Origin of the sequence: Thermococcus chitonophagus (genome assembly GCF_002214605.1) — an archaeon.
In the GTDB taxonomy this organism is placed as follows: domain Archaea; phylum Methanobacteriota_B; class Thermococci; order Thermococcales; family Thermococcaceae; genus Pyrococcus; species Pyrococcus chitonophagus.
On sequence record NZ_CP015193.1, the window covers coordinates 218,973 to 275,668 of the forward strand.

The 56,696-nt window shown below is 45.2% G+C and carries 59 protein-coding genes; 34 read left to right on the forward strand and 25 right to left on the reverse strand.

Annotated elements, in window-relative coordinates; genetic code table 11:
- Positions 1-92: 92 nt before the first annotated feature.
- Genes A3L04_RS01290 through A3L04_RS01300 form a run of 3 tightly spaced genes read left to right on the forward strand, consistent with a single transcriptional unit; the run spans position 93 to position 1,956 of the window.
- Positions 93-977: an asparagine synthetase A gene (locus tag A3L04_RS01290; protein ID WP_068575994.1), complete on the forward strand. Its 885-nt coding sequence runs from the start codon at positions 93-95 to the stop codon at positions 975-977.
- A gap of 46 nt (positions 978-1,023) precedes the next feature.
- Positions 1,024-1,671, forward strand: coding sequence for a phosphoribosyltransferase (locus tag A3L04_RS01295; RefSeq protein WP_068575996.1), 648 nt, complete (start codon positions 1,024-1,026; stop codon positions 1,669-1,671).
- Between the two features lie 3 nt (positions 1,672-1,674).
- The gene (locus A3L04_RS01300; protein WP_068575998.1) at positions 1,675-1,956 is read left to right on the forward strand and encodes a hypothetical protein; all 282 of its coding nucleotides are present in this window, start codon (positions 1,675-1,677) and stop codon (positions 1,954-1,956) included.
- Here A3L04_RS01300 and mce read toward each other — a convergent pair whose 3' ends face one another.
- From mce to A3L04_RS01315, 3 genes are read right to left on the reverse strand one after another with little or no spacing between them, the layout of a single operon-like run.
- Positions 1,957-2,358: a methylmalonyl-CoA epimerase gene (gene mce / locus A3L04_RS01305; protein ID WP_068576000.1), complete on the reverse strand. Its 402-nt coding sequence runs from the start codon at positions 2,356-2,358 to the stop codon at positions 1,957-1,959.
- A complete protein-coding gene (gene meaB / locus A3L04_RS01310; protein WP_068576002.1) occupies positions 2,359-3,306 on the reverse strand; it encodes a methylmalonyl Co-A mutase-associated GTPase MeaB in 948 nt (315 codons plus the stop codon).
- A gap of 40 nt (positions 3,307-3,346) precedes the next feature.
- Positions 3,347-3,778, reverse strand: a complete 432-nt coding sequence (locus A3L04_RS01315) for a cobalamin-dependent protein (protein ID WP_068576004.1) — start codon at positions 3,776-3,778, stop codon at positions 3,347-3,349.
- 128 nt (positions 3,779-3,906) lie between these two features.
- Between A3L04_RS01315 and A3L04_RS01320 the strand changes: the two genes are divergently transcribed.
- Positions 3,907-4,503, forward strand: coding sequence for a DUF7411 family protein (locus A3L04_RS01320; RefSeq protein ID WP_068576006.1), 597 nt, complete (start codon positions 3,907-3,909; stop codon positions 4,501-4,503).
- A gap of 45 nt (positions 4,504-4,548) precedes the next feature.
- Here A3L04_RS01320 and A3L04_RS01325 read toward each other — a convergent pair whose 3' ends face one another.
- On the reverse strand, positions 4,549-6,258 hold the full coding sequence (locus tag A3L04_RS01325) for a hypothetical protein (RefSeq protein ID WP_068576007.1): 1,710 nt from the start codon (positions 6,256-6,258) through the stop codon (positions 4,549-4,551).
- 118 nt (positions 6,259-6,376) lie between these two features.
- Between A3L04_RS01325 and A3L04_RS01330 the strand changes: the two genes are divergently transcribed.
- Genes A3L04_RS01330 through A3L04_RS01345 form a run of 4 tightly spaced genes read left to right on the forward strand, consistent with a single transcriptional unit; the run spans position 6,377 to position 10,065 of the window.
- Positions 6,377-7,843, forward strand: a complete 1,467-nt coding sequence (locus A3L04_RS01330) for a DHH family phosphoesterase (protein ID WP_068576009.1) — start codon at positions 6,377-6,379, stop codon at positions 7,841-7,843.
- Between the two features lies 1 nt (position 7,844).
- On the forward strand, positions 7,845-9,374 hold the full coding sequence (locus A3L04_RS01335) for a dihydropteroate synthase-like protein (protein ID WP_068576011.1): 1,530 nt from the start codon (positions 7,845-7,847) through the stop codon (positions 9,372-9,374).
- Positions 9,375-9,380: 6 nt separating this feature from the next.
- Positions 9,381-9,575 (forward strand): hypothetical protein, encoded by a 195-nt coding sequence (locus tag A3L04_RS11075; RefSeq protein ID WP_172799777.1) that lies wholly within the window; start codon positions 9,381-9,383, stop codon positions 9,573-9,575.
- Positions 9,565-10,065 carry a PUA domain-containing protein gene (locus tag A3L04_RS01345; protein ID WP_068576013.1) on the forward strand — a complete coding sequence of 167 codons (501 nt, stop codon included), beginning with the start codon at positions 9,565-9,567 and terminating at the stop codon, positions 10,063-10,065. The genes A3L04_RS11075 and A3L04_RS01345 overlap by 11 nt, the downstream gene beginning before the upstream one ends.
- Here the strand turns inward: A3L04_RS01345 and A3L04_RS01350 are convergent, their stop codons facing one another.
- The 5 genes from A3L04_RS01350 to speD all read right to left on the reverse strand — a co-directional run bounded on the left by A3L04_RS01350 (position 10,066) and on the right by speD (position 14,850).
- Positions 10,066-10,911: an SDH family Clp fold serine proteinase gene (locus A3L04_RS01350; RefSeq protein ID WP_088859095.1), complete on the reverse strand. Its 846-nt coding sequence runs from the start codon at positions 10,909-10,911 to the stop codon at positions 10,066-10,068.
- Between the two features lie 46 nt (positions 10,912-10,957).
- On the reverse strand, positions 10,958-12,655 hold the full coding sequence (locus A3L04_RS01355) for a DUF505 family protein (RefSeq protein WP_068576017.1): 1,698 nt from the start codon (positions 12,653-12,655) through the stop codon (positions 10,958-10,960).
- 62 nt (positions 12,656-12,717) lie between these two features.
- A complete protein-coding gene (locus tag A3L04_RS01360; protein ID WP_068576019.1) occupies positions 12,718-13,563 on the reverse strand; it encodes a transcriptional regulator in 846 nt (281 codons plus the stop codon).
- A gap of 13 nt (positions 13,564-13,576) precedes the next feature.
- Positions 13,577-14,320: a KaiC domain-containing protein gene (locus A3L04_RS01365; protein ID WP_068576021.1), complete on the reverse strand. Its 744-nt coding sequence runs from the start codon at positions 14,318-14,320 to the stop codon at positions 13,577-13,579.
- A gap of 107 nt (positions 14,321-14,427) precedes the next feature.
- Positions 14,428-14,850, reverse strand: coding sequence for an adenosylmethionine decarboxylase (gene speD / locus A3L04_RS01370; protein WP_068576022.1), 423 nt, complete (start codon positions 14,848-14,850; stop codon positions 14,428-14,430).
- A 369-nt stretch (positions 14,851-15,219) separates the two neighbouring features.
- Between speD and A3L04_RS01375 the strand changes: the two genes are divergently transcribed.
- On the forward strand, positions 15,220-15,915 hold the full coding sequence (locus A3L04_RS01375; RefSeq protein ID WP_068576024.1) for a DUF92 domain-containing protein: 696 nt from the start codon (positions 15,220-15,222) through the stop codon (positions 15,913-15,915).
- Between the two features lie 45 nt (positions 15,916-15,960).
- Here A3L04_RS01375 and A3L04_RS01380 read toward each other — a convergent pair whose 3' ends face one another.
- Complete coding sequence (locus tag A3L04_RS01380) at positions 15,961-16,731, reverse strand: MBL fold metallo-hydrolase (protein WP_068576026.1); 771 nt, start codon at positions 16,729-16,731, stop codon at positions 15,961-15,963.
- Positions 16,732-16,787: 56 nt separating this feature from the next.
- On the opposite strand from A3L04_RS01380, the gene A3L04_RS01385 reads away from it, so the two are divergent.
- The 6 genes from A3L04_RS01385 to radA all read left to right on the forward strand — a co-directional run bounded on the left by A3L04_RS01385 (position 16,788) and on the right by radA (position 21,089).
- Complete coding sequence (locus tag A3L04_RS01385; RefSeq protein WP_068576028.1) at positions 16,788-17,405, forward strand: HVO_0476 family zinc finger protein; 618 nt, start codon at positions 16,788-16,790, stop codon at positions 17,403-17,405.
- Between the two features lie 26 nt (positions 17,406-17,431).
- Positions 17,432-17,971, forward strand: coding sequence for a DUF998 domain-containing protein (locus tag A3L04_RS01390; protein WP_068576030.1), 540 nt, complete (start codon positions 17,432-17,434; stop codon positions 17,969-17,971).
- 21 nt (positions 17,972-17,992) lie between these two features.
- Complete coding sequence (locus tag A3L04_RS01395; protein ID WP_068576032.1) at positions 17,993-18,691, forward strand: SagB/ThcOx family dehydrogenase; 699 nt, start codon at positions 17,993-17,995, stop codon at positions 18,689-18,691.
- Entirely contained in the window at positions 18,688-18,861 is a 174-nt protein-coding gene (locus A3L04_RS11115) for a hypothetical protein (RefSeq protein WP_172799778.1), read from the forward strand. The genes A3L04_RS01395 and A3L04_RS11115 overlap by 4 nt, the downstream gene beginning before the upstream one ends.
- Positions 18,862-18,891: 30 nt before the next feature.
- Entirely contained in the window at positions 18,892-19,911 is a 1,020-nt protein-coding gene (locus A3L04_RS01400; protein WP_068576034.1) for a potassium channel family protein, read from the forward strand.
- Between the two features lie 113 nt (positions 19,912-20,024).
- Positions 20,025-21,089 (forward strand): DNA repair and recombination protein RadA, encoded by a 1,065-nt coding sequence (gene radA, locus A3L04_RS01405; RefSeq protein WP_068576036.1) that lies wholly within the window; start codon positions 20,025-20,027, stop codon positions 21,087-21,089.
- On the opposite strand, the gene A3L04_RS01410 is transcribed toward radA, so the two are convergent.
- From A3L04_RS01410 to A3L04_RS01425, 4 genes are all read right to left on the reverse strand, one after another.
- Positions 21,086-22,081: an AAA family ATPase gene (locus tag A3L04_RS01410; RefSeq protein ID WP_231963821.1), complete on the reverse strand. Its 996-nt coding sequence runs from the start codon at positions 22,079-22,081 to the stop codon at positions 21,086-21,088. The two genes, radA and A3L04_RS01410, sit on opposite strands and share 4 nt — an antisense overlap.
- Before the next feature lie 208 nt (positions 22,082-22,289).
- Positions 22,290-23,363 (reverse strand): SPOUT family RNA methylase, encoded by a 1,074-nt coding sequence (locus A3L04_RS01415; protein WP_068576037.1) that lies wholly within the window; start codon positions 23,361-23,363, stop codon positions 22,290-22,292.
- Between the two features lie 29 nt (positions 23,364-23,392).
- Complete coding sequence (gene arcS / locus A3L04_RS01420; RefSeq protein WP_068576039.1) at positions 23,393-25,099, reverse strand: archaeosine synthase subunit alpha; 1,707 nt, start codon at positions 25,097-25,099, stop codon at positions 23,393-23,395.
- Positions 25,100-25,105: 6 nt separating this feature from the next.
- On the reverse strand, positions 25,106-26,008 hold the full coding sequence (locus A3L04_RS01425) for a coiled-coil protein (protein WP_068576041.1): 903 nt from the start codon (positions 26,006-26,008) through the stop codon (positions 25,106-25,108).
- Between the two features lie 135 nt (positions 26,009-26,143).
- Here A3L04_RS01425 and A3L04_RS01430 point away from each other — a divergent pair, with 135 nt between their 5' ends.
- Complete coding sequence (locus A3L04_RS01430; RefSeq protein ID WP_068576043.1) at positions 26,144-26,926, forward strand: energy-coupling factor ABC transporter ATP-binding protein; 783 nt, start codon at positions 26,144-26,146, stop codon at positions 26,924-26,926.
- Complete coding sequence (locus tag A3L04_RS01435; RefSeq protein ID WP_068576045.1) at positions 26,923-27,657, forward strand: energy-coupling factor transporter transmembrane component T family protein; 735 nt, start codon at positions 26,923-26,925, stop codon at positions 27,655-27,657. The genes A3L04_RS01430 and A3L04_RS01435 overlap by 4 nt, the downstream gene beginning before the upstream one ends.
- Here the strand turns inward: A3L04_RS01435 and A3L04_RS01440 are convergent.
- On the reverse strand, positions 27,608-28,225 hold the full coding sequence (locus A3L04_RS01440; RefSeq protein ID WP_068576047.1) for a hypothetical protein: 618 nt from the start codon (positions 28,223-28,225) through the stop codon (positions 27,608-27,610). The genes A3L04_RS01435 and A3L04_RS01440 overlap by 50 nt on opposite strands.
- An 84-nt stretch (positions 28,226-28,309) precedes the next feature.
- The gene (locus A3L04_RS01445; protein ID WP_068576049.1) at positions 28,310-29,104 is read right to left on the reverse strand and encodes a DUF63 family protein; all 795 of its coding nucleotides are present in this window, start codon (positions 29,102-29,104) and stop codon (positions 28,310-28,312) included.
- Positions 29,105-29,164: 60 nt separating this feature from the next.
- Here A3L04_RS01445 and nucS point away from each other — a divergent pair, with 60 nt between their 5' ends.
- Positions 29,165-29,914 (forward strand): endonuclease NucS, encoded by a 750-nt coding sequence (nucS, locus tag A3L04_RS01450; RefSeq protein WP_068576051.1) that lies wholly within the window; start codon positions 29,165-29,167, stop codon positions 29,912-29,914.
- Here nucS and A3L04_RS01455 read toward each other — a convergent pair.
- Both A3L04_RS01455 and A3L04_RS01460 read right to left on the reverse strand, forming a co-directional pair.
- Entirely contained in the window at positions 29,911-30,291 is a 381-nt protein-coding gene (locus tag A3L04_RS01455; protein ID WP_068576053.1) for a DUF473 domain-containing protein, read from the reverse strand. The genes nucS and A3L04_RS01455 overlap by 4 nt on opposite strands.
- 9 nt (positions 30,292-30,300) lie before the next feature.
- On the reverse strand, positions 30,301-31,029 hold the full coding sequence (locus A3L04_RS01460) for a proteasome assembly chaperone family protein (protein WP_068576055.1): 729 nt from the start codon (positions 31,027-31,029) through the stop codon (positions 30,301-30,303).
- 115 nt (positions 31,030-31,144) lie between these two features.
- Here A3L04_RS01460 and A3L04_RS01465 point away from each other — a divergent pair, with 115 nt between their 5' ends.
- Positions 31,145-32,194, forward strand: coding sequence for an AAA family ATPase (locus A3L04_RS01465; RefSeq protein WP_068576057.1), 1,050 nt, complete (start codon positions 31,145-31,147; stop codon positions 32,192-32,194).
- A 1,078-nt stretch (positions 32,195-33,272) separates the two neighbouring features.
- Here A3L04_RS01465 and A3L04_RS11185 read toward each other — a convergent pair.
- Both A3L04_RS11185 and A3L04_RS11190 read right to left on the reverse strand, forming a co-directional pair.
- On the reverse strand, positions 33,273-33,839 hold the full coding sequence (locus tag A3L04_RS11185; RefSeq protein WP_231963823.1) for an ATP-binding protein: 567 nt from the start codon (positions 33,837-33,839) through the stop codon (positions 33,273-33,275).
- A 60-nt stretch (positions 33,840-33,899) separates the two neighbouring features.
- Positions 33,900-34,073: a hypothetical protein gene (locus A3L04_RS11190; protein ID WP_231963825.1), complete on the reverse strand. Its 174-nt coding sequence runs from the start codon at positions 34,071-34,073 to the stop codon at positions 33,900-33,902.
- Positions 34,074-34,195: 122 nt separating this feature from the next.
- Between A3L04_RS11190 and A3L04_RS01475 the strand changes: the two genes are divergently transcribed.
- From A3L04_RS01475 to radB, 6 genes are all read left to right on the forward strand, one after another.
- The gene (locus A3L04_RS01475; protein ID WP_068576059.1) at positions 34,196-34,969 is read left to right on the forward strand and encodes an S-methyl-5'-thioadenosine phosphorylase; all 774 of its coding nucleotides are present in this window, start codon (positions 34,196-34,198) and stop codon (positions 34,967-34,969) included.
- An 807-nt stretch (positions 34,970-35,776) separates the two neighbouring features.
- Positions 35,777-37,036, forward strand: a complete 1,260-nt coding sequence (locus A3L04_RS01480) for an ORC1-type DNA replication protein (RefSeq protein ID WP_068576061.1) — start codon at positions 35,777-35,779, stop codon at positions 37,034-37,036.
- Positions 37,036-39,027 carry a DNA-directed DNA polymerase II small subunit gene (locus tag A3L04_RS01485; protein WP_068576063.1) on the forward strand — a complete coding sequence of 664 codons (1,992 nt, stop codon included), beginning with the start codon at positions 37,036-37,038 and terminating at the stop codon, positions 39,025-39,027. Before A3L04_RS01480 ends, A3L04_RS01485 begins: the two co-directional genes overlap by 1 nt.
- The gene (locus A3L04_RS01490) at positions 39,027-44,243 is read left to right on the forward strand and encodes a DNA-directed DNA polymerase II large subunit (RefSeq protein ID WP_068576065.1); all 5,217 of its coding nucleotides are present in this window, start codon (positions 39,027-39,029) and stop codon (positions 44,241-44,243) included. The genes A3L04_RS01485 and A3L04_RS01490 overlap by 1 nt, the downstream gene beginning before the upstream one ends.
- A 51-nt stretch (positions 44,244-44,294) precedes the next feature.
- Positions 44,295-44,927 (forward strand): MBL fold metallo-hydrolase, encoded by a 633-nt coding sequence (locus tag A3L04_RS01495; RefSeq protein WP_068576067.1) that lies wholly within the window; start codon positions 44,295-44,297, stop codon positions 44,925-44,927.
- 10 nt (positions 44,928-44,937) lie between these two features.
- Complete coding sequence (gene radB / locus A3L04_RS01500) at positions 44,938-45,594, forward strand: DNA repair and recombination protein RadB (RefSeq protein WP_239233768.1); 657 nt, start codon at positions 44,938-44,940, stop codon at positions 45,592-45,594.
- On the opposite strand, the gene A3L04_RS01505 is transcribed toward radB, so the two are convergent.
- From A3L04_RS01505 to A3L04_RS01515, 3 genes are read right to left on the reverse strand one after another with little or no spacing between them, the layout of a single operon-like run.
- Positions 45,584-46,978, reverse strand: a complete 1,395-nt coding sequence (locus A3L04_RS01505) for an ATP-binding protein (protein WP_231963827.1) — start codon at positions 46,976-46,978, stop codon at positions 45,584-45,586. The genes radB and A3L04_RS01505 overlap by 11 nt on opposite strands.
- Positions 46,979-47,032: 54 nt before the next feature.
- Positions 47,033-48,442, reverse strand: coding sequence for a DUF402 domain-containing protein (locus A3L04_RS01510; protein ID WP_068576073.1), 1,410 nt, complete (start codon positions 48,440-48,442; stop codon positions 47,033-47,035).
- Positions 48,408-49,094: a hypothetical protein gene (locus A3L04_RS01515; protein WP_084448838.1), complete on the reverse strand. Its 687-nt coding sequence runs from the start codon at positions 49,092-49,094 to the stop codon at positions 48,408-48,410. The genes A3L04_RS01510 and A3L04_RS01515 overlap by 35 nt, the downstream gene beginning before the upstream one ends.
- Positions 49,095-49,184: 90 nt before the next feature.
- Here A3L04_RS01515 and A3L04_RS01520 point away from each other — a divergent pair, with 90 nt between their 5' ends.
- Genes A3L04_RS01520 through moaA form a run of 3 tightly spaced genes read left to right on the forward strand, consistent with a single transcriptional unit; the run spans position 49,185 to position 51,929 of the window.
- A complete protein-coding gene (locus tag A3L04_RS01520; RefSeq protein ID WP_157895680.1) occupies positions 49,185-50,027 on the forward strand; it encodes a DUF835 domain-containing protein in 843 nt (280 codons plus the stop codon).
- Complete coding sequence (gene taw22, locus A3L04_RS01525) at positions 49,954-50,961, forward strand: tRNA (guanine(37)-N1)/4-demethylwyosine(37)-methyltransferase Taw22 (protein WP_068576078.1); 1,008 nt, start codon at positions 49,954-49,956, stop codon at positions 50,959-50,961. The genes A3L04_RS01520 and taw22 overlap by 74 nt, the downstream gene beginning before the upstream one ends.
- A 47-nt stretch (positions 50,962-51,008) precedes the next feature.
- Positions 51,009-51,929, forward strand: coding sequence for a GTP 3',8-cyclase MoaA (gene moaA, locus A3L04_RS01530; RefSeq protein ID WP_068576080.1), 921 nt, complete (start codon positions 51,009-51,011; stop codon positions 51,927-51,929).
- 15 nt (positions 51,930-51,944) lie between these two features.
- Here moaA and A3L04_RS10925 read toward each other — a convergent pair whose 3' ends face one another.
- Together A3L04_RS10925 and A3L04_RS01535 are read right to left on the reverse strand one after the other, a co-directional pair.
- On the reverse strand, positions 51,945-52,154 hold the full coding sequence (locus A3L04_RS10925; protein ID WP_157092390.1) for a hypothetical protein: 210 nt from the start codon (positions 52,152-52,154) through the stop codon (positions 51,945-51,947).
- A 142-nt stretch (positions 52,155-52,296) separates the two neighbouring features.
- On the reverse strand, positions 52,297-53,268 hold the full coding sequence (locus A3L04_RS01535) for an ABC transporter permease (RefSeq protein WP_068576082.1): 972 nt from the start codon (positions 53,266-53,268) through the stop codon (positions 52,297-52,299).
- 173 nt (positions 53,269-53,441) lie between these two features.
- Here A3L04_RS01535 and A3L04_RS01540 point away from each other — a divergent pair, with 173 nt between their 5' ends.
- From A3L04_RS01540 to A3L04_RS01570, 6 genes are all read left to right on the forward strand, one after another.
- Positions 53,442-53,717, forward strand: coding sequence for a hypothetical protein (locus A3L04_RS01540; protein ID WP_068576084.1), 276 nt, complete (start codon positions 53,442-53,444; stop codon positions 53,715-53,717).
- 276 nt (positions 53,718-53,993) lie between these two features.
- Entirely contained in the window at positions 53,994-54,632 is a 639-nt protein-coding gene (locus A3L04_RS01550) for a stage II sporulation protein M (protein ID WP_231963828.1), read from the forward strand.
- 283 nt (positions 54,633-54,915) lie between these two features.
- A complete protein-coding gene (locus A3L04_RS01555) occupies positions 54,916-55,170 on the forward strand; it encodes a hypothetical protein (RefSeq protein WP_157092391.1) in 255 nt (84 codons plus the stop codon).
- 319 nt (positions 55,171-55,489) lie between these two features.
- Positions 55,490-55,642, forward strand: a complete 153-nt coding sequence (locus A3L04_RS10930) for a hypothetical protein (protein WP_157092392.1) — start codon at positions 55,490-55,492, stop codon at positions 55,640-55,642.
- Positions 55,643-55,699: 57 nt separating this feature from the next.
- Positions 55,700-55,936: a hypothetical protein gene (locus A3L04_RS01565; RefSeq protein WP_068576095.1), complete on the forward strand. Its 237-nt coding sequence runs from the start codon at positions 55,700-55,702 to the stop codon at positions 55,934-55,936.
- Positions 55,933-56,472, forward strand: a complete 540-nt coding sequence (locus A3L04_RS01570; RefSeq protein WP_231963830.1) for a stage II sporulation protein M — start codon at positions 55,933-55,935, stop codon at positions 56,470-56,472. The genes A3L04_RS01565 and A3L04_RS01570 overlap by 4 nt, the downstream gene beginning before the upstream one ends.
- Positions 56,473-56,696 lie beyond the last annotated feature (224 nt).

Below are 56,696 nucleotides of genomic sequence, written 5' to 3' on the forward strand. Positions count from 1 at the left end.
CCATTTTTGGTGACCAATTTTGACCCATTCACAAACTCTGTTGCACAAATGACATAAAACTCCTTTTGCATTCATCAAATTAGGTGAGCAACATGAACGCAGTTGAAATAGTGTCAAGAGATGTTAGCCCGGCACTCGAACTTCAGACTAAGGTGCTAGACTACATGACCGACTTCTTCGTCAAGAAGGGCTTCAAGTGGCTCCTCCCGGTAATGCTCAGCCCAATAACTGACCCCCTATGGCCAGACCCCGCAGGAGAGGGGATAAAACCGGCAGAAGTGGAAGTTTATGGGACTAAGATGAGGCTAACGCATAGCATGATACTCCATAAGCAGCTCGCAATAGCCATGGGGCTGAAAAAGATATTCATTCTCTCACCAAACATCAGGTTGGAGAGCAGGAGCAAAGATGATGGAAGGCATGCCTACGAGTTCACCCAGCTTGACTTCGAGATTGAAGGTGCAAAGATGAAGGACGTTATGGAGCTAATTGAAGAACTAATTCACGGCCTCTTCAGAAAGGCTGAGGAGTGGACGGGAAAGGAGTTCCCGAAGGCCAGGCACTTCAAAGTATTTGATTACAAGGAGATACTCGATGAGTTTGGAAGTGACGAGAAGGCAAGCCAAGAGATGGACGAGCCCTTCTGGGTGGTCAACATACCGAGGGAGTTCTACGACAGGGAAGTCGACGGCTACTGGAGGAACTATGACCTAATACTTCCCTACGGCTATGGCGAGGTTTCAAGTGGTGGAGAGAGGGAGTGGGAGTACGAGAAGATTATCTCGAAGATAAGAGCTGCAGGGCTTAGTGAAGAGGCCTTTAGGCCATACCTCGAGATTGCAAAGGCAGGAAAGCTAAAGCCCAGTGCTGGAGCTGGCATTGGAGTTGAAAGGCTTGTCAGGTTCATAGCTGGAGCGAAGCACATTGCAGAAGTCCAGCCATTCCCCAGGATTCCTGGGATCCCAGCGGTTATCTGAGAAAAATTCTTAAATTTTCTCACTCCCTTCTTTTGGGAGGGACACCATGAAGTCGTTTCCAGCATACCTCGCTTCTTGGGAGGATATAGAGGAGTGGGCCAAGGCCGGAGCATGGAAGATTCTAGAGAGCGGATGGATGCCTGATGTGATAGTGGGCCTCGCAAGAGGTGGATGGATAGCCGCGAGGCTCTACTGTGACTACCTCGGCGTTAAAGATCTAGTAAGTATAAAGGTGGAGCACTGGGGGATAACTGCAACTCCCGATGGTAGGGCGAGACTCAAGTACGGTGCACAGTACGACTTCGAGGGGAAGAAAGTTCTCATAGTTGATGACATTACCGACACTGGAGAGAGCATGAGCTTGGCCTATGAGTACATGAAGAGCAGAAACCCCGCAGAGATAAGGACGGCCACACTCCTAAACATAAAGGGCTCAAAGTTCGTTCCGGACTACTACGCCAAAGATATCGACTGGGCTTGGATAATCTTCCCGTGGAACTTCGTTGAGGACATGATAAACCTAACCAACAACCTGTTCGAGGAGAAAGATAAGTTGACAACTGATGAGATTATAGAGCTGTTCAAGCAGCTCCACGGCATTGAAGTCCCCAAGGAAAAGCTCGAAGAGGCCCTAAGGATGGCCGAAAAGAGGAACATTTTTAAGTTCGAGAACGGCTTCTGGGTCAAGGTGTGAACTTTGGATAAGAAGAAAGCCATCAGAGAAATAAAGGAGCACAGCCAGTATTCAAGGGAAATCTATGAGATGAACAAGGAGGAGATAGGGAAGGCTCTCGATAATTATGATTCTTTAAAAGAAAGCTATCTCGACAATCATCCCAGGGCTAGATTGATAAGGATAGTCGTTAGCGAAGAGCATGATCTGCCCCTAGCCATGGAGTTCCACAGGAAAGACGACTCATTTAAGGGCTTCACAATAGCTATTGGAAAACCCTATGTAAAGAGAAATAAGGAAGAATAGTCATTCTTTTCTTTCACACAACTCTAACAGTACTCCAGTGACACTCTTGGGATGAATAAATGCTATCTTTGCGCCTCCTGCACCAATTCTGGGCTTTTCGTCGATAAGCCTATAGCCCTTCTCTTTCAATTCTTCTAGCTTAGCCTCTATGTTCTCCACTCCAATTGCAAGATGGTGTATTCCCTCTCCCCTCTTCTCGATGAACTTAGCTATCGGAGAATCTTCGCTTGTTGCCTCTAAAAGCTCAATCCTACTCTCCCCAACCTTTATAACCGCCACCCTAACCTTCTGATCCGGAACCTCTTCAACTTCTTCAACCTTAAATCCAAGGCCTTCCCAGACCTTTATTGCCTCATCAAGGTTCTTAACGGCAATACCAACGTGGTCTATCTTCTTGAACATCTACATCACCTCCATAATTATCCGATCCGCGGCAGTGTAAGGATCGATTCTTTTAGCCAGAACATCTCTTATTAAATCCTCAAGCTCTCCCTTCTTTATTGAGGCCTCAACCTTACTCGCTATTATCCCCGAGGCTATCGTCTTTATCTCCTCTTCAATCCTGAATCTCCTCTTCTCCTCAAGTCTTCCTGAAGATTCTAGATACTTCTTGTGCTCCTTGATTTTCTTCCAGAGCTCCTTTACTCCCTTACCAGTAGTTGCAATTGTCTCAATTATTGGAGGCCTCCATCCAAGCTTCTCCCACTTTTCGGCTTCAAAATCCAAGGTAAGGGACAATTCAAAGTAGGTAGCATCAACACCCTCCCTGTCAGCCTTATTTATCACGAATATATCCGCTATCTCCATTAACCCAGCTTTTATAGCCTGAACGTCATCTCCAAGACCCGGAACGGTAACTAAGACTACAGTATCGGCGGTCTTGACGATATCAACTTCAACCTGCCCAACTCCAACAGTTTCGACAAATATTATGTCACAGCCATAGGCATCCAGAACTTTTATCGCGTCATTAGTGGCTTTCGCAAGTCCCCCCAGAGAACCTCTAGTTGCCATGCTCCTTATGAAGACCCCAGGATCAGTAGCGTGCCCTTGCATCCTGATTCTATCACCGAGAAGTGCTCCACCCGTAAAGGGGGATGTCGGATCAACGGCTATTACCCCAACAATCAGCCCTTCCTTTCTAGCCTCTCTTATCAATTTGTCGAGAAGGGAGGATTTTCCAGCTCCAGGAGGGCCTGTAATACCTACTATATATGCCTTTCCAGTTAAGGGATAAATTTTCTTCACGATCTCCCTCGCCTTCTCCTCATCGTTCTCAACCAGAGTAATTAGCCTCGCAACTGCCTTTCTGTCCCCTTTCTTTAGCCTTTCAATTAGCTCATCTATCATTTTAACCACTGGAGAAATTATCCAGATATAAAATATAAAGTTAGCTCGAGCAGAACTTCTTAAGCTTCTCAACGTTCTTGTCTATGAACTCGATTATCTCTTGGAGGGGAGTTCCTGGGCCGAAAACTTCAGCTACCCCCATCTTCTTAAGCTCTTCAGCATCATCTGGAGGGATTATTCCGCCAGCAATTACCAATATATCTTCATTTGGTTTTATTCCCCTTTCTTCAAGTAATTTTAATATCTTTGGTATTAAAACCATGTGGGCCCCAGAGAGTATGCTTATTCCCAGAACGTCTATATCCTCCTCAACTACTGCCTCAACTATTTGTTCTGGAGTTTGCCTTATTCCAGTGTAAATAACCTCATAACCTGCATCTCTTAATGCCCTTGCAACAACCTTTGCACCTCTATCGTGACCGTCAAGCCCTGGCTTAGCTATGAGAACCCTCACCTTTGACCTCTCAACCATTTTTCCCACCCACAATTTTTATTTCCATGAAATAGTATTTAAGTGTTGCTAAATGTCAAGATTTTGGACATTTTATCCCGACTTTTGCAAGGGTAACTTCTTTTATCCCTGAGGTAAAAGGAGCGAACATGAAAGAAGTTTATCATTTATTCAGCGGGGGTAAGGATTCTTCGCTGGCAGCATGGATACTTTCAAGGATGGGGTATGAAGTTAAGCTTGTCACAGTGACGTTTGGCATTCTTGATAACTGGAGGTTCGCTAAAGAGACTGCAGAGATACTCGGATTCGAGCATGAAGTAGTTAAAGCCCCCAGGGAAATAATGGAAAGAGCAATAAAGATGTGCATCGAGGATAGAAGGCCTGGACGGGCCATTCAGTACATTCACGAGAGGGCCTTAGAGCTTATAGCCTCCAGGGAAGAAGTGAAAAGAATCAGTGATGGGACAAGAAGAGACGATAGAGTTCCCTTTTTAGACCTTAGAAAGACCCGCTCCCTTGAAGACAGGTTTAACGTTGCATACATGAGACCTCTCCTGGGGCTTGGATATAAGACGATAAGGGAGCTAGTCAACGAGATATTCATCGTGAAGGAAGATGAAAGTGAAAAGCTTGAAAAAGGAGATTACGAGACAGAACTAAGGTATGCACTGAGAGAAAAAGGGATAAACCCCAGGGACATTTTCCCCCCAAGGCACATTCAATCAAGAGTCGTCGGGCTGAGATGATGAACTCGGCAGGTCCTGAATCGTGATGAGGATCTTGAGTGCTGATCACCTGACCAATATGTTTAGTCTCTTTATCCTTATTTGCACCTGGTGTTCCCTTGAAACTTCCCTGAGGATCCTTGTAATTATTTCAGTAGCCCTTCTTTTAATCTCCTCTTCATTAGCGCTTGCAAGAGCACCGAACAGGCCTTCCTCCTCCAACTTAGCTAAACTTGCCTCAACCAATAATTCAATGGTGCTTCCGTTTATCTCATAATTAACCTTGAGCCATCTCAAACTAGCTCTTGGTATGTTTTTGAGTTCTTCCTGCATTCTCTGCTTTAGATCTTGAACGGCAGCATTTATCCTTGACATCATGAAGGTCTTCTCCATTTCCTTCTTCTTGTCCTCTAGGAGATAACTTAATTCTTCAATTCCCGCCTCTTTTAGCATCTTTTCTACTTCCTTCTCTATTTCCTCTTTCTTCTTGAGTATTTCCGCCGCTTTTGCTGAGAACTCAGTCTCCATTGGCTTTGTGAGTGCAACATCAACATGGTTGACCCACACGTACTTTCCAACGATCTTGGTAAGCTCCGAGGCATGCCTCTTTGCTAAGCTTATCACCTTCGCCTGCAACCTCGGTTCATCGATGTCCTTAGACTTGCCCTCTAACCTAATATTTATCTCAAACTCCCTAACTCCTCCAAATACCTCAATGTCAAGTCTGTTAACCAGAACTCCTTCATTTTCTATCTCCTTCAACAGGGTTCTAGCAAAGCCAACAAAGTACTGTTTGAATTTTGGATCAATAGTTAGGTATAGATTAGGAGTTATGCGGTGTGTAGGTGGACGAGTTAGTCTCCATAAAGTCACGTCTTCCCTCTCTCTAGCCTCCATAGAACTCATTTCCCCACCAACTACAACATTTAACTTGAAATCCTTAATTATAGGCTTTAGATCAGTTGCTCTCCTTATCTTGGGTATGTGCTTGTGAAGAATGAACAAACCCTTCCTTTTCATTATCTCTGGATTCCCACTCTCAGCCACTATGTAGAATTCCCCGACCAAGGCAAGAGTTCCCTCTCCAACTTCACCATCTATCTTCACTGACCTTAGCTGCGCGCCCTGGAGGTTGGAAGAGATATCAGCCTTAACAAGCCCAATATATTCTTTTAGAGCATCCTCAATTCTCTTTCTTAAGGATTCAGGAACTTCATTCCCATTTTTACCCTTGATTTCAATGACGATCTCCTCTTTAATCTCGGGCTGTGGGACCTCAGCTTTCTTTTCTTCCTTAATTTCTTCCGTCTTCTGCATTATTTCTTTTATCTCTTCCTCTTTCTCTTCTTTAGCTTCGGTAATTGCTTCTTCTATCGTCTCCTTAGCCTTTTTCTTGAAGACCTCTGAAAGCGGGACAGCGGGAGTTTTTGAGTATACATCAATGTTATTGGCCAATACAAGCTTGAAGGTTGTATCATCTAGACCGTAAGCAGTGACAATGAGTGGTATATCTGCAAGCTCTGCAAGCTTCCTTATCGCATCCTCTCCATAAACCTTCTCATTCTTTTGCACGTAAGTACACTCTATGGCCAGTAAGCGGGATTTATCGGCAAGCACCTCAATAACGTAACTATCACTTTCATCCTTGCCAAATATCTTAGCGTAAACTCCCCTGACATCTTTGGATTTTAGAAGATCCTGAAGCGTGTTCAGAACTTCATCCCCTGATAGACATACTACATTTTCTATAGAGGGCTTAATCTCGGGGATTTCCATCTTCCTCACCATTAGGTATATATATGCCAACTATCACCATGCTTTTGATTAATTTGGAAACACGCATTTAAATACATTGGAGGCTTGTATTTAAACATTGTTGGACTAGGTGGCGGGTATGAAGGTCCTTGTCTTGGGCGGTGGAGTACTTGGTAGGGCAATCGCTGAGGCCCTCATGGGTGAGTTTGATGTAACGATCATAGAAAAGGATGTAATTAGGGCCCAAACTTTAGCGGAAAGCGGTCTTCAGGTTGTTCAAGGTGACTTCTCATATACCGCCACTCTTCTCAAGGCCCACATAGAAAGAGCGGATCTCGTGATAATAACGACAACAGACGTTCAGACAATAGCAAAAACCCTACACGTAGTCCGAACAAATAACAAAGACGTCTCAGTCCTTGTTATCCTTCCGGAAGATGTTTCCGTCGAGGATATAGAGAATATATTGAAAGAGCAGTATGAAACAGAGGCCAAGATAGATTACATAATTAATCCAAGAACCGCAATAGTAAGGGCTGTAGTTGAAACTATAGAAAAAGTTGGAGAGAGTAAAAATGCAAGAAAGCTCATAAACAAGCTGAATGAAATAAAAGAGAGAGCTGAGACCTTACTTATAGTGATGCACGACAATCCTGATCCCGATTCTATGGCAAGCGCGTCAGCACTTGCCCTAATAGCGCAAACTGTTGGCCTTAAGACCCAGATAGTGTATGGAGGGGACATAACACACCACCAGAATAGGGCAATGGTAAACGTCCTAGGCATGGATCTCAGACGAGTATCTAGGGGGAGCTATGAAATCAAAAGACACTCGGCAATAGCAATCGTAGATGCCCAGCCAAACGGGAACATAACAATCTTAGATGAAGATGACCTAAAGAAAGTCGAGATAATAATAGACCACCACCAGATACTTCAAAACTTGAAAGAGAGGCTGAACCCAGAATGCTTCATTGATATAAGACCTGATGTAAACGCAACATCCTCTATCATGGTTGAGTACCTGAAAGCTTTAGAAATACCGATAAACGACACCCTTGCAACGGCCCTCTTCTATGGAATGTATATAGACACCAAGAAGTTCTCAAAGTTAAGTAGAATTGATATCAAGGCAATAGAGTTCCTGACGGGCAAAGTCAACTACGACCTTCTGGACAAGATAGAGTTCCCCGATATAAGCACCGAAACTGCAGAAATACTTGCTAGGGCAATACTTAACAGGAAAATCTACAAGAACGTTGTAATAAGTAACGTGGGATTCATAGCCAATAGGGACGCAATAGCAGAAGCTGCAGACTTCCTTTTGAGGCTTGAGGGTATAACAACTGTCCTCGTGTTTGGAATAGTTGATGACAGGATAGAGATTTCAGCAAGAACCAGAGACGTTAGGATTAACATAGGTGCAATTATGAAAGAAGCTTTCGGGGATATTGGAAGCGGAGGAGGCCATGCACAGGCAGGAGGAGCTAGAATCCCCCTAGGTATATTTAAGCTCGCTAAGGACAAGACATCCCTTCTAAGGCTCGTAGAAGAAGCGATAACTGAGAAGTTTCTAGAGGCCCTTGGAATGAAGGAGGGCCCATAATGTGAGGATCCTCCTAGTTACTGGAAAGCTTGCCGAACCCATAGTAAGGAAGTATGGAAAAGGATGCGATGTTTTTGTAGCCCCCGTTACGGTCGCTGCCTTTTTAACTCCCCGGATGATTGCCGATTACTTAGAGAAAGCCGGAGTAAAAGGATACGACATGATACTAATCCCAGGGCTTGTAAAAGGGTCAGCAAAAGAAATAGAAGATAGGGTAGGAATCCCTACTTATAAGGGCCCTAAGAATGCCATAGACCTGCCAGCTGTTTTGAAGGCAGTAAGGGAGGGATTTAAACTAAGCAGGGAAGTTCCAGCGGACGAGTTATTCTCCAAAGACACTCTTAAAAGAGTTGAAGACGTCAGAAACAAAACTTTCAACAAAAGGTACATCGAAAAAGCTCTCAAAAAGCCCTGGAACTTTTTAATAGGTAACCTACCAGTGGGGCTGGACTTTCCAACGAGGATATTGGGGGAGATAATAGACGCGCCAAAACTTACCATGGATGAAATAATCCAGCGAGCTAAATACTATTTGAGAGAGGGAGCAGACATAATCGATATCGGAATGATCAGCGGAGAGACGAATGTAGATTTTCTAGATGCAATCCCCGAAATCAGAGAAAAAGTACAGGTCCCAATTTCCCTCGACTCGCTGAATCCCAAGGAACTCAGAAAGGGTATTGAAGTAGCAGATCTTCTACTAAGCATTGATTGGAGCACCGTGGAGGATCTCGTAACTGAGAAACCCGTAGTTCTGATACCAACACATATGAAGAAAGGATACTTCCCTACTACCCCGGAAGAAAGAGTGAAGTACCTAGAAAATCTAAAGGAAAAGGCCAAAGAGCTTGGATATAAAAATATTATTCTTGATCCAATTCTTGAGCATTATCCAAACTTTGGCAGATCAATTACCACCCTCTATCTATATAGGGAGAGGAATCCAGAAGACGTGCTCCTCTCAGGGGTCGGAAATGTAACGGAAATGACGGATGCAGACAGTCCCGGGATAAACGCAATCCTTGCAGGCTTGGCAGGTGAACTCAAGATATCATTACTTTTAACCACCGAAGCCAGCCAAAAGTGTAAGGGAAGCATAAGAGAGCTCAGAAGAGGGCTTGACATGATACTTTTAGGAGGCCTCAAGGATGTTGGCCTATCACTACTAATATTAAAGGAGAAGAGGAGAAAGGAAGTTAAGTTCGAAAAGGCGAGAAGAATTATAAAAGCAAGAAGCAAGCCAGTTAAACTTGAAAGTGTTTACTTTAGGATATTCATAGATAAGGGGAAGATATACGTAAACGCCTATAGAGGAACAAAGCTAGTAGCAACTATAGAAGGGAACGAACCAAACTCCATAATCGACACAATAATTGAAATGTTCAACATCTCTCCAAGGCATGCCTTTTACCTAGGGAGAGAACTTGAAAAAGCTTATACAGCCTTAAAGCTCGGAAAATCATATATTCAAGAAGAAGAGCTGTTCCCAGACTTCTATTCCTCAGAAACATTTATAACCAAAAAGAAATAACCATAGATGAGGGATCCCAGTATGCAGCCAAAAAAGAAAGTTAAAAAGGAGTTCGAGGAGGAAGAAGAGCTCCTTGAGGAGATGGAAGAAGATTGGGTAGAGGAAGAAGACTGGGAGGACTGGGAAGAGGAAGAGTGGGAAGAAGAGGAATGGTACGAGGAGGAAGAGGAAGAGTGGGAAGAGGAAGAAGATGAGTGGTGAGATAAGAGTTAGGAGAGCCTCTTCCTGGGAGCTTGATTTAATTTTGAAGGAAGCTGAAAAGTACGGGGAGCTTCTTCATGAATTTTTTATAATAGTTGAAGGTAGGTACAGGGATGTCTACGCAGTAAATGAGGACGTTTGGAGAATAATAGAGAGCCTCAAGATGAGGCCATATGGGGCCGGAACGTTTGTTGGGACTATAAAAGTCGACGAAAACCTCGTTGAAAAGTTCTACCCAAACATTGAATTCTTCAGCTTCATCAGGATAGAAAAGAACTACGCAATCCTGGGGCCCAAAGCGTCATTCCTCTTTACAACGGGAAAGGATGCACCCAAAAAGGCCGTTAAAGAGATCAAATGGCAAGGAAGCAAGAAAATAGTTGTGATGAACGAATGGGGAGATGTAATAGGACTGGGAATAGTAAATCCAAAAGAAGAAAGAAGGTTCATAAAGAACCTAGCGGACGTTGGTGAGTTTCTTAGGAGATAACTACTGCTTTCCACTCTCCTGCTTCACTGGATATGGAACAAATTCCACCGTTCCTCTCTGCCTCACTGGCTGTTTGTAGAGCTCCATTAAGGCGTAAACTTCCTCAGGAACATCGGTTGAAACATTTAAACCTAACTTCTTAGCCTCCTCAACCGTTATTGGATAATCATGAGTCCCTCTGCCCTCAGTTAAAATCTGAGCGAGCTCCTTAGCTTTCTCCTCCCCGTACTTATCCTTCAGTAGGTTGTATATGAAATCCCTTACCTGCCTAATTGCCTTCTCTGCAACATCGGCCAGTATAAGGGTTTGATCATCTACCTTATCTGCACCTTTCTTTTCAACGGCCCTGAGTATGCTTGGAGCAGGATATTGGCCAAGCTGAGGGTCTACAGGACCTAAAACGGCATGGGGATCCATTATTATCTTATCTGCCGCTAAAGCTATCAATGTTCCACCGCTCATGGCATAGTGGGGAACTATAACTCTAGTTTCAGCAGGATGATCCTTCAGGGCCTTTGCAATCTGAGTTGCAGCCAATACTAATCCTCCTGGAGTATGAATTATTAGGTCTATTGGCTTATCTTTGGGAGCCATTCTTATCGCCCTTAGAACTTCCTCACTATCCTCGATGCTGATGAACCTATACACTGGAATTCCAAAGAGTCCGATGCTCTCCTGCCTGTGTATCAGGGTTATCACTGTAGAATTCCTCTTCCTGGAGAGCTTCTGGAGTAGCTTGGCCCTCATTATCTGGAGCTGCCTGTACTGCATCTGTGGCCAGAGGAGGATGTACAGGAACAGGAACCACCATATCAGCGAGCCAAAAAATCCACTAAGGGGATCCATACTTATCGCCACCCACTAACTTCTACACATCTAAGATTAATAAAAGTTAAAGGGAATAAGCATCTAGAATAATTTTCCCAGCCTCAGTTATGCTCTTGCTTCCTAAGAAGCCTAGGGCCCTCAGCATTGTCAGGGCCTTCTTAATTTCCTCCTCACTTAAGCTAAGGTGCTTCTTTATCACGTCAACTTCCTCAATCTTGTAGTCCCTAGCTTCGCCCTTCTCCTTCCATATCCTGTTAAAGGTCTCGATGTTTTCTTTGATTACCCTTAGCACGTTGAAGAGCGTTGGTGTTAGGCTAAACTTGACCTTTATTATCTCCTGAAGCTTCGCACTCTCTATCGCACTCTTAACTTTCTCCCCAAGCTCCGTCAGCTTGACCATTCCATTCTGGAGCTCTATGATGAACCCCTTGGCCTCGGCTTCTCCAATTGCCCTGATAATGTCTTTCTCATCTCCACCTATGTAGTCCTTAACTAGTCTCACCAGCTCGTCCCTGTGGATGTACTTCTTCTTGGGGAGCTTAGCTAAGATTGCTGCATCATATCTTGTGAGGTATGGCTTTCTCTTTATTTCCCTGGAAAGCTTAAGATAGAACCTGCCCTTATCGGTTACACCAGCCCTGACTATTCCCTCCTCTTGTGCCTTGATTACCCACTCCGCTATTGGAACATCACCGCTCTCAGCGTAAGTTACAGCTTTCATCGCATCAACACTAACAGGTCCATGCTCAAGAGCTTTCCTGCCCCAATCGGTAAGCCAGTAAGTATCTCTACCTTTTACGAACCTCCTTTCTATTAACTCCTTACTCTCAAGGAGGTGCAACAGCTCGCCGATATCTTCAATTCCAGCCTTCTCCCTTATCTCCTTCTCCGTTGGCAACACATCTGGGTTAGTTTTGTTCTTCTCCTCTATCTCCCTAATTGCGCTAAGGACTTTGATCTCGTCTTCAAGCACGTATATCGGTAGAACTTTCTCTTCCTCCCTAGTCATTGCTTCGTAAGTGTCTGAAATTGCCTTTCCAAACTCTGTAACTCCCTTCTCGTTAACGAGCCCCATGCTTTCCAGTTCTCCCGTTTTCCTACCAGCCTTGAGGGCTTCGAAATCTTCTTTCCTTAGGACTATAGCCCTCGCGAATACTGGAATCATCGAAAGTGCTCTCAGTGCTAACTTTGCAGCGGGTGTCGTTGAGAACGCGCTACCCTTCTCTGTCGGTGGTGAGATCTTAAGAAGCCTCATCGCTTGAAGGGCATTTATAATGTTATCACCGTAGGCCTTTGAGTTCTTGAAAGTTATCAGCTCATCAAGCGTTCCTATCTTGGGCATTCCCCTTAAGAACGAGGCTATTTCAGGGGTCAGATATACAACGGGATGAGTACTCCTGTAGACCTCGAGGATAGCCCTTCCGAACTCTGTTATTCCATTTTCATCGGCAAGCTTCCTCTCCTTCAGTATCTCCATCCACTTCTCCGGAACTTTGCCGGTCTCTTCCAGTAGCTCGAGCATTTTAATTACCGCAGAATCTGCTATAGTGTCTGGCAACTCTAGGCCTTCCGCGGCCTTTACTATTTTCCTTCCGGCTTCGGTTATAATAATTCTATTACCCTGTATCTCTGCAAGCCCCAGGATGAAAAGCTCTATTACCCTTATCTGAAACTCCTCTGGAAGCTTTGTCTCTATCTCGGCCTGGCTCTCGGTTTTAAGCATTTCCTTTAGAATTTCGATGTGCCTTTTCTTCAGGTACATGCCATCACCGATATTTTAGTAACATCATTTTTTAAAAACTTTTGGTTAATAAAAAATAGACTTTAAGCGAGAAGGGAATCAAGCACCTCTTTGGCTTTCCTTATACCATCCCTGAGCTTGTTGACTTCTTCCTCAAGGAACTTTATTTTGTCCTCGTACTCCTTGAGCCTCGCTTCAAGTTCCTCTATTTTGGCGTCCTTCTTCCTAAGCTTCTCCTCGTACTCCTTAATCTTAGTCTCAACTTCTTCAACTGCCTTTGCCTTTTCCTCAAGTTCCTTGAGTTTTGCTTCAAGCTCCTCAGCCCTCTTGGCCTTTGCCTCGTACTCCATCAGCTTAACCTTGTATTCCTTAAGCTCCTTCTCCAGCTCCTTCTTCTCTTCCTCAAGCTTCTCAAGCTTTGACTTAAGCTCCTCTATCTCCTTCTTGGCCTTCTCTAGGCTTTCAAGCTCTGCAGCCTCAACCTTTGCCTTTATCTCCTCGAACTCCCTCTTGAGCTTCTCATATTCTTTCAGTAACTTCTCATACTCTTCCTTAGCTACGACTTCCCTAAGTCCGCCCTTCTCTATCATTTCTATCGTCTTTATAAGCTCGTCGAGCTTACCCTGCTTGATCAGCTCATAGGTTTCCCTGACGAGCTGTCCCGCCTTGCTTTCGCCCTTAAGGTGCTTCCTTATCGTTGCCTCAGTCCTTCCAAGCTCCCTTGCAATTTCACTCACGGTCATTCCAGCTTTCTCTCTAGCGATTGCTCCAGCGGCAACTGCCAAGCTATCAACCCAGGTTAGCCTTTCTGCAGGATCCTTAATTAGCTCTATCACCTCTGGCCTGAAGAGAGTTGCGAATAGTAGTAAGCTCTCAAGCTGGTGAATCTCGCTCCTCGTTATTGGGTTAAGTGGAACCTCCACACTCATCTACATCACCCCCTTAAATTTCTAGAATTCTACCTCTCTTGAGCACCTTGTCAGGATACACGACTATTCCCTTGTCAGTTATATCGAACGGATGCCTCCTCATTGAGTGGCTCGTTCCCCTCATCTTCCAAACAATCAAGGATCTCTTCAGCTCTCCATCGATCTCATCTAAGTCAAGTCTAATTATTCCGTCGACACCGTGCTCAACTCCAGGCCCACCGAATCCTCTCTCTCCAACGCTTATCTGGCTGACGAATATTGATGTACATCCAGTTCCAGCTAGAACCCTCTTGAGCTGGAGTATTATGCTCCTCGCCATGGCAGGCTTGTTTATATACAGGGTGGTTACTGAGTCAACGACAACTCTCTTGGCGTTGATGTCCCTTATCGCTTGCCTGAGCACCTCTATAAATTCCCTTATATCCGTGAGATCGTGGACTATGTACTTCTCGTACTCCTTGCTCTTACCTATTCCTGCCGTAAAGGCATCGACCATCGCAAACAATCCTTCTTCCTCGTACTTCCTCACATCCCAACCAAACTGAGCCATGTTCTGCCTGACCTGAACTGGGTGTTCCTCAAGGGCAACGTAAATGCCGGGCTCGCCCATCTGAAGTCCATTCCAGAGGAACTGCTGGCTGAAGATTGTCTTACCCGTTCCAGGACCACCGCTGAGCAGGACAACGTTTCTCTCGGGGATGCCACCGTGGAGTATCTCATCCATCCCGGGAATGCCAGTCTTGACTCTCCTCGTCATGACTCTCACCCCCAAGAATTTTATTCACTTCAGGATACTATAAGCTAAGAGGTATTTAAAAGTTACGCCAAGAAGAGGTATTCCAAGAGAAGAGCAAAAAATAAAGGTCAAAGCTTCTGTCCGTTCCTTCTGTCGAGCTTCTCCTCCCACGTTAGTATAGTGTGAGTGAATGTTTGATCTTCTTCCTCAATTCCTCTCTTTATCTCTGAGACATGAGCGTATTGAGCCTTAAACTGCTCTAAAATATAGTCAACGGCCTTCTCCGGATCAGCCTTTTCACCACAGGTGTAAACATCTAGGGCTGCATAACCCTTCTCCGGCCAAGTATGGACTGATATGTGACTTTCAGCGACAATAACAACACCACTAACTCCCATTGGTGAGAACTTAAAGAAGTAGCTCGCCTTAACCTCCATGTTGCCTCTCTTTGCTGCCTCAAGGAATATCTCTCTAATCTTGTCAGGGTCAGCGATGATCTTAGGATCGCAACCTGCAGCCTCAACAACGTAGTGGTGCCCAATTGTATCCATACCTCTCACCTCCTTCTAGTCCTGTTACACTGTGAGGGTGGAACGGGGATACTTTTAAAGTTTTTTGGTCTAACGGAAAGAAATTAACGGGATTTCATCTATTTATACCGAAAGAATCTGACCGTTTTTGATTTAAGCGAAAATTTAATGGTAGTTTTTGAAAAGTTCTTAACTATAATTGCCGTTTTGTGTTTGGCCCGGTAATTTTTAAGTTAGGTAAATTTAATATGGTAGAAACTGTACATTTAAGATTTAAAGATTGACTGGGCAGAAATTTTAGATAAAAAGCCCTAAGTAGGCTTGTTTTCCTGTTCAGATCAAAGCTAAGTTTAAATACCCCAACTATCTAGGGGTAGGCAAGTGACAAGCATGAACATCATCGACATCGGTGTAATAACATTGCTTGGACTATTAAGCTACAAATCAGGAGCTCTCGACTTCAAAGGCGCAATTGGGGCAATGTTCTTGGGATATCTCATTCTCTCGCTTGGTAGCTGGGTAACTTTCTTCGCCCTGCTCACATTCCTAATAATGGGAACGCTAGCTACAAGGTTTAAGGCTAGAGAGAAGTTAGAACTTGGGAATCTTGACACGCACAGAAGTTTAGGAAACGTCCTAGGAAACGGACTTGCACCACTGTTGTTCTTGATAATTGAAGTTATTATAAAAAATGATTATGGATGGGCGGCCGTTTTTTCCTCAATAGCAACGGCAAACGCCGATACCTTAGCTAGTGAAATAGGCAAACCCCTCGGAAAGAATCCAAGGCTTATCACAAACTTTAGAAAAGCAAAGCCGGGCGAAGAAGGAGCAGTTACATTGGTAGGAGAATTAGCGGCCCTCCTAGGTGCTCTAGTAATTGGGCTAATTGGAACATTTTCAATAAGCGACTACAAGCTCAAAATGCTTCTTTCGGTAACAATTGCTGGCTTTATAGGAGCTAATATAGACAGCTTAATAGGAGCGACGCTTGAAAGAAGAGGACTCGTTGATAATAATGGAACAAACTTTATAGCTACCCTTATAGGAGGAGTACTTGGGGCGGTGATGTTCCTCCTCATGTGATGAGATGGCGGATTGCTGAAGGGTGATGAAGACCTTAGGGACTGATCAGAGCTCTACAATTGTAAAATCCTTGGCAACTTCTCCCTTAATTCCAGCCTCCCTAACCTTCTTCTCCAAAATCTCATGGGGATAGTTGCTGTGACTTATATGGGCAAACACGGTGTACTCAGCATTAACCTTCTTGGCCAACTCTATTGAGTCCTTAACACCAAGGTGAACCCCAGGAATTGACTCCTTCTTCGTCATCTCAGGGATTAAAAGATCAACGTCCCGTAACAGGTCAAGAACCTTCTCATCGTTAAGGATCTCAGGGCCGGTATCTCCCGTTACGCCAATCTTAACTCCATTTATCTCTATTAGAAATCCCCCGGCAACTTCTATGGAGTGCTTCACCGGGAAATGCACTACCTTCGCCTTTCCAATATTATATTCTTTCCAGAACTCTAGGGTTTCGTACTCCCATTTATACCCACGAGGCATTATATCCCCAAAGGCCAGCCTAGAAAGATCCTGGGCGGTTCTAATGCCAAGCTCGTTCGAGTAAAAGCTAATCTCCTTAAACACCTGAAGGTCTGGAACCCCGAAGATGTGGTCAAAGTGTGCGTGAGTTATCAGGACGTGCTTGACCCTCTTGTTAGTCTTCTCCAAGTGGTAGTGCAGATCAGGGCTTGGATCAATTAATATCCCTTCAACGTAAACGGAGAACCTCGTCCTCCTGTACATGGGGTTAAGCCTTGCCCTCACGCAGTTCTCACAGGTGCACAGGGGCCTTGGAGTTCCACTGTACGATCCAGATCCCAAGATTATGACCCTCATTCTCCCACCCCAAAAGTTCTTAACCCAACCTTCCGCTTAAGCTTCAGGGTGAGAGTATGGAAGAGTACTTCATCTGTCCAGAGTGCGGGAGTGAGGATGTAGAGGTAATCAAGGAGAGAGGGAGGGAGATCACACTAAAGTGCAACGAGTGCGGTCACGTTTGGATGATCACTCTCCCCAAGCTCAAAAAGGTTCCGGTCATAGTCAGCAAACATGAGAGGAGCTTTAGGGAGTTCGCAGAGCTACCAGAAGACGAAACGGTAAAGGTGGGGGATGTAATTGAGCTCGAGAACGATGAAGTGAGGGTATTGAGCATAGAGCTCCCAGGAGGAAAAAGAGTTAGGAGGGCAAAAGTGCAGGAGATCCAGACGATATGGGGCGAGAGCTTAACGTACCCAAAGGTCTTCGGCGTATCGATATACCTCCCAGGGGGAATAACACAGTCTTTCAAAGTTGTAGTTGACAGAGATGAAGAATTCGTCGTTGGGGAGGTTATCGAGGTTGGAGGGTACACATTCAAAGTTGAGATGATAAAAACCGAAAGAAAGCTTATGAGAAGCGGAAAGGCCAAGGCAGATAAGATAGTCAGACTAATGGGGCACGCAATAAGGGGAAGAGCAAGAAGAAAACTTAAGGTCTATGAAGGTTACGAATCGCTACAGAAAGAAAGTTAATAACGCTAAAGAGCGAAGTAAAGAACATGAAGAAGCTAGCGTACATCGGGCCTGTAATTTCGGTTGGTGGAGTACTCCTCTCTTATTTGATACATAGAGACTGGTGGAGAATAACTAAAAACGCTATAAGTGACCTTGGCAAGGTCGGCCTCCCCTACAACTGGGTTATGAACGTCTCCTTAATCATTGGAGCACTCCTCTTGATGATTTTTTCAGCCTCAATGATAGTGAAAAGTGAGAAGCTCCAGTGGAAGATAAGCTTTGGAGTGTACCTCTTAGGGATGTTCTTCTTGGCTCTCGTTGGCATATTCCCTGAGGGAACAAGCCCACATTATGAAGTGAGCTGGGGATTCTTTATATTCACGTTTTTAGCAGTGCTTGCAACATCTATTTCCCTCCTTTTGGAGGGAGACAAAACTGGAATTTTTGGTCTCGTAGTTTTTGTGGTAGGAGCTGCCCTCTCACTTTGGGCCCTTCACAGGTTTGAAGGGGTTGCGGTTGCAGAAACTATAGGCGTCATTGCATTCCTGGTCTGGCACTATACCTTACTCAAAAGGTTAAAATAGTATGAACTCAAAGTAACATGGATGAAGAGGCTTGCATGGTTCACTGTTTTCCTCGTTATAGTCAGTAGCCTAGCGATTTTGCTAAAGCCCTACCTACCTAAGGAAAGAGGTGAAATAGCAATGACGGGAGAAATAATCAAGCTACCAGAGCCAAGACTCAAGGGAGATATGAGTGTTGAGGAGGCAATAGCAAAGAGGAGGAGCATAAGGAAGTACAGGAACGAGCTCTTAACCCTCCAAGAGCTCTCACAGCTGTTATGGGCGGCCCAGGGAATAACCGAACCAAACAGGAAGTTCAGAGCTGCACCGAGTGCAGGGGCAACTTACCCATTCGAAGTTTACGTGGTCGTTGGAAAGGTAAAGGGTCTTGAACCTGGGATATATCACTACGATCCCTTCTCGCATTCAATAAGACTCGTGAAGAGGGGAGACTTTAGGAAAGCACTCCAGAAAGCGGCGTTAAATCAGGCATGGGTGGGAAGCGCAGCAATAGATATAGTCCTCGTTGCTTACTACGAGAGAACCACAAAGTACTACGGAGAGAGGGGTAAAATGTACGTCCACATGGAGGCGGGACATATTGGACAGAACATATACCTCCAAGCTACAGCGCTTAATCTGGGAACCGTGGCCGTTGGGGCCTTTTATGAAGATCAAGTAGCCGAGATACTTGGCGTAGATGGTGTTCCACTATACATATTCCCGGTGGGGAAGATATGATCGATCACTACACCCTCGGCTACCTCACCTTTGCTTTTATGAACCTCACGATGCTCTCGGGAGCCCTAATCTTCTTGGGAAGAAGGAAAAAGTTCTGGACTTATGCCCACGTGGCCCTTGCCGTTATAACCTACATCCTAATGACACTAACGATATGGGTCGTGAGATAATGATATAACCCTTGACAACTATCTTGGAACATGCTACCAGTGCCGGTGCTGAGGAAACTCCTGAAGATACACTTCAAGCTCAAGAAGAGCAGGATCGCATGGCTAGCCCTTGGAGTTTCAGTTCTCGCGGTTATATTGGCAATTCTGTTTATGGTTTTTGAGGGTCTAGACTTCTTTACCGCCCTTTATTGGGCAGTAATCACGATGTCCACTATAGGCTACGGCGATGTAACTCCAACGACTCAGGCGGGAAAGATAGTTGCAATGATAGCAGCTGTGGCTGGGATATCAAGCTTTACTGCCCTAGTTTCGCTGATAGCTGAGTACTTCCTGACATCTTCCCTAAGGAGGATGATGGGAATGCACGGTGTGAGGTTCAAAGATCACTACGTCGTTATAGGGAAGGGCCCTGGGGTTAGGGCATTTGTCGAGGAAATAATTGCGGCAATGGAAAGAGGGGAGGCCGAGAGAGGGAAGATAGTGGCAATCGTGGAGAGTGAGGATGAGAAGAGGAAGCTGAACCTTCCAGAGGAAGTAGAGGTCTTAGTTGGAGATCCCACAGAGGACGACACGCTAAAGAGGGCCTCAATAGAGAGGGCTAAACACGTAATACTGACCCCCGAAGATGACAGCAAGGCTGTGTTCATAACGCTTAAAGTCAAGAGCATGTCCAAGGCAAAAATCCATGTCGAGGCCTTGAGAGAGGAAAGTGTCCCCTTATTGAAAAATGCCGGAGCCGAAAGGGTAGTTCTAAGCAGGGGGCTTGCAGGAAGACTGCTTGCAAGCTCCATTTTTGAGCCGGAGGTAGTGAATGTCCTTGAAGATCTGATGAAGTCCAGCGAGGGGCATGATATCGTTATTATCTCAGATGAAAGGGCATGGAACAAGAAGTTTGAGGATGTCATTGAAATTTTAAGCCCAAGTTATTTCCCAATTGGTTACGTTAAGGGGGAGATGAGGTTAGCCCCACCACTTGATGAGGTAGTTCCCCAGGGAGCCAAGTTGATATGCATAACTGGCCAAAGCGATGTGAGAAAACAAGGGACGTAAGGCTTTGTTTTCCAAATTTGGGCACTCATAATCCTATTTTTAAACATTGAGAAAAGTATATAATCCCTTACCTTATACCAACCTTGAAAACTCACGCTCATAGGGTGAGGTATATGGCAAAGAAAAATAGTAACGCTGATGTTAAGGAGATCGATGAGCTTGAAGAGCTTGGCTTTGAGCCCGTGGAGGAGGTAGAAACGACAAAGAAAAAGAAGAAGGAAAAGGAGATTAGGACAATAGAGGATCTCCCTGGGGTAGGGCCAGCGACTGCAGAGAAGCTTAGAGAGGCAGGGTTCGACACGCTAGAGGCAATAGCCGTTGCATCTCCAATAGAGCTCAAGGAGGTCGCCGGAATAAGTGAGGGAGCAGCGATAAAGATAATCCAAGCCGCAAGGAAGGCCGCAAACCTAGGAACTTTCATGAGAGCTGACGAGTACTTAAAGAAGAGGGAGAGCATTGGGAGGATATCTACAGGAAGTAAGAGCCTAGATAAGCTGTTAGGCGGAGGAATAGAGACACAGGCGATAACGGAGGTATTTGGAGAGTTTGGATCAGGAAAAACGCAGCTAGCCCATACTTTAGCGGTAATGGTGCAACTTCCTCCCGAAGAGGGAGGATTACACGGTTCAGTGATCTGGATTGACACCGAGAACACCTTCAGACCAGAGAGAATTAGGGAGATCGCGAGGAATAGGGGACTTGATCCGGACGAAGTTTTAAAGCATATATACGTTGCAAGGGCCTTCAACAGCAACCACCAAATGCTACTCGTCCAACAGGCTGAAGATAAGATAAAGGAGCTTTTAAACACGGACAGACCCGTTAAGCTACTTGTGGTTGATTCACTAACGAGCCACTTCAGAAGCGAGTACATAGGGAGGGGAGCCCTAGCCGAGAGGCAACAGAAGCTTGCGAAGCACCTTGCAGATCTCCACAGGCTCGCCAACCTCTACGAGATAGCGGTGTTCGTAACCAACCAAGTCCAAGCAAGGCCCGATGCATTCTTTGGAGATCCAACGAGGCCCATTGGTGGGCACATCTTAGCCCACTCCGCAACCCTCAGAATATACCTAAGGAAGGGCAAGGGTGGGAAGAGGGTTGCAAGGCTAATAGATGCCCCACACCTTCCAGAGGGAGAGGCAGTGTTTAGGATAACCGAGAAAGGAGTAGAGGATTAAAGCCTCTTGAAAACTCTAAACATGACAGGATCTGGAATCCTGTACCTTCCGTGTCCAGTTGGCTCAAGAAATCCGTAATCAATGAGCCTGTTTATATAGTTCCTCAGGCTCCTCGGATTTATTTTAGTTTTCTTCCTTATGTCTTCAAATTTTACTCCATCACCACCCCCGCTCAGCTCAGCAACAACCTTCATTATCCCCTCGTACCTCGAGGAAAGCTTTGAGAGCTCTTTAAATTCCGAGATAACGTACGTCATTGCCTCCTCCAGAACCTTCTCTATAGCCTCCTCATGGGTCAGCCCATCGACCCTAAAGACACCGTAATGAACTAGCCACCCAGGAATTCCATTTAAGGTTTTTATTGCTGACAGCAATTCTTCTTCCCTGACATCCATTCTGACTTCCTTAAATCCCCTCTCCAAGAACTCCAAGCTCTCTGAGGGATTAAATCCCGGCAAGACTATTCTCACGTTGTACCTCCCAAAAAGAGGGGATGAGCCATCATATAACCTTAGAAACTTCTCAAGCACTCCAACTTGGGAACCAGTGAACACGAGGATTATGTTTTGGAGGGCATCAAGGACCCAGGCAAGGAATTTCGTTAGGTCTTCATTTGCAAACCTTAGGTATTGGGCCTCATCAAAGGCCACGATGACCTTTCCAATCTTGTTTAATTCTGCAAAGACGTCTATCAAGTCAAACTTATCCTTAAGTTCTAACTCAACCGGCCCAAGCTTAATTCCCTTGACTCTTGAAATAACCTCACTAAGAACGCTCCTTCCACTCAAGACCTTGTAAATGTGCTCGGCAATCACTTTCTGAGGATACTTGGAGTTAAGGGAGGTAGCGGCTCTAGCATCTATCACCACATAAGGAACACCTTCCTTGGCAATCTCATTCAACGACGCATACAGAAAGCTAGTTTTTCCTATTCTCCTAGGTCCAGTAATCAGAATGAAGTTCCTGTTCTTCTTTATAGCATCTTTAAACATTAGATATTCAGCTTCCTTCCAAACAAATCTTTAATCGATGTCTTTGGTCTCACATCGAATAGTATGGAACACTTCCCTTTAGGAATACCTCCTTGGAGTATATAAACCTAAAGATCAGCGAACCTTAAAGTCAACTTTTCTCTTCATTCTCCACTCCTCAAATCTCCTAAAGAAGGGACACCTTGACCTCCACAGCTTTATGAGCTCTTTAATCCTCTCCAGCAACTTCTCCCCTCCTCCTGAGCTCTTCCTCATAGATCGTCCACAAAGCAACTAAAGTCGCGGGAATTCCGTGTTCAGTCGCGAACGTCATGTAAGGGGCTAAATCCACGACGTAATCTGCAAACCGGAACAAGCCAACCGGAATTCCCTCCCTTGACCCTATGAAGACTACGACTTCCTTTGCATAGTACATGTCCTTTGCCAGCTTGTCCTTCACCTCATTTAAGGTTGGGCCTTTTGGATCGGTGATTATTATTAGCCTCCTGTTCCTCCTCTTGTCCCTTATGACCTGATACAGATCCCAAACCGTTACCGGAACCTTTTCAACCTGCCATGGATAGGCTTCCCTCTGTATCTGATACCTGCTCTCCTGCCCTTCCTTGACCCCCCTTATAAAGGCCATAAGCTCATAAGCGTTCATCTTCTCCTTAGGGGCAATTATGAGTTCCTTAACCTCAAAGGCCTGGGCGGCCCTTCCAATTTTCTCACCAAAGGCCCTCGCGGTCTTGTAATCTCCCCAGTAGGGCATCTGGACTATCGTCAGTTTCTTGAAAAGCTTCCTGCAGTTGGGCTTCTCCTTGGGATACTTCTTCCACTTCATGTACTCTTCCCCAGGGATAACGGAGATGTACGCTTTGTCCCCTATTATCTCGACCTGAACGACCTTATCGGGGTAGCTTAGGTTAACTTCAACATTCTTCAGATCTTTTATCCTAGCTCCAAGCACGACATTTACATCCACACTCGAGAAGTCCTTCTTCCCCCTCTTCTTCGTCCTAACAGCGAAGCTCTCACCGTCGTTTATGTGCTTCACTATCTCCTCAGCTGAATTCTTTATATCCTCAAGGGTCGCGGGAACTTCTACCAAGACTGGATAGACCTTCTCTACCTCCGGAACCTCCAGAATTTTTTGGAGAGCATTCTCCTCCTCAGCCTCAACTATAACTATCCCAGGATAACCCTCGGGGGCTATCGTGACCTTAGCGTTGGGAAGGATCTCCTTGATGTAGTTTCCGGCCACGGCCTCCATATCCATCTGGGTCTTCACGATGAACTTCATGATCTCACCTCCTTGATAGGTAAAAGACGTCAGCTCTTCGCCCTCTTCTTCACCTTCACGGCTATTCCCTTCTTGGCCCTCACCATTTCCTCACCGCTCAAAACGGCCCTCCCCACGGCAACAACCCTGTCCTCTCTAACAACGCCAACCCAATCGTTGGGCCTTATTTTATCATCGGCACTCTCTACTCCAGCCGAGAACACATCGCCCCTAATCTCAAAGTCAACCTCAACCCAATAAGCCTTCAGCTCATCGTATATCCTCTGCATTCCGAAGGGTGTTACGCTTATGACCCCCTCCTGGAAGGTTCCAGTCTGAGAGTTGTTAACTATGAGCCTGAGCATCTTTGAGCCGACTATCTGAGCGTTATCCGGGAGAACAGCTTCTCCGGCCCCCAGGCCAAAGTAGAAGTCGAAGACCTTTCTAACGTTCTCATAGAACCTGTACCTTCTGTAGGCCTTGTCAACTTCCCTAAGGTCGAACTCAGCTAACGTTTTCCTAAGCTTCTCGAGTGACTCTCTAGAGGTTGTTGATTCTCCAGCGGTGAATATTACATCCCTACCGGTCAGCTCCATGGCAAGCTTAACAGCTTCCCTATATCCTCCTTCAACGTGTGCAACTATCGGGATGTCGGGGTACCTCTCCAGAGTTTCCGCTAAAAGCTCACCGGCAAATTTAACCTCCCACTCACTCCAGTGGCCCGTAACGACTATATCGTACTTCGCCAGCCACTCCCACTCCCTGGGAACCACACCATAGGGAGAGGTAACTATGAGCTCATGAACCCTGTAGAGCCTATTTCCAAGGGCATCTTTCATTGCCTTCCTGTAGAGGGTGTGGGATCTCGATCTTGAGTAGGGCTTCTTCGCCGAGCACGGTAGAATCAAGAGGATATCAATCCCCTGGGGAGGTCTAAACCTCTCAAGAACCCTTGAACGCCATCTAAAAACCTCGGGCCTTGTCATTGAGTGGTCGCTTATGAATACAACTGTCTTATCGTGAACCGGCGTGTACTTTTCAAGGTAGTCCATGTTTTCCCTGTCTGCAATCCTTAAGATCCCAACGTTCATAGCCGTTGGCAGGAAGTTCTCAACGAGGTACCTAAGCTTCCCCTCTTGGATTGCAACTTTGACTAGCTTTATCATGTTCTTCGCGAACTCGATGGGATCATTGGGAGAGTCCCATATTATTGGGGAGAACTGGGTGAAACCCAATCCCTCAAACTCATAAATCTTTAGGGATCTAACATCAAAGGCATCTATCCCAAGGTAAACGGCCAAAGGATAGAAGAAGGGCTCTAGATCCGTGATCAGCACGGCGTTTGGAAACCTTTCCCTGAGCTCTCTAATTGTCTTCACGAAGCCCCTGTGGTCCCTGATCATTATCTTTGAATTCCCTATGTAGATCGCTTCAAACTCATGCTCCTCAATTATCTTGAAGAGCTCCTCATAGTACTTGTCCCTCTTTAAGGCGGGAAAGTAAAAGGCATTGAACTTTGAGTAATCGACATCCCAAAGCCTCTTCAGGGCCTTCTTTATCACCTCATCGGGAGTGTAGTAGCTTATTGGAATTGAAGGAGCCAAGTTAAAATCGTATTCAGAAAAATCCTTTGGATGGAAGAACGAGTTAAACGGGGAAAGCGTGAAATCAACTCCAGCCAGTGAAGGAGTTTGAACCGGGGGATCTAGCCTTATAACCCCTAACCTGCCGGGCCCATCGTGCTTAACGACTTCCATTTCCGATCACACGAGATTGTACCTCTGGAGGAGCAGTATCTCATCCCAGGTAAGCTTCTCTCCACGCTTGAACTTCTCCAAGGCTTGAACAGCCTTCTCGAAGTTCGCATCTCTCTTCGAGAGCATCCTCGCAACAAGCTTGTAAGCTATAAGCTCCTTGTGCTTCTGATCATACTCGAGTATTTTCCTGTCTAGCTCCCTGAGCTGCCTCCTAACCTCCCTTATCTTCTCCCTAAGCTCAACGACCTTCTGATGATACTCATCCGCCTCCTTCTTAACTTCATCGGCCTTCTGATAAGTCTTTATCATCTGCTCATGGAACTGCTGGCTTTGATTAGCTAATTGCTGAATCTCTAGGCTTATAGCCCTTCTCGCCTTCTTGAGCTGGTCTATCTTCTTCCTAACCTCTTGTAGCTTATTATTGAACCTTTCAATCTGCTGAATAATCTCAAGCTCAGTAGCTAAAACTTGAATTTGATCAACTATCTGCCTCTCCCTCTCGGGGGTTATGTTTGGATTAGTCTGAAGCTCCCACTCAAGCTTCTCAATTCTCTCCTCAATTTTATCTTTAGGCATCTTAAGCCTTCTCAACTGCCTGTATTCGTCCCTCTTAGTTCTGTACTCCAGGGCCTCCTGATAGAGAAGGTCAAGTTTGGCATTTATCTCCTCTCTGTTTTTCTTAAGCTCCTTGATCTTGGCATTTATCTCATCCCTCTTAGCTTTAAATTCCCTTGCCTTTTCCCTGAGCCTCTTAACCTCCGCGTTCTTTTCGTCTCTCTTCTGGATCCAAGTGTTCAACTCTTGCTGTAGCTCCTGCAGCTTAAGCTCTATGTTCCTTCTCTCTTCCTGTAGAGCCTCGAGTTCGCGCTTGATCTTCCTAATCTCTTCTGGGTCAACTTTCACTTGCATATTTCTTCCCCTTTCTCACTTTTAGAATAGAACCTCTCATGAGTTCAGGCCCCGCTAATGTGGGGAGAACTTTTTCCAAATAAAAACTTTTCTCTATTCTCAAAACTTTTAACTCAAAACACTAAGGTTCATTCGATGATAAAATTCCTCGATGTATGGTTCTGGTACGAGGAAGGAAAACCTGTGCTTAAATCGGTTAGCTTTGAGTTTTCTGGCGGAGTTCTTGGAATTGTAGGGCCCAATGGTAGCGGAAAGACGACGCTAACGAAGATGATGAACGGATTGTTGAAGCCCAAGAAAGGTGAAGTCATCGTAGAGGGTGTGGATGTCAAGAAGAAAACAGTTGCTGAGATGAGCAGGATTATAGGGTATGTATTCCAAAACCCTGAAGGAATGTTCTTCGAGGAGACTGTTTTTAGAGAAGTAGCCTTCGGTCCCAAGAATCTTGGAGTCTCTGGAAAGGAGCTAGAGAAGAGGGTCAGATGGGCCCTAAAAGCCGTTGGACTCGAGGGGTTTGAGGAGAGGAGCCCCTTCGAGCTCAGCGGAGGGGAAAAGCAGAGGCTCGCCATAGCCTGTATTTTGGCTATGAAGCCCAAGATACTCGTTCTCGACGAGCCAACAACAGGGTTAGACTACAAGGGAATAAAGAGCCTTGAAAAAGTGCTTCTGAGTTTGAAAGATGAGGGCCACTCAATAGTTTTGGTTACTCACGATATGGAATTCCTCCTGAGACTTGCAGACACTGTGCTACTGCTCGATAAAGGAGAGGTCAAGTTTTACGGGAGCGTTAGAGAGTTTTTCAACCTTGATCTGAGACAGTACAGCCTAGAAGTGCCGGAAGTTCTAAAGATAGCCAAAGACGCTGGAATAGACTTCGTAAGGTCGGAAGAAGAGCTGATAAGGGTGGTACTAGGATGATGTTCTCCCTCTACCTCGATAGGAACTCAATACTACACTCCCTAGATCCAAGGGTAAAGATCATCGGAACCGCCGTGTTCACGACCATAGGGCTCATGGTAAAGGACCCAATTTACTCCCCCCTCATCTTTGTAGTTACTGTTATCGGCCTCAGAATTTTAGGGAAAATTGAAATCAAAGAGCAGCTCAAGGTTTTGAAGCCACTAATCCCAGTTTTCGTGTTAACGTTTATCAGCTGGCCGATCATCATAGATCCGTGGGAAAGAGGAGTTTTGATCGGTATAGCGTACACGTTTAGGCTCATGGGAATAACGATAATGGCCTTTGGCCTAATGATGACGACAAAGCAGAGAGATCTGATAAGGGGATTCACGAAACTTGGACTTCCTTATGAGATAGGGCTAGCCGTTTTAATTGCCCTAAGGTACGTGCCGACGATATACGCTCTCGCCCAGAACGTTATGGACGCTCAAAAGAGCAGAGGGCTTGAACTTGAGAAAGGGAACTTCCTCGAGAGGGCCAAAAAGATGACAGCGGTGATAATTCCTCTTTTGGTTCTCACGATAAGGACGGCACACGAGCTCGCTATAGCCATGGAGAGCAGAGCATTTGGCGCCTCAAGAAAAAGGACATATCTAGTTGAGCTTAAGATGAAGCCAATAGATTACGTGGCCCTGGCAATCATTCTTGGGGTTGCTCTCCTCTACTTGGGAACAAGGCTTCTTCTTTAATCTGGAGCTCATGCTCGCCGAGCGCCCTTAAGTTGTCCGGATAAGTCCTCAAAACGCTGAGCGAAAGCCTGTACTTACCCCTATAATATGAAACCCTAAAGACGAGAAGCTGCTCAAAAACTTCGGGAACTATGAAAATTCTTTTGGCCTCCGACAGAAGATCTAATTCATTTAAAGAAGGCTCCTCAACGACGAACATCATGTAAAGGCCCTTTCTATCAGCTATCCTCTTCACCTTTAGTATATCCTCCTTAGAGGGCTCAAGAACGTTGAGGGAGCCAACGACTACAAGGGAACCATCCTCAACGTAATCAAGACCGGAAAGCACTTCCTCCATGGAATAAACCCTTCCAAACAAAACATCTCCACCCACGGGAGGAATCCTTGAGGAGACGTCCATATAGTAAGCCCTGCCTATGGATTCAACCGCCGTAGAGAGAGCGTAAGAGTAGGCAAGCTGATCCGTAGCTATAACCCCAAGCAGATCCCCCTCCTTTAAGGGGCCAACTAACCTTGATACCTCACCAAGGACCTCAAGCGAAGGAATGGAGGAGAGCCTGCGGAACATCACAAATCCTTCTCCCAAGTTCTATTTAACGTTTCCGTCTCGGCCAACCGAGTGCTCATCACAAATCAGACAGTACCGGTTTCGTCATTGACAAGCTATCTGCAAGACCATCTGGGCGGGATCCCTTATAGCAGGACCCAATCCGAGGATATATATGGCAAGGTACCAGTAGTTCCTCTCTTCCTCATCCGGAACCATCGTTTTAAGGATGTAGTAGACGGCCACTAGAATTATGGTTATCCATGGATAGTATGAGTAAGCCCCAAACCAGCTGACAAGGTGTCTCTCAACCCAGTGAACCTCCATGTAATGGTAGAAGTGAATCGCAACGACCGTCGAGGCTATATCAAAGTAGTGGGCCAAAACTGGATACAAGTAGAGCCTGTCAAAGGGTTTAAACCTGTAAAATGCCAAAACCGCCACAAAGCTCACAGCTGTGTGAAGTAAGGTTAGCTCGTAGGGCTCCCAGCACTTCACATTCTTGAAGAGGAGGTAGTTGGCATAGAGAGCCAGCCCGGCACCCCATGCTATCGTGAGCTTTGGGTACGTCTTCAGCTTGACATCCGCGAAGAGAACGGGAACTATCAAAAAGAAGGCTGTGAAGAATATTCCTGGGGTTAAAATCCAGGGGTTTGGCTTCAATACTCCCCCATCGACCAAAGCCCTCACGGTCGAACCGAAGATAACCATTGGAGTCACGGCTAGAAACAGCCTCTCATCAACCCTTATCTTCAGGGGTTTGATTATATACTTGTACGTGTATATTACGGCAAAGCCAAATATTAAAGCATAGACAACTGTGTTTATCGGATTGTATCCCTCCCTCGTGTACATTGGCCTTATAAAGTAGTTCCACAGGAAATCGTGAAGGCTGAACATTTAAGCACCCCCACCTAACATCAACAATTCCTTTTTAATGGTTGTTGGAGAGTGTCGAATGTGAGAAAGGTAATAGTCAGGGAAAAACCCACAGTAGAAGATGTGAAAGAGCTACTTGAATTCGCCGAGAAGCACAATGGTATGGTTACAATATTCGCCAGATGTAGGGTTTATTACGAGGGGAGGGCAAAAAGCGAGCTTGGAGAGGGGGACAGGATTATTATAATAAAGCCAGATGGAAGCTTTCTGATACACCAGAACAAGAAGAGGGAACCGGTCAACTGGCAACCTCCCGGAAGCGTGGTGAGGGTGGAGGGAAACAAGGTCATCAGCATAAGAAGGAAGCCCAGGGAGAAGTTAGAGGTCGAGTTAATAGAGAGCTACGCAATTACCGTTTTTCTAGCTGAGGACTATGAGGAGCTCTCGCTAACGGGAAGCGAGGCGGAGATGGCTAAGCTGATATTTGAAAAGCCCGAAGTAATAGAGGAAGGGTTCAAGCCAATGTTCAAAGAGAAGCCAATAAAGCATGGGATAGTTGACATCCTGGGGATAGACCGGGAGGGAAACGTGGTGGTCTTAGAACTCAAGAGGAGAAGGGCAGATTTACACGCTGTAAGTCAGTTAAAGAGGTATGTTGATGCACTAAAGGAGGAGTACGGGGAGAGGGTAAGGGGAATACTCGTTGCGCCCTCCCTAACAGAAGGAGCAAGAAAACTCCTTGAAAAGGAAGGACTAGAATTTAAAAAGCTTGAACCACCAAAGAGGGAAAGCAGAAAGAAGTCAAAGCAGAGAACGCTGGATTTCTTTTAGCCCATGCTAATCTCGTGGTGCATCATCTCCCTAACCTTAACGAACACTATTCCATCTTTCTCTTCCACATCAATTATCCTCCCAAGGCCAACAAGCCTCAGCTGAACCCTGCAAACGCTTACTTCCCTCTCGTCACTCTCCTCCCAAGGAACCCTCTGGAACATCCTCTCAATCTTAACGACCCTCGCAACAATACCCTCTGTCCCCCTAGTTACGTCTTCAAGCGATTCGTAGGTGAGGAATACTAAGTCACCCTCCTTTACCCTCTCCAGTACGATGTAGTTTCTGGCGCTCCTTATCTCCAACGTCCGAAAGGGGTTTCTCAGGAGGGCGTCCAAAGCCCTCCTCGCTATTCCGGAGAGAAGGGGAAGCTCCATAATCCCACCTCACAGGTACATCGTCTCATACTGCTTCTCCACCTTTCTCCTCGCCTCTTCCATCTGCTCATGCATTCTTCTCAGTTGCTCTTCGATCATCTCGGCCTCCTTGATTAGTGGTTCAGTCGAAACATCTATGTTGAGCATCTTCTTCAGGACTTCAACGACGTTAGCTGCAGCCCTTGGATCAGGCCTGTCTCCAAAAGTCTCTCCCAGGAGAACGTAGCTCTTCAGTCCAGCCCTCGAAGCTTCCCAAAGCAACTTACCGCTCATCCCACTTATCGAGCCGAACTTCAGAATTTTAACTCCAAGGTTTTCAAGCTCCTTGTTCTCCTCTTCTGTGCCACCTACGCCCCACACTTCAAACTTTTCCTTGAACATTCCTATGCCCATCCCTCCCAGAGATATCACTTTACTCGCGTTCACTGACTTAAGGTAGTTGGCCATCTCCCTTGCTATCTCGTTTATCAGAGTTGGGGGAAGATAAATGTCTGCAACCGCTATTATTATGTTATCCTTGCCATAGAACCTCAGGGGAGGATTTGGTTTGCCTTCAAGAATTAAAGTCATCGGTGGAATGAAGGAGCTCTCAACGTAGCCTATCATCTCCATCCCGAGCTCTTTAGCTAAGAAATTGGCAGCTATGTGGCCAACAAGTCCAATTCCTGGGTAACCCTCTATTAGCACCGCCCCCTCAACCTTTGGAAGAATTAGTTCAACAGGTTTATTCTCTGCCATCGCTACACCTCAGAACTATTTAACTTGGGGAGTATTAAGCTTTGATCCTAGAAACGTTATTGAGTATCGGTGTTATTAAGTATCGGCACCGATACTAAGTATCGGGGGTGATACTTTGTTGTTCGATCCGAGGCCCAAGGAGAAAAAAGAAGAACTGTTTGACAGAGAAAAAGAACTCTTCGAGCTCATGCACTCCGTAGTTAACTATCCCATAACGGTACTGCTTGGAATAAGGAGGACAGGGAAGTCCTCAATAATTAAGGTTTCGCTAAACGAGAGTGATGTGACAGGAATTTACATCGACGTGAGGAGGGCCATGAGAGGAGGTAGAATTTCAGATGAGAAACTTAAGACCCAACTCCTGGGCAATCTCAGAAGGATAAAGATAAAGGAGCTTGGAATTAAGCTTGAACCAACATCAATTGATTTAACCGATATCTTTGATGTGTTAAACTCATATGGCAAGAAAAGGAAGAGAATAGTTGTTTTGGCCTTCGATGAGGCTCAATACTTCAGGTTTTATGGGGCAAGAGGTGGCAAGGACTTTCTATTGGCTGTTGCATATTCCTATGACAATCATGAGTGGCTTAGGTTCCTCTTTTCAGGATCCGAGGTAGGTTTGTTGCATGATTTTCTAGGATTCGAAGACTCTAAGGCCCCCCTCTTTGGAAGGATATACAACGAGATAACACTAGAGCCCTTCCCCAGAGATCTCTCAGTTGAATTCTTGAAGGAGGGCTTTAGAGAAGTCAAAATCGATGTTCCCCAAGAGCACCTTGAAGAAGCCGTCAACAACTTAGACGGGATCCCAGGATGGCTAGTCGAATACGGCTACCACTACATCCACACCAGAGATCATAGAAAAGCGTTGGAGAGAACCTTTCAGAGTGCACAATCCCTAATAAGATCGGAGCTAGCAGAGTTAGAGAAGAGGAGTGAGAGGTACTTAGAGATACTGAAGGCAATATCTCTGGGCATAAACAGGTGGTCAAAGATAAAGGAGTACGTTGAAACTAAGGAAGGCCACATAACAAACGCTAGGTTTTCATCCTTACTCAAGAACCTTGGGAGGATGAGCTGGATAAAAGCAGAACTCCATAACGGGAAGAAAACTTACAAGATAGTAGATCCCGTTGTTGAGAAAGTCATTAGAGGGCTCTTGTAATGGGAAAGGCAAAAAATTACCTCAGATACAAAGGGATGAACCGAGTTCTCATGAGATGACTGAAAGGACAAAAAAGGAAGTTCTAGCCTTCCAGATACTCAATCTTTGGAAAATAGGAAAATCATTATTATCAACCCAAAGCCCAGGTTTTTCAAGAATTACGAATTTCTTAAAAGCTAATGGATCCAGATGATGCAAAATTTTTCAACGTTGCGTATTCCGCCAACGCTGAATATATTACACCAGAAAACACAAAGCATACCATCCAAATAAGGGATGAAAAAAACTAAAACATACAGCTTTAAGGGAAGAATACTCAAAATACTAAGGGCAAGAGAGTTTATAGAAGGGCTTTCCTTGAGACAAAATAACAATCTCGAGGCGCTGAAAATCAGTCTGCAGAGAACTTAGCTTAAATTTAGATCCTCGAGCTTGAGCATTTTAACACCTTCTTTCCTACATAATTCCTTGGCCTTCTGAGTAAAGCCAGATTTTGAGAAGAACATCATTGCAGATCCAAACCCCTCTCTAACCTTCTTAACGAACTTCTCAACATCCCTATAGGTTGCTGGTTTACTCTTCTACTTAACCTCAAGCACATAAACCTTATCTCAAAAAGCGACACCATCAAACTCAATATCACCCCTCCGGTAAGGCTTAAAATCTATTCCTAAAATTTCCCTTATTTTCTCCCTGATCACGGCCTTCTTCGCAACTCCCAGCCCCTCTTCACCCTAAGATACTTCTCCTCCAATTCTCTAATTAATTCCTCCAAAAATTTCTCCCGCTTAAGTTCTAACTCAGTGATGCCGAGATATGTCTTTGCAAGCCAAAAACGCATAAGTTTATCTGCTCTGCAAAGTAGTATCTACCATTCCGCCTCACAATTAAATCCGTCCTCAAGAGGAACTTCAAATAGTTTGACACCTCACCAGTAGGCTTGCTCAAACGTTTGGCAATCTCTGAAAGCCTCAGTCCCTATTCTTGAGCCAATATGAGCGGGATCTGCCTGTGCACTGGTCCCTTATAAGCCCTTGAAAGGGACTCATTGAAGACGTATTCAAGGTGCATGTAGAGGTCACCCTTCAGTGAGGAGTTCGGTGAGAAAAGCATAGGAAACATTTCTTCTAGTAACCTTTTCAAAGCTCTCCTCAATCAATCGCCTACACACAGCTAGAACATAAAACGGATGTCTCTGAGTGAGCTTATAAATTAATTCAAGTGCCGACCGAGTTACCTTAACCCCAGCCCTCTCCAATATCACTTCTGCTAGCTCTATTGCATATTCTTTTGGCAAACCTTTCAGATAAACCCGTCTAAACTGGCCAAAGAAGGGATTCTTTGGAGATAAGATTTTCTCCATCATTCTTACAGCAGAGCCGGAAATAAAGTATGCAACGTTTCTTTGCTTTTCTGTAATGGCACGCATTGTATCTAAGAAGCCCTTGAAATTAAGAACTTCCTGAAATTCATCGAGAATAAAAACGGCCTTTTGTCCCGTTTTCTCCAAAATTAACTCCTGCATCTCAAAGAGAATTCCAAGGTTACCATCTTTGATTGCTCTAACTTCCCTGTCAATGCCAAGCTTTGCGGAAATAATCAGTAAATCATCCCAAGTTAAGAGCTCACTCCTCTCCACTTTCATTCCCAACTACCTTTGCAATTTCATAGAGGAGTTCTCTCGCGTATGCGAAGATAAATGATTCTAAAAGCTCCCAATACGCTGTAAGTTTAAGTACGGAATCACTCCTCTGGCTTCCTCCTTAAATTTTGAGGAGGAGTTCAGTTTTCCAATCCTCCTTGGCCCAAGGATTGCGATGTTAATTTTCTCCCCTCTTTTTAATAACTCATAAGCAGAGTGTAGCACTCTCAACTCCACTCTTCTGTTAAAACTATAATACACTTAGTTTAATACATTTTTGGCAAATTAGACCAGCCATGATTTCCACTGGAAAAGCAACTCTTATATGCACAACGAGATCACTCTAAACGGTGGTTGCCATGCCCAAGATAGGGATAATAGGCGGTTCTGGTGTTTATGGGGTCTTCGAGCCAAAGGAAACCGTGAAGGTGCACACGCCATATGGAAGGCCTTCAGCTCCAGTGGAAATAGGGGAGATAGAGGGAGTTGAAGTTGCATTCATCCCAAGGCACGGGAAGTACCATGAGTTTCCCCCGCATGAAGTTCCCTACCGGGCAAACATATGGGCCCTTAAGGAGCTCGGGGTTGAGAGGGTAATAGGAATAAACGCAGTCGGCTCCCTTAAGGAGGAGTACAAGCCTGGGGACATCGTGATAATTGACCAGTTCATAGACTTCACGAAGAAGAGGGAGTACACCTTCTACAACGGCCCAAGGGTTGCTCATATAAGCATGGCCGATCCCTTCTGCCCAGAGCTCAGGAGGATATTCATAGAAACGGCAAAGGAGCTAAACCTACCGGTGCACGAGAAGGGAACGTACATATGCATTGAAGGACCGAGGTTCTCAACGAGGGCAGAATCGAGGATGTTCAGGCAGTTTGCAGACGTCATAGGAATGACCCTCGTTCCAGAAGTGAACCTCGCGAGAGAGTTAGGAATGTGCTACGTTAACATTTCAACTGTCACCGACTACGACGTCTGGGCTGAGAAGCCGGTGGATGCTCAAGAAGTCATTAGAGTCATGAAGGAGAACGAAGAGAAAGTACAGAGGCTCCTCAGGAAAGCAATTCCAAAGATACCTGAAGAGAGGAAGTGCGGATGTGCTGATGTCCTAAAGACAGCCTTTGTCTGAACGTTTCTATTTTTATCTTAAAACCCCCAGAGTTTCATTTCCACTGGAACTTCTCTGGGAAGGTATCTACCAAAAATTTTCCCAGGGGTTCAGGTGTTTACAAACTCACAGTATATGACACATGTCATCTTTACATTGATCAATAACCATTTGTTTATTTAATGTACGTTTTTGTACATCCAAATTATCCACTTTTTCATTAGAAACATTACCTTGCTTATAAAATGTTCAAAGAAAATTATTTAAATAGAAGATTGAGCTAATATGGGAGAGTGTTTGTAAGGGATAAAAATTAATTATTCTGGTGTTTGCCAGTGAGTTCCACTGGAAATGAAACTCTGGGGGGTTTCACTTCTGTTTAACTTTGACTGAACTTTTAATCAAACATGCTTAACAAAATTGGGCAAAAGTGTGTAAAGATGTCTCAGTTTTCATGTACAAATCTGTTCATTGGATTTCCACAGGAAATTTTCTTGTACATTGCTCTTTGTAAATCCTGTCACATGAAGCATCCTGGGGCTCCTGAGGAATTTCCTGTGAAAGTCTTTCATATGAAATATATTTCAAATCTTGTTTTGACATGCATGTGTATAAGCAAAGCATAAAAACTCCGAGTGAAAGATAACCGTTGCTTTCCACTGGTTCGTGTGCTTCCTGTGGAAATAATACTCATGATGTGATAGTTCCACCTGAAAATCATGTCTTAATGTCATACTCATTTAAAGTTAGTTAACAAAATGAGTTCCATTTCCAGTGGAAATGGAGGTCATGTCATTAAAAAGCATGATTTCCAATGGAGGGACACCGATGGACAAAGGTGAGCAGTTACACTTGGATAAGCTCTTCGAGAAGTTGCTCAAGGCTAGAAAGATCTTCAAGAACAAGGAGGTGCTCAGGCATAGCTACACCCCTAAGGATCTACCTCACAGGCATGAGCAGATAGAAACCCTTGCTCAAATCTTAGTTCCAGTTCTGAGGGGTGAAACTCCCTCAAACATCTTCGTGTATGGAAAGACCGGAACCGGAAAGACCGTAACTGTAAAGTTCGTTACCGAGGAGCTGAAGAAGATCTCCAAGAAGTACAACATCCCCGTTGATGTTATCTACATCAACTGTGAAATCACCGACACTCACTACAGGGTTCTTGCAAACATCGTTAACCACTTCAAGCATGAAACGGGGATAGAGGTGCCCTTGGTTGGGTGGCCCACGGATGAGGTCTACGCGAAGCTCAAGCAGGTAATAGATATGAAGGAGAGGTTCGTGATAATAGTCCTTGACGAGATAGATAAACTCGTGAAGAAGAGTGGTGATGAAGTCCTCTACTCCCTCACGAGGATAAACACCGAGCTTAAGAGGGCCAAGGTCAGCGTTATAGGGATATCAAACGATCTGAAGTTCAAAGAGTACCTTGACCCGAGGGTTCTTTCGAGCCTGAGTGAGGAAGAGGTTGTCTTCCCGCCGTACGATGCAAACCAGCTCAGGGATATCCTCATGCAGAGGGCTGAGGAGGCCTTCTATCCTGGGGTTCTAGACGAGGGTGTAATTCCTTTATGTGCCGCTTTAGCTGCAAGGGAGCATGGGGACGCTAGAAAGGCCCTTGACCTGTTGAGGGTTGCTGGGGAGATCGCTGAGAGAGAAGGTGCAGACAAGGTAACTGAAAGCCACGTATGGAAGGCCCAGGAGAAGATAGAGCAGGACATGATGGAGGAGGTAATAAAAACTCTACCCCTTCAATCTAAGGTTCTCCTGTACGCAATAGTTCTTTTAGATGAAAATGGGGATCTGCCAGCGAATACGGGTGAAGTCTATTCCGTTTACAGGGATCTGTGTGAGTACATAGACCTCGAGCCCCTCACCCAGAGGAGGATAAGCGATCTCATAAACGAGCTTGACATGCTCGGCATAATTAACGCGAAGGTCGTCAGTAAGGGGAGGTATGGTAGGACAAAAGAAATAAGGCTTAATGTTACCCCATATAAGATCAGGAATGTGTTCAGGTACGACTACACGATACAGCCTCTCTTGGCCATTTCTCTTAAAAGCGAGCAGCGGAGGCTGATTTGATGGATGAGTTCGTTAAAGGCCTAATCAAGAACAATTACCTCTTAACTCCTGCAGCCTACTACATCCTCGTTGAACATTTTAAGCGGGGAGAATTCTCGTTGGCGGAGCTGATAAAGTTTGCAAAGTCCCGGGGAACCTTCATAATTGATGATGGAATTGCGAGTGACTTCTTGAAGGTAAAGGGCCTCGAGGCTCCAGTGGAAGAAAAGGTGGGTTTTATTTCCACTGGAGAGGTCGGGCAGGAAGTGGTTGAATCCCGTGAAGAACAAATAATTGCAGAGGAAACCCAGGAAAAAGGGCAACCCTCTGCTGAAATTGTGGAAGAGGGTAAGATGAGTGGAGAAAGTGTTTCAGTTGAAGAGAGTTTTATTTCCACTGGAACTCCCAATGAAACTCTGTCCTCTTCATCCTTTGATGTTCTAGAAGAAGGAATCATGGGGGAGATTTCTGAGGGGGAGAGTTCTATTTCCACTGGAAATGGGACCCAGGAATTTGAAGTTCCAGAAGACGTTTTTGATGTGATTGAAGAGCAGCAAGGGCCCCTTTCTAATGGAAATGAAGAGGAGAACGGTAATGGTGAAACTGTTGTGCTCACAAAATACGGCCTCCCCATGGTCTATGGTCCGGAGGAAATAATCGAGGAGAAGGAGTACTCCGTTTACGAGGACTTCATACTCGAGCCAAATCCCAACTTTACGTACGCTCAAATAGAGCCCGACTATGAGGTTAAATTCGACGTGAGGCACGTGAAGCTGAAACCTCCAAAGCCCAAGAACGCTAACGGTAAAGAGGGCGAGATAATAGTGGAGGCCTACGCCTCCCTCTTCAGGAGCAGGCTCAAAAAGTTGAGGAGAATTCTAAGGGAGAATCCCGAAATAAAGACTGTGGTTGATATAGCTAAGCTGAAGTACGTTAAGGGAGATGAGGAGGTAACGATAATAGGCCTAGTCAACGACAAAAGAGAGACGAACAAGGGGTTGATATTTGAGATTGAGGATCAAACTGGCAGGGTTAAGGTGTTTCTGCCCAAGGATTCTGAAGATTATCGCGATGCCTTCAAGGTTCTTCCTGATGCAGTCGTTGCATTTAGGGGGTTCTATTCAAAGAAGGGCATATTCTTTGCCAACAAGTTCTACCTTCCGGATGTCCCACTCTACAGGAAGCAGAAGCCTCCACTGGAAGAAAAAGTCTACGCTATACTCATAAGCGACATCCACGTTGGTAGCAAAGAGTTCTGTGAGAAGGCCTTCATGAAGTTCTTAGAGTGGCTGAATGGTTATGTTGAGACCAAGGAAGAGGAGGAAATAGTGAGCAGGACGAAGTACCTCATAATAGCTGGTGACGTCGTGGATGGCATAGGCGTATACCCCGGCCAGTACTCTGACTTAGTAATTCCCGATATATTCGATCAGTACGAGGCCTTAGCGAACCTCCTTGTAAACGTTCCAAAGCATATAACCATGTTTATCGGCCCAGGAAACCACGATGCCGCAAGGCCCGCAGTTCCCCAACCAGAATTTTATGAGGAATATGCCAAGCCCCTTTACAAGCTAAAGAACGCCGTAATAATAAGCAATCCTGCGGTGATAAGGCTACACGGCAGGGACTTCCTAATAGCCCATGGCAGGGGAATTGAGGATGTAGTGTCCTTTGTTCCTGGGCTAACTCACCACAAGCCCGGCTTACCAATGGTTGAATTGCTAAAGATGAGGCACCTTGCCCCAACCTTTGGCGGAAAGGTTCCCATAGCTCCAGACCCTGAAGATCTGCTCGTTATAGAGGAAGTTCCGGATTTGGTTCAGATGGGTCACGTTCATGTTTATGATGCCGTAGTTTACAGGGGGATTCAGCTCGTTAACTCCGCAACCTGGCAGGCTCAGACCGAGTTCCAGAAGATGGTGAACATAGTCCCCACCCCAGGAAAGGTTCCCGTTGTGGATGTTGAGAGCGCGAAAGTTGTGAAAGTTCTTGACTTTAGCAGGTGGTGCTGATGGAGCTTCCACAGGAAATGAAGGAGTACTTCGAGATGCTTCAGCGTGAGATCGATAGGGCTTATGAAATAGCTAAAAAGGCGAGGGCCCAGGGTAAGGATCCCTCAACCGATGTAGAGATACCTCAAGCAACTGACATGGCCGGAAGAGTTGAGAGCTTGGTTGGTCCTCCTGGCGTTGCTGAGAGAATTAGGGAGCTCGTTAAGGAGTACGGTAAGGAGATCGCTGCATTAAAGATTGTTGATGAGATAATTGAGGGTAAATTTGGGGACTTCGGGAGTAAGGAGAAGTACGCTGAACAGGCTGTGAGAACGGCCTTAGCAATACTTACCGAGGGAATAGTTTCCGCTCCCATAGAGGGAATAGCTGATGTTAAAATAAAGAGGAACACCTGGGCCGATAACAGTGAGTATCTAGCTTTGTACTACGCCGGCCCCATAAGGAGTTCCGGTGGAACCGCTCAGGCTTTAAGCGTCCTCGTCGGTGACTACGTCAGGAGGAAACTCGGTTTAGATAGGTTTAAGCCGAGTGAAAAGCACATAGAGAGGATGGTTGAGGAAGTTGACCTTTATCACAGAGCCGTAACGAGGTTGCAGTACCATCCATCTCCAGAGGAAGTCAGGCTGGCGATGAAGAACATTCCCATAGAAATCACGGGTGAAGCCACCGATGACGTTGAGGTTTCTCACAGGGATGTTCCTGGGGTTGAGACGAACCAGCTGAGGGGTGGAGCAATACTCGTTTTAGCCGAAGGTGTCCTCCAGAAGGCTAAGAAGTTGGTTAAGTACATAGATAAGATGGGTATTGAGGGCTGGGATTGGCTAAAGGAATTCGTTGAGGCTAAGGAGAAAGGTGAATCAAAAGATGTGGAGAAGGAAGAGAAAGCCCAGGAAACTGCCGTTGAGGAAGTTAAAGTTAAGGTTGAGAAGGGCTTCTACTACGAGCTCTACGAGAGGTTCAGGGCAGAGATAGCCCCAAGCGATAAATATGCCAAGGAGATTATAGGTGGAAGGCCATTATTTTCGCAGCCCTCGACAAATGGTGGCTTCAGGCTACGCTATGGGAGGAGCAGGGTCAGTGGTTTCGCCACTTGGAGCATAAATCCAGCAACAATGATTCTCGTTGACGAGTTCCTCGCTATAGGAACGCAGATGAAAACCGAAAGGCCGGGGAAGGGAGCGGTTGTAACTCCGGCAACTACGGCTGAAGGGCCGATAGTGAAGCTGAAGGACGGTAGCGTCCTCAGGGTTGATGATTATCAGCTGGCCCTCAGGATTAGGGATCAGGTCGAGGAGATCCTTTACCTGGGCGATGCTATAATAGCCTTTGGAGACTTCGTCGAAAACAACCAAACCCTACTACCCGCAAACTACGTTGAGGAGTGGTGGATCCAGGAGTTCGTTAAGGCAGTTAACGAGGTTTATGAGGTTGAACTAAAACCCTTCAATGAAAATCCAAGGGATGTCGTTGAGGAAGCAGCTGAATACTTGGAAGTTGATCCCGACTTTCTTGCAAGAATGCTCTATGATCCATTGAGAGTTAAGCCGCCCGTTGAGCTTGCCATTCACTTCTCTGAGATACTTGAGATACCTCTCCATCCCTACTATACCCTTTACTGGAACACTTTAAAGCCGGAAGAAGCTGAAGAGCTCTGGAAAGTTCTCAAAGAGAATGCCAAAATCGAGTGGGACAGCTTTAGGGGGATAAAGTTTGCGAGGATAGTTGAGATACCACTAGAAGCTCTTGGTAGTGTAAAGAGGCACCTTGAGCTCTTAGGCCTCCCCCACATCGTTAAGGAGGGTAAGGTAATAGTGGAGTATCCCTGGGCTGCCGCCCTGTTAACTCCCTTGGGCAACTTGGAGTGGGAGTTCAAGGCCAAGCCCCTATTCACGGTAATTGACATAATAAACGAGAATAACCAGATTAAGCTTAGGGACAGGGGGATAAGCTGGATTGGAGCGAGAATGGGAAGGCCTGAAAAGGCCAAGGAGAGAAAGATGAAACCTCCAGTTCAAATCTTGTTCCCAATTGGCCTTGCTGGAGGCTCTTCAAGAGACATAAAGAAGGCCGCTGAAGAGGGTAAAATTGCTGAGGTTGAAATAGCGTTCTTTAAGTGTCCTAAGTGCGGCCATACTGGCCCCGAACACCTCTGTCCAAACTGCGGAACTAGGAAAGAGCTGATATGGATCTGCCCCAAGTGCAACGCTGAATATCCGGAGAGCCAGGCACAGGGCTATGACTACACGTGTCCGAAGTGCAACATTAAGCTTAGGCCTTTCACGAAGAGAAAGATCAAGCCCTCCGAACTGTTAAACAGGGCTATGGAGAACGTAAAAGTTTACGGAATTGACAAGCTGAAAGGCGTCATGGGAATGACATCGGGCTGGAAGATGGCAGAGCCGCTCGAGAAGGGCCTGTTGAGGGCCAAGAATGATGTTTACGTGTTCAAGGATGGCACGATAAGGTTCGATGCTACTGATGCTCCAATAACTCACTTCAGGCCCAGGGAAATAGGTGTTAGCGTTGAGAAGCTTAGGGAGCTCGGTTACACCCACGACTTTGAAGGGAAGCCGCTGGTTAGTGAAGATCAAATAGTCGAGCTCAAGCCCCAGGATGTAATACTCTCCAAGGAGGCCGGCAAGTACCTTTTGAAGGTTGCTAGGTTCGTTGATGACCTACTTGAGAAGTTCTATGGATTGCCCAGGTTCTACAATGCGGAGAAAATGGAGGACTTAATTGGCCACCTTGTCATAGGTCTGGCTCCCCACACCTCCGCGGGAATTGTGGGCAGGATAATAGGCTTTGTCGATGCTCTAGTTGGCTACGCTCATCCCTACTTCCACGCCGCAAAGAGGAGAAACTGCTTCCCTGGGGACACAACGATACTTGTGCAGATCGACGGAAAGCCAGCGAGAATAACCTTGAAGGAGTTGTATGAGTTCTTCGATGGGGAGAGTTATGAGAACATGGTGTACGTTAGGAGGAAACCTAAGGCTGACATCAAGGTTTATTCCCTTGATCCTGAAACTGGAAAAGTTGTTCTGACGGACATTGAAGACGTTATAAAGGCTCCGGCGACGGATCATCTGATAAGGTTTGAGCTGGAACTCGGGAGGAGCTTTGAAACTACTCCCGATCACCCCGTTTTGGTGTATGAGAACGGAAAGTTCGTGAAGAAGAGGGCGTTTGAGGTTAGGGAGGGTGATAGAATACTTGTTCCAAAGGTTGAATTCGAAGAGGTTTCCCTTGAGCATCTTGACTTATTAGAAGAGTTCGCTAATGAGAAGTTCAAGTCTCTTTGGAACTCCATAATGGTTCGTGGACTCTCGAGCTGGCTTTCTTCGATTGGAGCTAAAGTCAAGTATGATTACCTTCGCAGAGACTCCGTACCGCTTTCCATACTACTTAGTATTCTCAAGGAAAGGGGTTTGTCAATTAAAGATGTTCCTGATTGTAAGCTTGCCTTCAAGAGGGATAGAGTGACAGTAAATCGTTTTGTCCCAATAAAACCCTTAATGAGGGTTTTGGGTTATTACCTTGCTGAGGGCTATGCAAGAAAGAGTGAAAGCGTTTACCAAATAAGCTTCTCTATAGCTGACGAGGAAGTTCGTGAGGATCTTAAGAAGGCATTGAGGGAAGCCTTTGGCGATGGCTTTGGGATATATGAGAACAGAGAAAAGGTTACAATTGGCTCACGTATTCTTTATCTGCTATTTACCGAAGTTCTTAGTGCTGGAAGGAACGCCTATACAAAGCGCATTCCTCAGCTGGTTTATATACTACCAAAAGACGCTGTTGCAGAGATGTTGAGGGCATATTTTGAGGGTAATGGAAGTGCACTTAGAACAGTTCCAAGAGTCGTGGCGTATAGTGTTAATAAAGTTCTTCTCCAAGACATTGAAACGTTACTAATCTCGAAATTTGGAATCAGAGGTTATTACACTCTTGATAAGAACGCTAATAGAGGAAACGCTCGGGGTAGGCTCTACCATGTAGAACGTGGAAACGAGGTTCCGGTTTCTCCTGTTTACGCACTGAATATTGCAGGTGAGCACTATCATAGGTTCTTCCGTGAGATTGGGTTCATTAGCAGGCGTAAAAACTCAGTCTATTCGAAGTATGCTAATGAATTGCCGAAGAATGATGGGTATTTCCATAATGTTGGTTGGCTTGTTAAAGTCAGAAGTATCAAGTATCTTAAGCCTAATGAAGATTTTGTGTTCTCTTTAAATGCCAAAAATTATCATAGTGTTATAATAAATGAAAATATTGTAACACACCAATGTGATGGCGACGAGGATGCTGTTATGCTACTCCTCGATGCACTCCTTAACTTCTCCCGCTACTACCTCCCAGAGAAGAGAGGAGGAAAGATGGATGCTCCACTTGTAATTACCACCCGTCTAGACCCCAGGGAAGTTGACAGCGAAGTACACAATATGGACATAGTCCGCTACTATCCCCTTGAATTCTATGAGGCAACTTATGAACTTAAATCCCCGAAGGAGTTGGTTGGTGTTATAGAGAGGGTTGAAGATAGGCTAGGAAAGCCCGAAATGTACTACGGGATAAAGTTTACCCACGATACGGATGACATAGCTTTGGGCCCCAAGCTCAGCCTGTACAAACAGTTGGGAGATATGGAGGAGAAAGTTAGGAGACAGTTGGAGGTTGCCAAGAGAATAAGGGCTGTTGATGAACACTATGTAGCCGAAACGATCCTCAATTCTCACTTAATTCCAGACCTGAGAGGCAACTTGAGGAGCTTCACGAGACAAGAGTTCCGCTGTGTTAAGTGCAACACGAAGTTTAGAAGGCCTCCTATGGATGGCAAGTGCCCCGTTTGTGGAGGGAAGATAGTTCTAACTGTCAGCAAAGGTGCGATAGAGAAGTACCTTGGAACGGCCAAGATGCTCGTTACCGAATATAACGTTAAGGACTATACAAGACAGAGGATATGCCTAACGGAGAGGGACATAGATTCCCTCTTTGAGTATCTATTCCCCGAGACGCAACTCACGCTCCTAATAAATCCAAACGATATCTGTCAGAAAATGGTTAAGGCAAGGACTGGTCACGTTAAATCTGGCGGGCTATTGGAGAACTTCAAATCAAACGGGGAAAGGAAAGAAACTAAGAGGCAGGAGAAAAAGGTGAAAGAAAAGCCCAAGAAGAAAAAAGTGATAAGCCTAGAAGACTTTTTCTCTAAGAAATAACCACAACTTTTAAGTTATCTCTCGAGAATAAATTCCCCGGAGGCTTGGCCAATGAAGATAGTCTGGTATGGTCATGCATGCTTTCTCGTGAAGACTAAAGGTGTGAGCATTTTGATAGACCCTTATCCTGATGTAGATGAGGACAAAATGGAGAAAGTCGATTATATCCTCATAACCCACGAGCACATGGATCACTACGGCAAAACCCCCCTAATAGCGAGGCTGAATGACGCTGAGGTCATAGGGCCGAAAACTGTTTATCTCATGGCAATAAGCGATGGCCTCACGAAGGTCAGGGAAGTTGAGGCGGGCCAGACCTTTGACATTGGAGGGGTTGAAGTTGAGGCCTTCTATACTGAGCACCCAACGAGCCAGTACCCCTTGGGCTACCTCATAAAGGGTGAAAAGAGCGTTGCGCACCTTGGGGATACGTACTACAGTCCTACCTTTAAAGAGTTAAGGGGTAGGGTTGATGTGTTATTGGTTCCAATAGGGGGGAGATCCACTGCGAGCGAGAGGGAGGCCGTGGATATAATTGACATAATAAGGCCAAGGATCGTCGTTCCAATGCACTACGGAACTTATGGCCCGGGAAACGTTGAAGGCTTTAAGCAGGAATTAGTTAAGAGGCGCGTTTGGGTTCTCGTAAAGGATCTCAAGCCCTATGAGGGCTTTGAGGTATGAGGTCTCGGAGATGCTGACTACCGGCGTTAGGGCCCTAGATGAGTTGCTCGGGGGAGGCGTAGCTAGGGGAGTTATCCTGCAGGTCTACGGTGCTTTTGCCACTGGAAAAACGACTTTTGCAATGCAGGTTGGCCTTTTAAATGGGGGAAAGGTTGCCTACGTTGACACCGAAGGGGGCTTCTCTCCCGAGAGATTGAAGCAGATGGCCGAGAGCAGGGGATTAGACCCACAGAGGGCTTTAGAGAAGTTCATACTCTTTGAGCCTCTGGATTTTAAGGAGCAGAGGCAGGTGATATCTAAGCTCAAGACGGTCGTTAATGAGAAGTTCTCTCTTGTTGTTGTTGATTCAATTACTGCTCACTACAGATCGGAGGGTAGTAAAGATCACGGCGAGTTGGCTAAGCAACTTCAAGTCCTTCAGTGGCTTGCCAGAAGGAAGAACGTTGCGGTAATTGTTGTAAATCAAGTGTACTACGACTCCAACTCCAATTCTTTGAGGCCTATAGCTGAGCACACCCTGGGCTACAAGACAAAGGACATAGTGAGGTTCGAGAGGCTGAGGGTTGGAGTAAGGGTTGCCGTTCTCGAGAGGCACAGGTTTAAGCCCGAGGGGACCATGGTCTACTTCAAAATTACCGATAAAGGAATAGAGGATGTTAGCGAATAATATCTTTAAGGTCAAAGGCTAGGAACCCCTCTTCCCTCAGCTCTTCCTTGTCCTCGATACTTCTTGCTATTATTCCAAATTTGTACCTACCCTTAAGTGAAAGTAATTCTGCTTTCCTTTCCAGCTCTCTTAAAATCCTTTTTGCGTCTTTTAGGCTTAGGTTACTCCACTTCACCTCAAATAACGCAACATTGCTCCTGTTATAGGCTACAATGTCTACTTCCTCTCCCTTGCGCCACCATCGGCCAACGCGTTCTGGTTTAAAGCCAAGATCAAGTTTTTCCACGAATTCTTGGGCTATCTTCTCATAGGTTTTTCCCACAAAGGGCCTGAATTCAGCCTTAAATTTCTCAAAGACTTTTTCAGGATTTTCCTCTAGCATCGTGTAGTTATGATAGATGAACCTAAACCAGAAGTTGAAGAACTCATCCTTTATTCTGTATGCGACTCTCCTTGTTTTCACTGGATTTTCCGTGACGGGAACTTCTCTTGCTAGGTATTCGTAGTTGTTAGTCAGCTCGCTTAGGTACTTTCCAACGGTTAGAATTTTCATTCCAGTCTTGTCACTTATCTCCTTAGGCGTGACATAACCAAGGCTTACGGCCTCAAGAATTGAAAAGTATGCCCTATAAAACCTTCCAAACTCTAATTTGAGGACGTTTAGGCCTTCTTCCCTGAGTGGAGCAAATTCATCAAAAAATAGAGCCTTTAACGTTTCGAGTGCATTCCCTTTATGATAGCGCGGAAGGTAGAGGAGATACTTCGGCATTCCGCCCAGTGCTGAATACAATTCAACGAAGTCTTCAGGGCTTATCTCGATGCGTGACCGCACAAAGGTCCAAGAATTCCAAAAGTCGAAGGGCTTAAGCTTTATCAACTCGTCAACTCTACCAAAGAGTGGCTCTTTTCTGTCCATAAAGATGCGCTTAATCATGCCTACGTATGAACCAACAGCTATTAACATCAAGTTTGAGCTTTCCTTCTTTTCGTCCCAGAGTTTTTGAAGTGATGAGAATAGAGAAGGTTTCACTGTCTTAAAGTTTTGAAACTCATCAAAAACAACTACGAGCTTTTTCTCTTGTGAAAATTCAAGTAGGAACTCGATTATTTCCTCTAGCGATGTGAACTTCATTTTTATGTACCGTGGGATGTGGTGGGAAAGTTTGTCCTCAATCTCTTGAATGTATTCCTCGAGAAGTAGAGTTTCATCTTTTTCACTAACGAAGAAGTATAGGCCGAGCTTGTCTTTTAAGAATTCTTTAACGAGGGCAGTTTTTCCTACCCTTCTCCTTCCGTAGATTACCACAAATGTTGAACCTGGGAAAGAATAGATTTCGTTGAGCTTTTCGAGCTCGCGCTCCCTATCGTGGAACATATTACCCATCAAGTATATTACCAAATTAGTAATATTTAAGGTTTATCAAAAATATAAGGAAAGTCAGATCCTGTCGAAGACTTCCTGGGTTATCTTCAGAACGGCCTTGTATAGCCTCTCGCTTATTATCCCGTCATCGTAGTGCTCTTTAAGCTTGTCTTTGTCGATTATCTCCTTCTTTCCATCGGGCCACCTGACGATGTCAACTTCAAGGTCAATGTACCTTGCCTTGTCCGGATAAATCTCAACTGGAGTGTTTATGTTATAGAATTCTCCCTTCAAATTGCCCTCCTTATCATAGTACCTGTGCACAAACCACCACTTTCCAGCCTCTATCTCAGTTATTGCATAGTCTCCATGTTCTATCGGTATCTCAAGGCCATCATAGAACTTTCCGGGCCTGAGGAACCTCTTCATCTTCACCTTAAGCGGGTTCGTTGAAACCTCTATTATCTCTCCTGGGCCTATCTTTATCACCTGGCCATCCGGCTTAACGTGATTCAGCGTGAAGAGCCAGCCAACTTTTGGTCCCTTATTCATGACAACGGCCTCTATGAAGCCCTCGCTAACCTTCTGCCTTTGAGAAGGCATCTTTGCAAGTATCCCCTCGGCAACCTCAACGGCTAAGGTGAACTCGGGATCGTAAGACTTGAACTGGTGGTGCCCCTCGATGGTTGGAACTACCTTGTGCCTTATCTCATCGAGCTTCTTCTTCGTTCCTCCCCCGAACTCCACATCATAGATCTCCCTTCCCTCTATGATCTCGGCCGGCGCAGAGTACTTGTCTGCTTCCTTAAGCCTGTCGGCTATCTTTGACAGCCTTACGAGCTCATCTCTTAAGGTGTTCCAGTCCTTGTAGGCTGCCGCCGTTCTCCAGAGAACTCCCCACTCACCGAGATCAACGCTCAGACCGAGTATCCTAAGCCTCTCCCTTTCCTCAGGATCCTTTATTTTTCTCGAGATCTTTACGTGCCTCTGAACTCCTATAGGCTTTGGAATCAACACCGCGTAGTCCCCAGGAATCGTTATGAGAACGCTGAGGTGGGGGAGAACATTGTGCTTCTTGACCTGAACCACAACTTCGTCTCCTTCCGTGGCATCCGGTAGCTCTTCTATCAGAACAGTTCCTATGGCATTTCCTATGTCGACGTAAACGTACCTATCGTCCCTCTTTACAACTATTCCCTTGTATATTCCGTAGAGCTTGTAGGGGAGCTTCCTGAAGAATACGTCGATGAACTCTTCCTCTAAAACCTTCTTAACTTCCTCAACCTTCGTTCCGACGATTGTAATCCCGTGGTTCTTGTCGTATATGTCCACGTCAAAGTCCTCATAGCTCTTTTCGATGCCGAGCCTTTCGGCAATAACATCGCTCGGCTGGACTATCTTAAACCCCCTGTCAAGGAACAGCTTTGTTAGGGCCGTGCTATAAATTCCCCTAATCCTCACCGCTATCTCTGACTCTGTAGACACTTTCACCACCTCTTTCCATTCTCTCCGTTATCCCAATGAGCGTTAGTGCTTCCAGTATATCTTGAATTTCATCTCTCGGAATTCCAGTCTCCCGCTCTAAATGCCTCACTTCAACCCACTTAAGCCCCTGAGCATTCAGCGTCCTCAGCAAGAATTCCACCTTAAAGATGTCTGAGGGCCTATCATAGAGAAGCCTTAAGAACTTTATCAAGAGGGTGAAATCCTTAACAATTTTCTCTGCCTTTGAGATTCTCTCCATAAAGTGAGAGGGAACACCCCCTTTATCCATTATCTCCATGAATTCGGCATAGGTAATCATGGAGTTGAGGTTTTCAGTCAGTATGTAATCGTAGTTCCTGTTGAACTGGATAATTTTTCTTATTGAAAACTCCAATCTGTCCCTCTCGTTGAAGGTCGCCAATGCATCCTCAATTAGCCCCTTCATCTGCACAACGAGTCTCAGAGTTTCTTGAACGTACCTCTCAAACTCCCTCCCCAGCTTAAAGGCCTCGTCGCTGATCTCTGACAAAATCTGTATTTCCCTGTTTAGAATTTGATAGCATTCGCTCAGCGCCTGAAAGTCCCTCAACAGCGGTAGTTTATCCTCAAAGTCCCTGTGAAGTGTCCTTAGATGCTTCAACTTTTCGATCAAAATGACCCCCTATTTATATTTCGACGGTCATCTATATCAATTTTCTTCCCAAAAATGATATTACCCTCCACTGCCAAAATAATAAGCGCAATGATAGGGGTTGTGTCGGGGGTAATAGTCACGCTGCTGTCCCTAGCGATAGTGATGTACGTGTTTCCGCTCGAGAGGGGCCTAGTTGGGGAAATCAAAAGGTTCGCCAGAATAGTTATAGTTTCCCTCCTTCTACTGGCCTTTTCCGGTGTCTTCATAGTCCTTGAGGCAAAGTACCACGGCAATTACTGGATGCCTGCGGCCGTGCTCATAATGACATCCTACCTCCTCTTGGTGAGTGAGGCTGTGAAGTACATAATAGCCTTCTCGGGCAAGGAGAGAAGGGGAACTGGAGGGGCCTATATAATTAGGAGGGATAAGGACGTCGAGTTCCTCGTTCACACACTTTCGGACTCTGGAATACCTGTGCTGTTGATAACTAGGAAGAGACCCGACTCCACAAGAAGGGGAGTTCAGGTTATCTGGGTGAGCAGGGTTGGAGATGGTGTCAGCCCTACGGATCTTCACAGGTTGCTCAATGAGGCCATAAAATTCCTCTCCGGGGTTAAGGGTAAGGGAGTTGTGGTCGTTGACTGTGTTGAATTTTTATTGCTGTACAACGAGTTCAAGGCCGTGGCGAAATTCCTGTTTACGCTTAAGGATCACGTCCTAATGAGCGGTGGCTTCCTCATAATTGGAACCAGCCCCGAGGTGATAGGGGAAAGGGAATTTAACGTGCTGAGGGAGGAGTTCCCCGAGGCTTCAGTCGAAAAGGTGCTCTCAAGGCTATTGCCCCAGGGCCTCTTCGGTATTGCGGGGGTGCAGAACGTTGGCGGCGGTGAGGGTGGAGAAGAGGAGAGCCAAGGAAGTACTAGAGATTCTAAAGGAGAGAAATCTGCTTGATGGAAGACGGAAGCCAATTAGGGAAGGCGACTACGTATTCTTTCCAGTAACAAATGGTGAATTAGCGAGATCCCTGGGTTTGGATGTCATTAATGTGGAGCTCCCAATGAGGCCGGAGAGGCAGATATACAAGAACCTCACTGACCTGCTTCCTGGGGATATTGTGGAGGGGCTGGGAAGGCTCGATGTAATTGGCGATATAGCTGTGATAACGATTCCTGAAGAGCTTATGGACAGAGTTGATGTAATAGCTCAGGCAATAAGAAAACTCTATCCCCAGGTGAAAGTCATCGCGAGAAGGGGCTTTCACGAGGGGAAGTACAGGGTTAGAAGGCTTGAAGTCATTTGGGGTGAGGATAGGCTTGAAACGATTCACAAGGAGAACGGTGTTTTAATTAAGGTGGACCTTGCCAGCGTATTCTTCAACCCCAGGATGAAGGGCGAGAGGTACAGAATAGCCCAACTTGTGAGGGATGGGGAAAAGATACTGCTACCTTTTGCGGGGGTTCTTCCTTATGCCCTGGTTATAGCAAGAATGAGGAAGGTTAAAATCACGGCCGTAGAGCTAAATCCTCGGGCCGTTGAGCTAGCCTATGAGAACATCGAGCTCAACAAGAGGTGGCTTAAAGGCGAGATTGAGGTAATACAGGGGGATGTGTTCAAGGTTCTGCCGGAGCTTCCCGAGTTTGACAGGGTCGTAAGCCCAACTCCAAAGGGTGTCGATGCCCTCTCCTTAACCCTGTCTAAGGCCAAGAGCTACCTCCACTACTACGACTTCGTTCACGAGGATGAGATTGAGGCATTTAAAGAAAGGATAATTAGGGAGTGCAGGAGGCAGGGAAAGGAGTGTTCAGTTAGGGTGAAGAGGATAGCGGACTACAAGCCCCACGTCTACAAGGTGTGTGCCGACGTTGAGGTTAAACAAAATCGTTAACGCAAACGCTTATTTTTATCATTCCGCATGTCATCTTGGAGGTTGCAATGCTGATAGACAGGTTTGGAAGGCCCGTGACAAACTTAAGAATCTCACTAACGAAAGAGTGCAACCTAAACTGCTTCTACTGCCACAGGGAAGGTCAGCTTGACGGAGAGCGAAGGATGACTCCCGAGGAGATAGAGAGGATAGTTAAGATAGCATCTCGCTTGGGAATTAAAAAGGTCAAGCTCACGGGAGGGGAGCCCACGATAAGGCCGGACATCGTGGAGATCGTCAGGAGGATCAGGCCCTACGTCGTTGATCTCTCTTTAACCACGAACGGAACAACCCTCTACACCCTTGCGGAAAAGCTCAAGGAGGCCGGCCTTGATAGGGTGAACGTGAGCCTCGACACGCTTGACAGGAAGAAGTATAAGATGATCACCGGCTTTGACGTCCTCGATCAGGTTTTAAAGGGAATAAGAAAGGCTACAAAGCTTTTCCACCCCGTAAAGCTCAATATGGTGGTTATGAGGGGAATAAATGATGACGAGATATGGGACATGATAAGGTTCGCCGGAGAAGTCGGGGCGATCCTTCAGCTGATAGAGATAGAAGTCCCCAGGGAGATGGAAGATTCCCAATTCTTCAAGGACTTCTTCTATCCCCTAAAGCCCTTGGAGGAAGAGTTCGAGAAATTGGCTGTAGAGATAAGGGAGAGGAGGATGCATAGGAGAAGGAAGTACTTCCTCCCAGTTGATGGTAAAATCGTTGAGGTTGAAGTTGTACGGTCGATGCACAACACCATATTCTGCATGAACTGTACGAGGCTAAGGTTGACGGCCGATGGCTACCTTAAGACCTGCCTGCTTAGGAAAGATGACTTAATAGATATCCTGGGGCTCATGAGGGAAGGTGCCAGTGATGAAGAGCTGGTGGAGGTATTCAGGAAGGCAGTTCTGCTGAGGGAGCCCTACTGGAAATAACTTTAAGCACTCACCTCAGTTCTTAGCGATCTCACGCTCTCTCCAACTGCCACTGCCAGCAGTGCTACAAGGCCTGCAACAACTGAACCTCACCGTCAGCTGAGAAACTACCGTTGAAATTATCACAAATCCAATCTCGAACAGCGCCCACCGAATCTTTGAACCATTGTACACCTTAAAGCTTCCATAAAGGAGAAGTGCGGCTAAGGCAAAGAGCATGATCATGACTCCCAGGTGCTTTACGTTGACATGTGACACCAAAACGATTGCATAGATGGGGGTTGCTGATGCCAGCGCAGTGCCCTTCCTATTTGTGTTTAAAAATTTATTTTAAATGTTGCTTTGTAAATATTGTCGTGAATTCACATCAGCGGATGTCCATTTTCAGGAACCTGTAGTACACGAGTGCCATTGGAATTAGAAACATAACACTCAATGCTACAATGTTCCTCATTGCCAGCCCTAGGCTTTCACTGAGAGATCTCTCCTCGACCACGCTCTGCTCATATGCAAACGAGGAGATCACTTCACTTATCTGGGGCTTTCCTCCAAAGATCAGCCTGACGATTTCTTGGTAGTGGTAATTTGGAGAGATAGAGAGGATCTTTTCTGCTGTGGTGGTTAACTTGGTGAGCCATGCCTGGTATTCTGGATCCTTCAGGAATAGATCTTGGAGTTGCTCTTCAGTCAGGTTCGTGGCGTTCTCCAGTATGTTGGGAATTGGGGGCAGGCCAGCTACAGCGAAGGCTATAATCCCAGCTATTATCGAAAGGAGAAAGCCGAAGAATACGAACACGAATATACCCATTATGAGCGCGTTCTTGGATCTCTTTATGAATGTGGAAATTAGGAGCCCAATGCTGAGGAAGACCAGGCCGTAGAGAACGCTGAAGGGAAGTGTTGCCAGGAACTTTACTGCGTCGTCCTCGGTTATGGGGACTCCCAAGATGAGTGCGAAGGCAACTGTTAGGATATAGAATAGCGCCAAGCTAACTCCTATCGTTGCAAGCCCTCCTAGTAGTTTGCCCATGAGTATTTCGTCTCTGTGGGTTGGTTTTGATGCTATTAGCTTAAGGGTTCCCTTTTCGATTTCCTCGCTTATTGAAGTTGCCCCAAGGAGGATTCCCAAGAGGGCTATAGAGTAGTTGAATGCGTTAGAGAAGCTTGAGAGAAAGAGCATTTGGAAAGGCGTTTTATACAAGCCCTCACTTATGCCGAGCCTCTTTGAGTAATAAACTATTCCTAGTGAAATTATTGCAAAGATGGCTATTATTATTTGAAATTTTCTTGTTCTAATGCCAACTTCGAAATCCTTAATGGCTATATTGATTGTTTTCACACTCACCACCAGCCCCTGAATGACAATTAATTTACTTAAAACAATTACCTTTTGAACATTATCTCCTATTTGAGTAAAATTATAAAGGAAAAAACATTGTGACAATAACTATCAAGAAAACTTTAAGTAGTATTTATAACATTCATTTCATGAGAACTTAGAGGTGAATCAAAATGTGGAAGAAGGCCCTAGTATTGGGGCTGGTGTTAATGGCCATAGGGATGGTAGTAGGGGGAGTAGCAGTAGAGAAGGCAGAAATAGGATTAGTACTTGCAAAGGATCACCTGGTAGATAGAGGCGCAAAAGCGGCTGGGGCTGGAAGTGCGCTTGCAACTGCAGGTGGAGTTGTATATGGTATGGTGAAGACGGGATTAGTAGCAAAATTTGCTTTGGGATGTGCAGTAGCAGGATTAGGAGTAGCTGCTATTGGAGTAGGAGTGGTATTGTAAATTAGTTACGTGAGGTGAGAAAATGGAAAATATGATTGTCTTTAATTTATTTTTAGTTTTTTCTTGTGGAGTCCTAATGGCAACTTATATGAACACTAAGAGGATAGTTGTTAAACCACTCATTTTCTCCATTCTGGTTTCTGGAATTGTTGAAATTCTCTTGGTTAAGCTTAAATCCCCCTTCGTGGAGTATGGAACTTTTGCAATATTTCTTTGCACGCTATTATGGGCGTATAAAGATTTTATTTTTGAAAAGTCACATTTGATAAACAGGATATGGAGCTTATTATCCATACTAAACTTCATCTTATTCATCATCGTGCTATTAAACTCTATATGACTTGGGGGGATAAAAATATGAAACACCATTTAATTCTATTTTCATTTTTGCTGTTCTTCATCGGTTTCATTTTTGGAGTTTCTCTATCATCCCAGTATAGTGTTCCTGAAAATGTAAATTTCAAACCAATCTTAGAGCTCTTAAGACAGAAGTTCAGCGAAGAAAGCTTATGTTTTATACACATCTTCACTACCAATCTCAAGGTAGCTCTTCTTCTCTCCTTCGGTGGAGTCTTGACCTTTGGTGGCTTAACGATTCTGAACTTAATTATCAACAGCGTGAATTTAGGAATGCTATTTTATGACTCTCTGCTCTTGGGGGAGCTTAAAACATTTTTCCTCTTAATTCTTCCTCACGGCATCTTTGAAATTCCTGCTATCATCATTGCAGGGGCGGCAGGTTTTAAGATCCCTTATGAACTGTTAAGATATGCTCTGGGCAGGAAGGAAGAAATAATCACGGAGGAAGATGCCAAAGAATTCTTTAAACTTGTAGCAATCTCGATAGTTCTAATTCTCATTGCTGCTCTAATTGAGAGCACAATAACACCTAAAATAGCCAAAAGTTTGGGGTGATTAGAATGTGGAAGAAGGCCTTAGTTATAGGATCTGTGTTAATGGCCCCAGGGATGGTGACAGAAGGAGATGTTAGACATGAAAGCTTTATAGTATATTAAGGTTACAAAGTTAGAAGCCCTGGGAGCTTCGGCTACAGGAGCTTCTGGGGCCATAATAGCTACTGTCATTACTAAGAGCAGTCTTGCCGGTCTTGCATTGCTTGGAGCAGTTGTCTGGAGGTATTGTAGTAGCTGTAGTCGTTGGATTTTAGATATAATCCTAACCCATTAATTTCGAGGTGATGGAGATGGTTGAAAACAACTGGGAAAAAATGAGCAAGGAGAAGAGAGCAGTATTAGTGCTTTACACGATTTGCATAATTATGGCGATAGGTATTTTTCTGTACTTAACAAGGGTCAAGGGTTATACCCCTGATAATCTGCTGAAATTGGCTTTAATGGATCTTTTGCCAGTTTTGGCCGTCTACTTTATCGGTGCAATAATCATATGGAAACGTTATGGAAGCAAACTGGAGGAAGCACACTTAAAAGTATAGGGGGTGAAGGTCACTGAATGAAGAGAAAAAGGCAATACTTGTACTTTACTTTGTTAGTTTAATTTTGGCACAATAGTGACCTTCCTATACTTAACGAAGGTCAAGGGCTACACCCCAGACGACCTGCAGAAAATGATTTTAATGCACCTCCTGCCAATTTTGGCCTTTACAGCTCTCGGCTCAATAATAATACTGAAACATTATGGAAGTAAACCCAAGGAAACTCACTCATAATGCAAAAGAGCCATCCTCTACATCAAAGTTCTCCAGATGGAAATTAAGGGGAGAGCCAATAGGGGAAAGAATACGAAGTAGAGTGTTGCTAGTATTAGTGCTAAAAACTTTTGAAGTAACAAGTGCGTGGGCAGCAGCAAAGATCGGAACCAGTATTGGAAGTAGAATTGGAACCGTAGTTGGAGGTGTGCTCAGAACTGCTATCGGGGCAATTGCTGGGGTAGCAATTGGTCATTAGATTTGGAAATAAATAATCTCCTTAATTGACACAAATGACAGTCAGGGGGTAGCAAAAATGGAAAACAAGTTACAAGAGAGCATTGTTTCAGCATCACTATTTATTGTAATTTCAGGCGGACCTTTATTTATTTCTCTATTAACAAATAGTTGGCAGGTAGCAGGATTAGCAGCCGGTGTTGCGGCTGCGATTGCTCATAGTAATCGCAAAAACCTCAGCGTAAGCACTTTACTAAAACTACTGGTCATGTATATTGTTATAGGTCTATTTTTTAAATTGGGGGGACTTCAATGAGTATTATGTCTAAATCTCCCTTATATTTTTTCTACTTTTATTTTCCTTTTTGGCTTAGTTCTCGGCTTTTCTTAGCACTCAGGCATGACTATTCTGCTTATTTTGGCTTTAATCCTTTTGATAATTCCAATCCGTGGTTTTTGTTCTTTTTCAAACACAACATTAAAGTTGCCCTCATATTCTGGAGTGAAGCAATAACATTCGGAGCCACCACACTCTTGAACTTAACCTTCAATGGCATGATTTTGGGTTCAGCAGTTAAAACTACTGCCACTCAAATTGGACTGTTAAGAACCCTCCTCATACTCCCTCACGGCATCTTTGAGATTCCGGGAATGATAATTGCTGGAGCTGCTGGCCTCAAAATCCCTTACGAAATTTTAAGGTATGCCTTAGGTAGAAAGGAAGAAATAATCACGGGAGAAGATGCCAAAGAATTCTTCAAACTCGTAATGATTTCAATAGTTTTGATTTTTATAGCTGCAATAGTTGAAAGCACAATAACTCTTAAAATGGCAAAAAATTTAGGTGATTAGAATGCGGGAAAACTCTCGGAATTGGGAGTTATTATAAGGCGTACGGCTAAGAGCACAATAAGAGAGGAAAGGATGTGAAGTGGGATGTTGCCAGTATAATTGCCTATACTTGGCCTACTGCTAATAGCGAGGATAACTCAAAAAGTCCACTATTCATAGTTGTTTCGGGCCTTACATTGGGGGAGCTTCGTGGCACCAGCTAAACATCCACGTACAAGGCTCAT

Bases quoted from the DNA above. Each gene is read 5' to 3' on its own strand.
- A3L04_RS01460 (WP_068576055.1), bottom strand. From the start codon at position 31,029: ATGGCAGAGAATAAACCTGTTGAACTAATTCTTCCAAAGGTTGAGGGG.
- speD (WP_068576022.1), bottom strand. From the start codon at position 14,850: ATGGATACAATTGGGCACCACTACGTTGTTGAGGCTGCAGGTTGCGAT.
- A3L04_RS01290 (WP_068575994.1), top strand. From the start codon at position 93: ATGAACGCAGTTGAAATAGTGTCAAGAGATGTTAGCCCGGCACTCGAA.
- A3L04_RS01400 (WP_068576034.1), top strand. From the start codon at position 18,892: ATGCTACCAGTGCCGGTGCTGAGGAAACTCCTGAAGATACACTTCAAG.
- A3L04_RS11075 (WP_172799777.1), top strand. From the start codon at position 9,381: ATGAGGGATCCCAGTATGCAGCCAAAAAAGAAAGTTAAAAAGGAGTTC.
- A3L04_RS01430 (WP_068576043.1), top strand. From the start codon at position 26,144: ATGATAAAATTCCTCGATGTATGGTTCTGGTACGAGGAAGGAAAACCT.
- A3L04_RS01440 (WP_068576047.1), bottom strand. From the start codon at position 28,225: ATGTTCCGCAGGCTCTCCTCCATTCCTTCGCTTGAGGTCCTTGGTGAG.
- arcS (WP_068576039.1), bottom strand. From the start codon at position 25,099: ATGGAAGTCGTTAAGCACGATGGGCCCGGCAGGTTAGGGGTTATAAGG.
- meaB (WP_068576002.1), bottom strand. From the start codon at position 3,306: ATGATAGATGAGCTAATTGAAAGGCTAAAGAAAGGGGACAGAAAGGCA.
- A3L04_RS01570 (WP_231963830.1), top strand. From the start codon at position 55,933: ATGAGTATTATGTCTAAATCTCCCTTATATTTTTTCTACTTTTATTTT.
- A3L04_RS01550 (WP_231963828.1), top strand. From the start codon at position 53,994: ATGGAGCTTATTATCCATACTAAACTTCATCTTATTCATCATCGTGCT.
- A3L04_RS01475 (WP_068576059.1), top strand. From the start codon at position 34,196: ATGCCCAAGATAGGGATAATAGGCGGTTCTGGTGTTTATGGGGTCTTC.
- A3L04_RS01315 (WP_068576004.1), bottom strand. From the start codon at position 3,778: ATGGTTGAGAGGTCAAAGGTGAGGGTTCTCATAGCTAAGCCAGGGCTT.
- A3L04_RS01365 (WP_068576021.1), bottom strand. From the start codon at position 14,320: ATGACGAGGAGAGTCAAGACTGGCATTCCCGGGATGGATGAGATACTC.
- A3L04_RS01520 (WP_157895680.1), top strand. From the start codon at position 49,185: ATGATAGGGGTTGTGTCGGGGGTAATAGTCACGCTGCTGTCCCTAGCG.
- A3L04_RS01435 (WP_068576045.1), top strand. From the start codon at position 26,923: ATGATGTTCTCCCTCTACCTCGATAGGAACTCAATACTACACTCCCTA.
- A3L04_RS01495 (WP_068576067.1), top strand. From the start codon at position 44,295: ATGAAGATAGTCTGGTATGGTCATGCATGCTTTCTCGTGAAGACTAAA.
- A3L04_RS01345 (WP_068576013.1), top strand. From the start codon at position 9,565: ATGAGTGGTGAGATAAGAGTTAGGAGAGCCTCTTCCTGGGAGCTTGAT.
- A3L04_RS11185 (WP_231963823.1), bottom strand. From the start codon at position 33,839: ATGAAAGTGGAGAGGAGTGAGCTCTTAACTTGGGATGATTTACTGATT.
- A3L04_RS01320 (WP_068576006.1), top strand. From the start codon at position 3,907: ATGAAAGAAGTTTATCATTTATTCAGCGGGGGTAAGGATTCTTCGCTG.
- A3L04_RS01415 (WP_068576037.1), bottom strand. From the start codon at position 23,363: ATGAAGTTCATCGTGAAGACCCAGATGGATATGGAGGCCGTGGCCGGA.
- moaA (WP_068576080.1), top strand. From the start codon at position 51,009: ATGCTGATAGACAGGTTTGGAAGGCCCGTGACAAACTTAAGAATCTCA.
- A3L04_RS11115 (WP_172799778.1), top strand. From the start codon at position 18,688: ATGATCGATCACTACACCCTCGGCTACCTCACCTTTGCTTTTATGAAC.
- A3L04_RS01410 (WP_231963821.1), bottom strand. From the start codon at position 22,081: ATGTTTAAAGATGCTATAAAGAAGAACAGGAACTTCATTCTGATTACT.
- A3L04_RS01540 (WP_068576084.1), top strand. From the start codon at position 53,442: ATGTGGAAGAAGGCCCTAGTATTGGGGCTGGTGTTAATGGCCATAGGG.
- A3L04_RS01350 (WP_088859095.1), bottom strand. From the start codon at position 10,911: ATGGATCCCCTTAGTGGATTTTTTGGCTCGCTGATATGGTGGTTCCTG.
- A3L04_RS10925 (WP_157092390.1), bottom strand. From the start codon at position 52,154: ATGATCATGCTCTTTGCCTTAGCCGCACTTCTCCTTTATGGAAGCTTT.
- A3L04_RS01380 (WP_068576026.1), bottom strand. From the start codon at position 16,731: ATGAGGGTCATAATCTTGGGATCTGGATCGTACAGTGGAACTCCAAGG.
- A3L04_RS01390 (WP_068576030.1), top strand. From the start codon at position 17,432: ATGAAGAAGCTAGCGTACATCGGGCCTGTAATTTCGGTTGGTGGAGTA.
- A3L04_RS01330 (WP_068576009.1), top strand. From the start codon at position 6,377: ATGAAGGTCCTTGTCTTGGGCGGTGGAGTACTTGGTAGGGCAATCGCT.
- A3L04_RS01325 (WP_068576007.1), bottom strand. From the start codon at position 6,258: ATGGAAATCCCCGAGATTAAGCCCTCTATAGAAAATGTAGTATGTCTA.
- A3L04_RS01555 (WP_157092391.1), top strand. From the start codon at position 54,916: ATGGAGATGGTTGAAAACAACTGGGAAAAAATGAGCAAGGAGAAGAGA.
- A3L04_RS01505 (WP_231963827.1), bottom strand. From the start codon at position 46,978: ATGGGTAATATGTTCCACGATAGGGAGCGCGAGCTCGAAAAGCTCAAC.
- A3L04_RS01445 (WP_068576049.1), bottom strand. From the start codon at position 29,104: ATGTTCAGCCTTCACGATTTCCTGTGGAACTACTTTATAAGGCCAATG.
- mce (WP_068576000.1), bottom strand. From the start codon at position 2,358: ATGTTCAAGAAGATAGACCACGTTGGTATTGCCGTTAAGAACCTTGAT.
- A3L04_RS01455 (WP_068576053.1), bottom strand. From the start codon at position 30,291: ATGGAGCTTCCCCTTCTCTCCGGAATAGCGAGGAGGGCTTTGGACGCC.
- A3L04_RS01480 (WP_068576061.1), top strand. From the start codon at position 35,777: ATGGACAAAGGTGAGCAGTTACACTTGGATAAGCTCTTCGAGAAGTTG.
- A3L04_RS01485 (WP_068576063.1), top strand. From the start codon at position 37,036: ATGGATGAGTTCGTTAAAGGCCTAATCAAGAACAATTACCTCTTAACT.
- A3L04_RS01375 (WP_068576024.1), top strand. From the start codon at position 15,220: ATGAACATCATCGACATCGGTGTAATAACATTGCTTGGACTATTAAGC.
- A3L04_RS01395 (WP_068576032.1), top strand. From the start codon at position 17,993: ATGAAGAGGCTTGCATGGTTCACTGTTTTCCTCGTTATAGTCAGTAGC.
- A3L04_RS01360 (WP_068576019.1), bottom strand. From the start codon at position 13,563: ATGAGTGTGGAGGTTCCACTTAACCCAATAACGAGGAGCGAGATTCAC.
- radB (WP_239233768.1), top strand. From the start codon at position 44,938: ATGCTGACTACCGGCGTTAGGGCCCTAGATGAGTTGCTCGGGGGAGGC.
- A3L04_RS01385 (WP_068576028.1), top strand. From the start codon at position 16,788: ATGGAAGAGTACTTCATCTGTCCAGAGTGCGGGAGTGAGGATGTAGAG.
- radA (WP_068576036.1), top strand. From the start codon at position 20,025: ATGGCAAAGAAAAATAGTAACGCTGATGTTAAGGAGATCGATGAGCTT.
- A3L04_RS01425 (WP_068576041.1), bottom strand. From the start codon at position 26,008: ATGCAAGTGAAAGTTGACCCAGAAGAGATTAGGAAGATCAAGCGCGAA.
- A3L04_RS01490 (WP_068576065.1), top strand. From the start codon at position 39,027: ATGGAGCTTCCACAGGAAATGAAGGAGTACTTCGAGATGCTTCAGCGT.
- A3L04_RS01355 (WP_068576017.1), bottom strand. From the start codon at position 12,655: ATGTACCTGAAGAAAAGGCACATCGAAATTCTAAAGGAAATGCTTAAA.
- A3L04_RS01295 (WP_068575996.1), top strand. From the start codon at position 1,024: ATGAAGTCGTTTCCAGCATACCTCGCTTCTTGGGAGGATATAGAGGAG.
- A3L04_RS01565 (WP_068576095.1), top strand. From the start codon at position 55,700: ATGGAAAACAAGTTACAAGAGAGCATTGTTTCAGCATCACTATTTATT.